Origin of the sequence: Halostella sp. PRR32, from assembly GCF_034808085.1 — an archaeon.
In the GTDB taxonomy this organism is placed as follows: domain Archaea; phylum Halobacteriota; class Halobacteria; order Halobacteriales; family Natronoarchaeaceae; genus Halostella; species Halostella pelagica.
Genome location: NZ_JAXHGL010000005.1, coordinates 1 through 57,671 on the forward strand (window position 1 = coordinate 1; position 57,671 = coordinate 57,671).

Annotated in this window: 49 protein-coding genes, 3 tRNA genes and 1 pseudogene (1 of these 53 running past the window's edge); 28 read left to right on the top strand and 25 right to left on the bottom strand. The window is 62.5% G+C overall.

Annotated features, from left to right (window positions below; translation table 11 throughout):
* The first annotated feature begins 748 nt into the window (after positions 1-748).
* Both SM753_RS15610 and SM753_RS15615 read left to right on the top strand, forming a co-directional pair.
* Positions 749-940 carry a hypothetical protein gene (locus SM753_RS15610; protein WP_323192313.1) on the top strand — a complete coding sequence of 64 codons (192 nt, stop codon included), beginning with the start codon at positions 749-751 and terminating at the stop codon, positions 938-940.
* Complete coding sequence (locus tag SM753_RS15615) at positions 937-1,482, top strand: hypothetical protein (protein ID WP_323192314.1); 546 nt, start codon at positions 937-939, stop codon at positions 1,480-1,482. The genes SM753_RS15610 and SM753_RS15615 overlap by 4 nt, the downstream gene beginning before the upstream one ends.
* Positions 1,483-1,746: 264 nt before the next feature.
* Here the strand turns inward: SM753_RS15615 and SM753_RS15620 are convergent.
* Positions 1,747-1,818: transfer RNA gene (locus SM753_RS15620), tRNA-Ala, on the bottom strand.
* Positions 1,819-2,082: 264 nt separating this feature from the next.
* On the opposite strand from SM753_RS15620, the gene SM753_RS15625 reads away from it, so the two are divergent.
* Genes SM753_RS15625 through SM753_RS15640 form a run of 4 tightly spaced genes read left to right on the top strand, consistent with a single transcriptional unit; the run spans position 2,083 to position 4,642 of the window.
* Complete coding sequence (locus tag SM753_RS15625; RefSeq protein WP_135535507.1) at positions 2,083-2,547, top strand: 30S ribosomal protein S15; 465 nt, start codon at positions 2,083-2,085, stop codon at positions 2,545-2,547.
* The gene (locus tag SM753_RS15630) at positions 2,548-3,723 is read left to right on the top strand and encodes an exonuclease RecJ (protein ID WP_323192315.1); all 1,176 of its coding nucleotides are present in this window, start codon (positions 2,548-2,550) and stop codon (positions 3,721-3,723) included.
* Entirely contained in the window at positions 3,720-4,001 is a 282-nt protein-coding gene (locus tag SM753_RS15635) for a KEOPS complex subunit Pcc1 (RefSeq protein ID WP_138797273.1), read from the top strand. Before SM753_RS15630 ends, SM753_RS15635 begins: the two co-directional genes overlap by 4 nt.
* Positions 3,998-4,642 (top strand): 30S ribosomal protein S3ae, encoded by a 645-nt coding sequence (locus SM753_RS15640; protein WP_135535504.1) that lies wholly within the window; start codon positions 3,998-4,000, stop codon positions 4,640-4,642. Before SM753_RS15635 ends, SM753_RS15640 begins: the two co-directional genes overlap by 4 nt.
* A gap of 133 nt (positions 4,643-4,775) precedes the next feature.
* On the opposite strand, the gene SM753_RS15645 is transcribed toward SM753_RS15640, so the two are convergent.
* From SM753_RS15645 to SM753_RS15685, 9 genes are all read right to left on the bottom strand, one after another.
* Entirely contained in the window at positions 4,776-5,531 is a 756-nt protein-coding gene (locus SM753_RS15645; protein WP_323192316.1) for a hypothetical protein, read from the bottom strand.
* Positions 5,528-6,046, bottom strand: a complete 519-nt coding sequence (locus SM753_RS15650; protein ID WP_323192317.1) for a hypothetical protein — start codon at positions 6,044-6,046, stop codon at positions 5,528-5,530. The genes SM753_RS15645 and SM753_RS15650 overlap by 4 nt, the downstream gene beginning before the upstream one ends.
* Positions 6,043-7,023 (bottom strand): hypothetical protein, encoded by a 981-nt coding sequence (locus SM753_RS15655; protein ID WP_323192318.1) that lies wholly within the window; start codon positions 7,021-7,023, stop codon positions 6,043-6,045. The genes SM753_RS15650 and SM753_RS15655 overlap by 4 nt, the downstream gene beginning before the upstream one ends.
* Positions 7,017-7,631 (bottom strand): hypothetical protein, encoded by a 615-nt coding sequence (locus SM753_RS15660; RefSeq protein WP_323192319.1) that lies wholly within the window; start codon positions 7,629-7,631, stop codon positions 7,017-7,019. The genes SM753_RS15655 and SM753_RS15660 overlap by 7 nt, the downstream gene beginning before the upstream one ends.
* A gap of 2 nt (positions 7,632-7,633) precedes the next feature.
* Entirely contained in the window at positions 7,634-8,107 is a 474-nt protein-coding gene (locus SM753_RS15665) for a hypothetical protein (protein WP_323192320.1), read from the bottom strand.
* A complete protein-coding gene (locus SM753_RS15670; RefSeq protein ID WP_323192321.1) occupies positions 8,104-10,146 on the bottom strand; it encodes a type II secretion system F family protein in 2,043 nt (680 codons plus the stop codon). The genes SM753_RS15665 and SM753_RS15670 overlap by 4 nt, the downstream gene beginning before the upstream one ends.
* Complete coding sequence (locus tag SM753_RS21400; RefSeq protein WP_369335367.1) at positions 10,143-13,853, bottom strand: ATPase, T2SS/T4P/T4SS family; 3,711 nt, start codon at positions 13,851-13,853, stop codon at positions 10,143-10,145. Before SM753_RS21400 ends, SM753_RS15670 begins: the two co-directional genes overlap by 4 nt.
* 496 nt (positions 13,854-14,349) lie before the next feature.
* Positions 14,350-14,423: transfer RNA gene (locus tag SM753_RS15680), tRNA-Arg, on the bottom strand.
* Between the two features lie 19 nt (positions 14,424-14,442).
* Entirely contained in the window at positions 14,443-14,766 is a 324-nt protein-coding gene (locus SM753_RS15685; protein WP_135535496.1) for a twin-arginine translocase TatA/TatE family subunit, read from the bottom strand.
* A 120-nt stretch (positions 14,767-14,886) separates the two neighbouring features.
* Between SM753_RS15685 and SM753_RS15690 the strand changes: the two genes are divergently transcribed.
* The 3 genes from SM753_RS15690 to SM753_RS15700 are packed head-to-tail and all read left to right on the top strand — an operon-like array spanning position 14,887 to position 17,600.
* Entirely contained in the window at positions 14,887-15,363 is a 477-nt protein-coding gene (locus SM753_RS15690; RefSeq protein ID WP_323192322.1) for a redoxin domain-containing protein, read from the top strand.
* Between the two features lie 58 nt (positions 15,364-15,421).
* Positions 15,422-16,258, top strand: coding sequence for an HD domain-containing protein (locus SM753_RS15695; protein ID WP_323192323.1), 837 nt, complete (start codon positions 15,422-15,424; stop codon positions 16,256-16,258).
* Positions 16,259-16,307: 49 nt separating this feature from the next.
* A complete protein-coding gene (locus SM753_RS15700; RefSeq protein ID WP_323192324.1) occupies positions 16,308-17,600 on the top strand; it encodes an MFS transporter in 1,293 nt (430 codons plus the stop codon).
* A gap of 388 nt (positions 17,601-17,988) precedes the next feature.
* Here the strand turns inward: SM753_RS15700 and SM753_RS15705 are convergent, their stop codons facing one another.
* The 7 genes from SM753_RS15705 to SM753_RS15735 form a co-directional block, all read right to left on the bottom strand.
* On the bottom strand, positions 17,989-18,135 hold the full coding sequence (locus tag SM753_RS15705; RefSeq protein ID WP_237561317.1) for a MarR family transcriptional regulator: 147 nt from the start codon (positions 18,133-18,135) through the stop codon (positions 17,989-17,991).
* Between the two features lie 430 nt (positions 18,136-18,565).
* Positions 18,566-18,664 (bottom strand) — tRNA-Val (locus SM753_RS15710).
* Positions 18,665-18,714: 50 nt separating this feature from the next.
* Complete coding sequence (locus SM753_RS15715; protein ID WP_323192325.1) at positions 18,715-20,550, bottom strand: FAD-binding protein; 1,836 nt, start codon at positions 20,548-20,550, stop codon at positions 18,715-18,717.
* A 37-nt stretch (positions 20,551-20,587) separates the two neighbouring features.
* Positions 20,588-21,463: a succinate dehydrogenase/fumarate reductase iron-sulfur subunit gene (locus SM753_RS15720; protein WP_323192326.1), complete on the bottom strand. Its 876-nt coding sequence runs from the start codon at positions 21,461-21,463 to the stop codon at positions 20,588-20,590.
* Between the two features lies 1 nt (position 21,464).
* Complete coding sequence (locus SM753_RS15725) at positions 21,465-21,827, bottom strand: succinate dehydrogenase hydrophobic membrane anchor subunit (protein ID WP_135535490.1); 363 nt, start codon at positions 21,825-21,827, stop codon at positions 21,465-21,467.
* Complete coding sequence (sdhC, locus tag SM753_RS15730; RefSeq protein ID WP_135535489.1) at positions 21,827-22,222, bottom strand: succinate dehydrogenase, cytochrome b556 subunit; 396 nt, start codon at positions 22,220-22,222, stop codon at positions 21,827-21,829. Before sdhC ends, SM753_RS15725 begins: the two co-directional genes overlap by 1 nt.
* Positions 22,223-22,335: 113 nt before the next feature.
* Positions 22,336-23,349: a succinylglutamate desuccinylase/aspartoacylase family protein gene (locus SM753_RS15735; RefSeq protein ID WP_323192327.1), complete on the bottom strand. Its 1,014-nt coding sequence runs from the start codon at positions 23,347-23,349 to the stop codon at positions 22,336-22,338.
* 152 nt (positions 23,350-23,501) lie between these two features.
* Here SM753_RS15735 and SM753_RS15740 point away from each other — a divergent pair, with 152 nt between their 5' ends.
* The 4 genes from SM753_RS15740 to SM753_RS15755 all read left to right on the top strand — a co-directional run bounded on the left by SM753_RS15740 (position 23,502) and on the right by SM753_RS15755 (position 32,423).
* Entirely contained in the window at positions 23,502-24,827 is a 1,326-nt protein-coding gene (locus SM753_RS15740; RefSeq protein WP_323192328.1) for a RimK family alpha-L-glutamate ligase, read from the top strand.
* Positions 24,828-25,235: 408 nt separating this feature from the next.
* Positions 25,236-28,733, top strand: coding sequence for a hypothetical protein (locus SM753_RS15745; RefSeq protein ID WP_323192329.1), 3,498 nt, complete (start codon positions 25,236-25,238; stop codon positions 28,731-28,733).
* A gap of 257 nt (positions 28,734-28,990) precedes the next feature.
* Complete coding sequence (locus tag SM753_RS15750) at positions 28,991-31,615, top strand: hypothetical protein (RefSeq protein WP_323192330.1); 2,625 nt, start codon at positions 28,991-28,993, stop codon at positions 31,613-31,615.
* Between the two features lie 244 nt (positions 31,616-31,859).
* Entirely contained in the window at positions 31,860-32,423 is a 564-nt protein-coding gene (locus tag SM753_RS15755) for a hypothetical protein (protein WP_323192331.1), read from the top strand.
* 55 nt (positions 32,424-32,478) lie between these two features.
* On the opposite strand, the gene SM753_RS15760 is transcribed toward SM753_RS15755, so the two are convergent.
* Both SM753_RS15760 and SM753_RS15765 read right to left on the bottom strand, forming a co-directional pair.
* Complete coding sequence (locus SM753_RS15760) at positions 32,479-33,081, bottom strand: DNA-3-methyladenine glycosylase (RefSeq protein WP_138797287.1); 603 nt, start codon at positions 33,079-33,081, stop codon at positions 32,479-32,481.
* 265 nt (positions 33,082-33,346) lie between these two features.
* The gene (locus SM753_RS15765) at positions 33,347-34,501 is read right to left on the bottom strand and encodes an acyl-CoA dehydrogenase family protein (protein WP_135535482.1); all 1,155 of its coding nucleotides are present in this window, start codon (positions 34,499-34,501) and stop codon (positions 33,347-33,349) included.
* Between the two features lie 115 nt (positions 34,502-34,616).
* Here SM753_RS15765 and SM753_RS15770 point away from each other — a divergent pair, with 115 nt between their 5' ends.
* The 6 genes and pseudogenes from SM753_RS15770 (at position 34,617) to SM753_RS15795 (ending at position 40,198) form a co-directional block, all read left to right on the top strand.
* Positions 34,617-36,584: a 3-hydroxyacyl-CoA dehydrogenase NAD-binding domain-containing protein gene (locus SM753_RS15770; protein ID WP_323192332.1), complete on the top strand. Its 1,968-nt coding sequence runs from the start codon at positions 34,617-34,619 to the stop codon at positions 36,582-36,584.
* 153 nt (positions 36,585-36,737) lie between these two features.
* Positions 36,738-37,172, top strand: a pseudogene (locus tag SM753_RS15775) (EamA family transporter); the annotation flags it as partial.
* A gap of 94 nt (positions 37,173-37,266) precedes the next feature.
* Positions 37,267-37,983, top strand: a complete 717-nt coding sequence (locus SM753_RS15780) for a hypothetical protein (protein WP_369335368.1) — start codon at positions 37,267-37,269, stop codon at positions 37,981-37,983.
* Between the two features lie 101 nt (positions 37,984-38,084).
* Positions 38,085-38,822: a DICT sensory domain-containing protein gene (locus tag SM753_RS15785; RefSeq protein ID WP_323192335.1), complete on the top strand. Its 738-nt coding sequence runs from the start codon at positions 38,085-38,087 to the stop codon at positions 38,820-38,822.
* A 57-nt stretch (positions 38,823-38,879) separates the two neighbouring features.
* Positions 38,880-39,395, top strand: a complete 516-nt coding sequence (locus SM753_RS15790; RefSeq protein ID WP_323192336.1) for a hypothetical protein — start codon at positions 38,880-38,882, stop codon at positions 39,393-39,395.
* A gap of 230 nt (positions 39,396-39,625) precedes the next feature.
* Complete coding sequence (locus SM753_RS15795) at positions 39,626-40,198, top strand: HalX domain-containing protein (RefSeq protein ID WP_135535478.1); 573 nt, start codon at positions 39,626-39,628, stop codon at positions 40,196-40,198.
* A gap of 56 nt (positions 40,199-40,254) precedes the next feature.
* Here SM753_RS15795 and SM753_RS15800 read toward each other — a convergent pair whose 3' ends face one another.
* The gene (locus tag SM753_RS15800) at positions 40,255-42,282 is read right to left on the bottom strand and encodes a PAS domain S-box protein (protein WP_323192337.1); all 2,028 of its coding nucleotides are present in this window, start codon (positions 42,280-42,282) and stop codon (positions 40,255-40,257) included.
* Between the two features lie 159 nt (positions 42,283-42,441).
* The gene (locus SM753_RS15805) at positions 42,442-43,635 is read right to left on the bottom strand and encodes an acyl-CoA dehydrogenase (protein WP_323192338.1); all 1,194 of its coding nucleotides are present in this window, start codon (positions 43,633-43,635) and stop codon (positions 42,442-42,444) included.
* A 180-nt stretch (positions 43,636-43,815) separates the two neighbouring features.
* Between SM753_RS15805 and SM753_RS15810 the strand changes: the two genes are divergently transcribed.
* The 3 genes from SM753_RS15810 to SM753_RS15820 all read left to right on the top strand — a co-directional run bounded on the left by SM753_RS15810 (position 43,816) and on the right by SM753_RS15820 (position 47,899).
* A complete protein-coding gene (locus SM753_RS15810; RefSeq protein ID WP_135535475.1) occupies positions 43,816-44,007 on the top strand; it encodes a DUF5786 family protein in 192 nt (63 codons plus the stop codon).
* 358 nt (positions 44,008-44,365) lie between these two features.
* Positions 44,366-45,457 (top strand): aminopeptidase, encoded by a 1,092-nt coding sequence (locus tag SM753_RS15815; RefSeq protein ID WP_323192339.1) that lies wholly within the window; start codon positions 44,366-44,368, stop codon positions 45,455-45,457.
* Between the two features lie 174 nt (positions 45,458-45,631).
* Complete coding sequence (locus SM753_RS15820) at positions 45,632-47,899, top strand: methyl-accepting chemotaxis protein (RefSeq protein ID WP_323192340.1); 2,268 nt, start codon at positions 45,632-45,634, stop codon at positions 47,897-47,899.
* Positions 47,900-47,974: 75 nt separating this feature from the next.
* Here SM753_RS15820 and SM753_RS15825 read toward each other — a convergent pair whose 3' ends face one another.
* Both SM753_RS15825 and SM753_RS15830 read right to left on the bottom strand, forming a co-directional pair.
* Positions 47,975-48,640 carry an O-methyltransferase gene (locus tag SM753_RS15825; protein WP_323192341.1) on the bottom strand — a complete coding sequence of 222 codons (666 nt, stop codon included), beginning with the start codon at positions 48,638-48,640 and terminating at the stop codon, positions 47,975-47,977.
* Between the two features lie 110 nt (positions 48,641-48,750).
* Positions 48,751-49,653: a mechanosensitive ion channel family protein gene (locus SM753_RS15830; RefSeq protein WP_369335369.1), complete on the bottom strand. Its 903-nt coding sequence runs from the start codon at positions 49,651-49,653 to the stop codon at positions 48,751-48,753.
* A 187-nt stretch (positions 49,654-49,840) separates the two neighbouring features.
* Here SM753_RS15830 and msrA point away from each other — a divergent pair, with 187 nt between their 5' ends.
* The 6 genes from msrA to SM753_RS15860 all read left to right on the top strand — a co-directional run bounded on the left by msrA (position 49,841) and on the right by SM753_RS15860 (position 56,368).
* Complete coding sequence (gene msrA, locus SM753_RS15835) at positions 49,841-50,383, top strand: peptide-methionine (S)-S-oxide reductase MsrA (protein ID WP_323192343.1); 543 nt, start codon at positions 49,841-49,843, stop codon at positions 50,381-50,383.
* A gap of 4 nt (positions 50,384-50,387) precedes the next feature.
* On the top strand, positions 50,388-51,008 hold the full coding sequence (locus SM753_RS15840) for a peptide-methionine (S)-S-oxide reductase (protein WP_323192344.1): 621 nt from the start codon (positions 50,388-50,390) through the stop codon (positions 51,006-51,008).
* Positions 51,009-51,456: 448 nt separating this feature from the next.
* The gene (locus SM753_RS15845; protein ID WP_323192345.1) at positions 51,457-52,044 is read left to right on the top strand and encodes a DJ-1/PfpI family protein; all 588 of its coding nucleotides are present in this window, start codon (positions 51,457-51,459) and stop codon (positions 52,042-52,044) included.
* 86 nt (positions 52,045-52,130) lie between these two features.
* Positions 52,131-53,693 (top strand): solute carrier family 23 protein, encoded by a 1,563-nt coding sequence (locus SM753_RS15850; protein WP_323192346.1) that lies wholly within the window; start codon positions 52,131-52,133, stop codon positions 53,691-53,693.
* 72 nt (positions 53,694-53,765) lie between these two features.
* The gene (locus SM753_RS15855) at positions 53,766-55,145 is read left to right on the top strand and encodes a bifunctional metallophosphatase/5'-nucleotidase (protein ID WP_323192347.1); all 1,380 of its coding nucleotides are present in this window, start codon (positions 53,766-53,768) and stop codon (positions 55,143-55,145) included.
* Between the two features lie 131 nt (positions 55,146-55,276).
* Positions 55,277-56,368 carry an NADH:flavin oxidoreductase/NADH oxidase gene (locus SM753_RS15860; protein ID WP_323192348.1) on the top strand — a complete coding sequence of 364 codons (1,092 nt, stop codon included), beginning with the start codon at positions 55,277-55,279 and terminating at the stop codon, positions 56,366-56,368.
* 115 nt (positions 56,369-56,483) lie between these two features.
* Here SM753_RS15860 and SM753_RS15865 read toward each other — a convergent pair whose 3' ends face one another.
* Positions 56,484-57,047, bottom strand: coding sequence for a thioredoxin family protein (locus SM753_RS15865; protein ID WP_323192349.1), 564 nt, complete (start codon positions 57,045-57,047; stop codon positions 56,484-56,486).
* Positions 57,048-57,182: 135 nt separating this feature from the next.
* On the bottom strand, positions 57,183-57,671 hold the end of the coding sequence (locus SM753_RS15870; RefSeq protein ID WP_323192350.1) for a hypothetical protein. It continues 492 nt past the right edge of the window; the window shows 489 of its 981 coding nt (coding positions 493-981); its start codon lies beyond the right edge, outside the window — the gene reads right to left on this strand; its stop codon occupies positions 57,183-57,185.

Consider the following 57,671-nt stretch of genomic DNA (forward strand, 5'->3'; position numbering starts at 1 on the left):
TGATGTGTACGGTCTACAACATCAAGCGAGCCGTGAAACAGTGAAATCAAACGCCTTCTGGCGATTCACCAGAGCCTCGAATTCGGATTCGTCCATCGTCGGTGCGACGTTCGAACCCGTCCATCATAATTCTACACCTTCGACAGCCGCACAGACCGGTCGTCGGAGCGCTGGTGACACCGAAACGATCCAACGCGGACAGAAGCACAAAACTCTGAAACCGTCGGGTGCGATGAAGATGGGGGAGGTAGCGCCGCTTCCGTTGGTAAACGTATCGCAGCGCATCGCTCAGCCCGCTTCACCGATGCCCCGGCAGCAGTGGCTGCAGTTTCGACCGAACGTGAACGGGTTCCGGGCCTGCGGGGCAGTTTCGACCTGAGCAGCAGTATCCGACTCGACTGGTCGTTCGACGGATCGCAGTTCGAACCTCGTTCGTCACCTCCGTTGCGTATAGACCGCTCTACACGGCACCACATAGTGTTTTCTTAGCACTTGTTAGTATTTCCCCCAGTATACAATATCTTCCCAACAATGAATTGATTCCAAAACAAGCGTCTGGTTTACTTCCTTTTATACTGGCCGATCGTTTGTTCCTCTCTCGCCCCTATCCGTACACCCACTCGTATTATCGCAGACAGCCGACCGCCAAGCGCTGCATTCTACAGCCACCCTCGGGGTAGCCCGTCAGGACGGAATCGATAGCCGCCACACTGGAATACGGGGAGGGCGTATCCGACTGTAAACCGTGATGGACCAGTACGCGACGACGACGACCCGCCAGTTCGACCGCGACACTGCTCTCGACCGACGGACCGTCGAGCGCGACGGCGAAGAGATGAGCGCCGTACGGAGCAGTATCGACGGAACGAGGACAGTTGCGATGAACCTCACCGCGTTCGACGGCGATGTCGCGAGCAACGCGATGGAGACCGAACCGTGACGGATCCGCTCGAACAGCAGATGGCGCGTCAGTTCGTCCAGTCCGACCAGTTCGATAGAGTTCTCTCCATCTTCACCGAGATAGAGTCCGAGACGGTCGAAGCCGTCCAGGACCTCGCTGCTGTCACTGACGGTGTGGACGGGGTCAGTGAGTTACCCTCTCCAGAGGACCGCCGAGATATGCTCCGCGAACTATCGCTGGCGGTCATCTCCGGCGAATTCCCCACCTGGTACGTCGAACGGCTTGCACCGGTCGAGAACAGCGAAGAAGCGGCCAAGTTCATCGGTGCAGACCCGGATGTCCTCGCCGAGCGGTGGGCCGACCGCCTCCGCGACCGAGGTATCGAGGGCGACGACCGAGAACTGGCGACCGCCTACGCTCGCACGCGCTACGGTGTCGCGGAGTTCGTCGAGTTCCGCGACATCGTCATCGAGTGGGACGAAGACCGGATCGAAAACGAGATAGAGGCCGTCGTCGCCGAGAACTTCGAAACGGCACAGGAGACGGCTACGGCGGCCGCCGACGCTATCGACGACGGGTAGCGGCGTTCGCCGAAAAACTAGTGGGCTCGGCGGGACTGAGAAATCCCTCCGGGATTGCGAAGGTCGCCGAGTCGACGACTGAACGAACGAAGTGAATGAAGAAGTGGACTCGGCGGGATTTGAACCACGCCCAGACGGTCGCCTCGTTTCACTCGGCGCTGCGTCTGGTCTATTTCGAATCCCGCCTCACGTTACGAATGTGCGGCTCACAGGCGGCCAGCACACGCTACGCGGTGCTGGTCGCGTTGTTCGCCGCAAAATTAGTGGACTCGGCGGGATTTGAACCCGCGGCCTTCCCCGTGCCAGGGGGATGATCTACCGCTGATCTACGAGCCCTCGAGCGTAACCTATCGTAGCGTGGGACGTATTGATAAAACCGTCGGATCGGCCGCCCTACGGCAGACCGTCGCAGGACCCAGTATCGAGTAGAAACCCTTTAGTCCGCGTCCCCGGAAAGACCGGTGGGAACAGCACGACCGCAAATCTGACTTGTCGCGCGGCTCCTTGCGCATGTTTGCGCTCGCGCGACTCGGGATTGCGGTAGTGCAGGCGTTTACGCGCTGATACTACAGCGGTCTGTGCGGTTCCTATCCTCAAACTATGGCACGAATGCACACCCGACGCCGCGGCTCGTCCGGTTCGGACAAGCCGACGGCTGACGAACCGCCGGAGTGGAGCGACGTCGACGCCGAAGCGATCGAAGAGCGCGTCGTCGAACTAGCAGAACAGGGGCACGACCCGAGTCAGATCGGGCTCAAGCTCCGTGACGAGGGCGTGAAAGGCACGCCGATCCCGGACGTCAAACTGGCGACCGACAAGAAGGTCACGGAGATCTTAGAGGAGAACGACGCCACCCCCGACCTGCCCGAGGACCTGCGGAACCTCATGGAGCGCGCGCTTCGTCTGCGCGAGCACATGGAGGAGAACGCGCAGGACCACCAGAACAAGCGCGCGCTGCAAAACACCGAGTCGAAGGTTCGCCGTCTCGCCGACTACTACCGCGGCGACAAGCTCGACGAGGACTTCACGTACTCGTACGAGAACGCACAGGAACTCCTCGAATAGATGTCCACCACGGGTCGAACCGCAACCGCCGCGCCGGACGATCTCGCCGCGAGGCTCCGCGAAGCGCCGTTCGTCCGGATCCTTACGGCCGCCGACGGCGACAGCGTCGCCGCGAGCGGCGTCGTCGCCCGCGCGCTCGACTGTCCGTTCCAGGTGAGCGTCACCCGGACGGACGCGGCGCGCGAACGGCGCGCGGAGCAGTTCGCAGACGACCACGCGGACGAGGCCGTCGTGCTTTCGGTCGGTAACGACGACGACGGACTCGCGATATCCGGTTCGGACCGCCCGGCGAGCGTTACCGCCGTCGACGTTGCCAGCGGACTTGGCGCGTCGTCCGACCCGGTACTCGCGCTGTCCGGCGTTGCCGCTACCGGGACGACTCCCGGTGCCGGCGAGAGCGAACGTGTTCTCGCGAGCGCGACGGACCAGGGTCTCGTCGCCCGACGGCCGGGCGTCGCCGTCCCGACGGAAGACCTCGTGGACGGTCTCGCCCACTCGACGCTACTGCACGCGGACTTCTCGGGCGCCCCCACGACGACCGGGGCCGCGCTCGCGGAGCTCGACCTGCCGGCCGAGATGGACGACGACGCCCGCCGCGCGGTCGCGTCGCTGGTCGCGATATCGGCGACCGGAGGCGAGCACACGCCTCGGCGCGCCGCCGAAGCGGTCGAACGCGCGCTCCGACCCTACGCAACGGTCGACGCGCCGTTTGCCACTGTCGGCGGCTACGCCGACGTGCTCGAAGTGACCGCCGAGACCGCCCCCGGAACCGCCGTGGCGCTCGCGCTCGGTCACGAAGCGCGCGACGCCGCGCTCGACGCGTGGCGGGACGCGAGCGAACGCGCCCACCGCGCGCTCCGCGAGGGGACGACCGGCCGGTACGACGGCCTGTTCGTCGCGCGACACGACGCCGCACCGGTGGCGACGACCGCGCGAATACTGCGGGATTTCCGGTCGCCGGAGCCCGTGGCGCTCGTCGTCGGCGATGGCGAGGCAGCGGCCGCGGCGACGACCGACTGCGGGATAGGCGAGGCGATACGTGCGGCCGCCGCAACCGTCGGTGGCAGATCCAGCGGCACCGGCCGCCGCGGCTACGCACAGTTCGACCCGGACGAGGACGGGACATCCGGTCCCGATACCAAGGAGTTCATCGCGGCGTTCAGGGAGGCACTATGAAGCGCGCGGAGATCCGAACCGAACTCGACCAGGCCGCCCTCGTCGCGGCGGCGGTGGCTCCCGACAACACGTCGGAGATGACCACGACCGTCGAGCGGAGTTCGGACAGCAATCAGTCGGAAACCGACGACTCCGGCGAGCGCGACACGGTCGTCACGCGGATCGAACGCGAGACGACCGGCGGCCTCCAGTCGACGGTCGACGATTACGTCGTCAACGTAGACGTCGCAACCAAGGTAGTACGACACGCAAACGACTTCACCAACACACAATCATGAGCGAACGATCAGTTTCCAAGCAGAAACAGGAGAAGCGGTGGTACACCGTCCACGCCCCGGAGCAGTTCGACCGGGAGGAACTCGGTGACACCCCCGCTGACGAACCCGAGAAAGTACAGGGCAGAACGATCGAAACGACGCTGGGTGACCTCACGTCGGACGCCGGCGAGAACAACACCAAGCTGACGTTCAAGATCACGGACGTCGGCAGTGACGCGGCGTACACCGAGTTCATCAAACACGAACTCACCCGCGATTACCTGCGCAGTCTGGTCCGCCGCGGTGCCTCGAAGATCGAGGTCAACGTCACGGTGCTGACGACCGACGATTACCGAGTGCAGGTTCAGCCGGTCGCGTTCACCACGAAGAAAGCGGACGCCAGTCAGGAGAAGGCTATCCGCCGAACGATGATCGACCTCGTCAACGAGGCCGCTGACGAGCGCACCTTCGAACAGCTGATCGACAGCATCGTCGAAGGCCGTCTCTCCAGCGCGATCTACGGCGAGGCGAAGACGATCTACCCGCTGCGCCGAGTCGAGATTCAGAAGGCGACGCTCGAAGCGCGTCCCGAAGAAGTCGCTGCAGAGGAAGAGACTGCCGTCGACGTCGACGAATCGGACGTCGCTACGTCCGACTCCTGATACCGTCGGACGGAGAGACAACCGGCACACGAAGCGGTCCAGTGACGACAAGCAGTAGACGACTGACGCAGTTTTTTCGGGCGGTTCGTTCTGTGCCGACGAGGCGAACCCTCCCGAGCAGTGTGTCCGGATCTCAATTGATGAACGTGATGTCTATCCGCGTTTCCCGGACGTAGAGGTCGATCTGGCCGCTGCTCGGTTCACATTTAGCTGTAATACTACTTCCGGACGCGCTCACGTCCCAGCCGTTCTCGTTGAAGTACTCCCCCCAGGCCTCCGTGCTGCTCGAGTCCACGGTAACGCTGACGTTGTCGACCGACGTGGAGTTCGTGCCGGTCCTGTTTTGCGGGTAGTGAAGATATCGGTTTTCGAGTTTCCCGATCACTTGGACGGTTCCGTCCGAACTGAGTCCGGCGCTGTTCGGTGCGTCTAGCGTGACGACCGAAACCGTCGCGTGCGAGTCCGTACACTGGTACTCCGGTTCCGAGAGCATCACTCGTCGGTTGTCTCCGTCCCGGCGGAAGACAGCGCCGTTCTCGTACTCGATACGGGTATCTTCGAACTCGTACGTCAGCGCTCCCGCCGTCCGTGTCGGCATGCTCCAGGACGGCGCTTCCACCGTTATTTCTGTGTCTTTCTCGACCGAAATCGTACCGCCCGCGAGGCGGAGTTCACCGGACCGTCCCTCGATGTGTCTCCCTTCCATGTCGCCGATGTTGTTGGAGAGGGCCACGAACGCGCGTTCTGCGTTACGTTTCTGTTCGTCCTCCTGATAATCGGTGAGCGTCGAATAGCCGTACGTGTATGTGATCCCGACGCTCGTGATGATGAGCGAGAAGACGATGACGAAGGCTATCATGTCGCTGACGGCGCGGTCTGACTCTCTCATGTGGCACTCTCTATGGTTATCGTGGGATCGTCCCCGGGTTCGTTTTCGTACACGATTCGAACGTCGCCGCCGTTGACTGCACCTGGATCGACGGTATCTTCGTGGACGTTGACCGGAACGACTACGTCATCGTTTAGCTCGGCGGTCGACATAATGAGGCAGGCGGACGCGTTATCCAGGCGGTTTACGTCACAGGCAGATCCTGTGCTCTTAGATTCGAGCCGGACGGTGTATGCCGCGCCGCTTACCCTCGACGGGTGTTCGGTTTCGAGTTCGATACGCTCATCCGCGTCGGGTGTCGCCGTCCGGTCAATACTCTCCATCTCCGCGCTGAGTCGGTCGCCGATCGTCTTCAGTTCGCTTCTGGCAGCTTGTTCTCGCTCGCTATCGAGGACTCCGCCGGCACCGATGAGCAGCCCCGTCAGGAGTATCGTCGTGATACCGATAGTGAGGACGTGTGTGACGGCGATAGAGACGGCACGGTCGTCCGGCCCGAACCGACGCGGACCGGTCATTTCGGAACCTCCCTGACCGTGATGGTCTGGTTGCTCACGTAGGTTACCGTGCGGGACTGGTAGTAGAGGTCGACGCCAGCCTCGAGGAGGACACGGTTTGCGTACGGCGTGGCAGGACCGTCACGGTCCCACACGATCCCTGGGTGGGAGTCCACCGTTCCGTTGACTACGAACGAGTAATTACCCTGAACATTGTCCACGTTCCGGAATTCCATCGAGTATGGACCGCTGAGAACGTTCGTCGAATTGAACGAACAGGCCGAGTGGTTTGGTGCGGAACCATTGGTGATGTTCAGTCGGACATGGCTGTCGGGGATCGTACAGACGTTCTGCGTGATACCGCTTCCACGAGTCTGGTTGAGGACGAGAGTCCCGGTATCGTCTGATAGTTGTATGTGTACCGGAGGTTCCGATGCCGACTCGCTCCGTAGTACAATTGTGAAATTATCCGATCCAGACACATCTAGGAGTTCTCCAGTCGTGATATTCGTCTCGAACTGACCGATGTATCGTGGATCCCCTGGTTGAACCGGTTCCCAGTCAAGATTGGATGTGTCTCCTGAACTGTTAAATTTGGTGTCGTTGTTCTGCACCACCCGCGTCCCGAACGTACTACTCGACTCGTTGAACGTCACGTTGACGTACGTCGGACTTCCGTCGGCGTACGTCTCCGCGAGCAGCCGGTTGTACGTCGTCGATACGTTCCCGTCGACATTCCCGCTGAAAGCCGTGTTACTGTCCGTCCCGTTCTCTACGTGACGGACCAGTTCGGGCATGTCACGTTCGACCTGCTGCTGGAACTCCTGTGCGTTTTCTATCTCTCCGACAGAGCCCTGGGCGGCGAGGTTGTCCGTGAAAAGCACCGTGTTGAACACCACGACCAGACCGATGATGATGAACGCGAGGGCGATGCTTCCGACGAGTATCAACTGGGCTCGGTCGCGGGTACTATCGCAGTCCTGTAGCCTCCTCACCATACGATGAGATACACCTCCACGACGGTGAACACGGGACTGTTCGGTGCGGTGTCGCTGACTGGGAATTCGCCCGCCTCCGCCGCTTCAGCGACGGTTCGAGCAGAGTTCGGCATGGGGTCATCGTCGTACACCGTCACCGTTTCCGTCGCGACGACGGCGGTGTCCGAGGGGACGCCACGGTACACCATGTTTTTCGGCCGGACTGTGACATTGGTACTGTTGACCGACGTCTCTACGTCGCGGTACTCGACGATGATGTTGTACACTTTCCCTCGCTGATTGAACGTCGCGTTCAGCGTCTGCCCGAACTCAGTCGGTGGGGGGCTTGCACCGTATCCGATATCGGAGCGCAAGGTCCCGTCGTACACTTCGTTCCCCTGGGAGCGGTTGAGATTCAGTACGAGGTATTTCAGTGATTCGTTGTTTTTCGCCTGCTGGAGGATGTCGTTCGCCTCCGACTGGTGCTGGGCCTGCACGTCGCGGTCGACCGTCCCCGCCGTCGTCGGCGTGATGATGACCGACTGGAGTGCGAACAGTACTGCCGTCAGGATAAGCATCGACCCGATGAACCCTTCGAGCGTGAACGCCTGCCCTCTGTCGTCACGCATGATTACCACACCCTCACGACGAGTCGACAGGACGGGTCACAAACGCTCCCGTCGTCGAACGTCACAACTCGACTGGTACTCGCTGCCGGTTGGCCGCTGTAATCGTCGCCGCGAGCCAAGGTGACACCGCCGCTCTGATGCGTCACTGACCCGTTCGGCGTCCGGACCGTGACGTTGACCTGCGACGTGACTGGCAGGTCATAGCGGTCCCGGAGTTCGTCGCCATCACCACCGTTGCCGAAGAACTCCTCAGTCCGGTCGACATCTAGCGTCCCCGGTTTGTCGGCGACGGAGTAGTTGTCGAGAAACGCCGATGCGACTCTGTCGGCCTGTGTCACCTGGCTGTCTTCCACTTCTGAGTCAAACGGCGTGAAGATGCTCGGAATGAACGCGAACACGAACGCGGTCGTCAGCAAGAAGATACTCACACCGACTGCGAAGTCCTGGTTCGTCTGTCCGCGGTCGTCGCCGATCATCCGACCACCGTCCACACTGCGAGCGCTATCGTCTGCAGGATGATGACGAACTTGAGACCACCCATCAGATCCGCCTCTCGCATGTATCCGCTGATCATCCCCGAGAGGATCGCCTGCATAGTCACCGCGTGGAAGAACAGTAGCGATAGCATCTGGGTGTCGACGCCGCCGCTGAGCCCCTGCGACGTGCCTCCCCCTCCGCCGCCGCTCGCCTGGCCACTCAGGCCGGACATCACGTCGAGGAACTGCGTCTTCAGAATGGCCATGACTGCAAGCAGGGTCAGGTACGTCATGATGATGATGACCATCTGCATCCGCGTCCGGGACTTGCGCTCGCGTTCGATGTCGTCTTGGTTCTCGCTCGCCTGTGCCGCGGTGCTTAGCACGTCCGTGATCTGGCTGGACGCCTCCTGTGATTTGGTGATGAGTTTGACGGTCCGAGCGAGTCGCGGCAAGTGGTAGTTGTTGTTGAACTCGACGAGGGCTTCCCGGAGGTTCATTCCGTAGTTGACCTTGGCGTGGATCTGGTCGAACTCGTGAGCCAGTTTGCCGGACGTGGTGTTGGCGACGGTTTCGAACGACTCCAGCAGCGTCAGGCCCGTCGCGTTCGCACTCGCCAGTTTCCGCAGGTTATCGGAGATGTCCGAGACGATGGCGTTCCGGGACCGGATGTTCCACTCCCGGAAGATAGCAAGCGGCGTGAGACAGAGGTAAGTCGGCATGTACACGTAGATGAACGTGCCCCACACCGGTTGCTCGACGAACCCGTCGATAGATGTCGGCGCGGACCCGGAGGCGATAGCAGTGACGAGTATGACGAGCGCCGCGGGCACTGTCAGTGCCAGCGTCAACAGTGGATTGTCCCGAAAGAAGATGTGCGGTCGTTTCAGAACCTTCTTCGTCTCGAACGTCCCCTCACGGCTTTTGATGCGGTCGAAGACGCTGTGCTCGCCCGTGAACGTCTCGATGAGGCCCAGATCGAGGATGCTCTCGTTGGAGGCGTTTTTCAGGCGGTCGCTGCTGTTGGCTGGGTTGAGGTAGCCGTCCCCGACCTCGTCCTGTTTCACGGTCGAAACCATCACGAGGAACCCGACGCCGAGGATAGGGATGAGGCCGTACACCGTCCCGTACAGCATCGTCTCTCTCGCCTGTCCCATCATCCCCATGATGACGATGATGATGAGGAGAAGCAGCGGGAACAGAGAAAGCGTCATATACATCTCGCCGAACAGTTCGAGCGTTTCCAGAGTCAGTTCCTGCTCCTGCTTGGCGGTCCGCATGTGCTTGTCCTTTTTGTCGTCGAGGAACGACTCCATGTCTCCGCCGCTGTTTACGATCGAGAGCATGTCCGTCAGGAACTGACTCAACTCGTCACTCGGCGTTTCCATCGCCTGCGTCCGCAGTGCGCTCCGGTAGTCCGTATCGAAGTACTCTGTCTCCTGGACGATGTTCCTGAACTCGTAGGCGACCTCCCCGTACGTGTCCTCTGCCTGTGCCATCGCTTCCAGGATCTCTAACTGGTTCAGCCCTCCGACGGACAGGGCGTACATGAACGACACGGCGTCCGGGAGTAACATGTTGATCTCGCGTTCGCGACTCGACGCCCGCGAATACGGAACCGCGACCAACGCGCCGAATCCCATCCCGAATCCGATAGTTCCGAGCACCAGCCCCGTCGTCAGCACGAGCGCCGGAATCTTCGCCGCCTGAATGAACTCGAGTAGCGTTTGGTTGGGGATCTGCGCGCCGAGGATCAGACCCACCTCGACGACGCCGGTAACGAACAGGACGTAGCCCAGAAGGGTGCCGATCAACCAGAGAAATCCACCTGAGAGAACGCCGATACCCATCGCCCGGGAGAGGTACATCTCGACGGGGTCCGACATCCGGGCCTGTGCGAGTTTGGTTTCGACTCCGTTGACGAAGTCACTGTTCTCGTCGAACAGCATGTCGAACAGCGGGTAGAACATATCGCCGAGCGGGTCGTCGCTAGACCCGATCCCACTACTCTCGGGCCCGGACCGTGTATCCAGGCTCATTGTTCGTCCTCGTCGTCACTGTCACTGTCACTGAAGATCGATCCGTCTCCGTCGTCGAAGACCGATCCGGCGTCCGTTTCCGCTTCGTCGCCGGCGTTTTCGTCGGATTCGCTGAAGATCGAATCGCCGTCGGTTTCCCCGAAGATCGACTCCCCGTCGTCTTCGAAGATCGCGTCCTCCCCATCAGTGTCGCCGTCCGCGTCCTCGCTGTCACCGAACGGGGACTCGCTACTGCCGCTGTCGGAGAAGATGGACTCGTCGCTGCCGCTTTCGTCCGAACTGTCTTCGTCCCCGAAGAAGGAACTGTCACCCGAGAACACCTCATCCTCGGCTTCGTCCTCGGCGTCGTCGTCGACAGCGGCCGAACCGGCTTCCTCCGTCGGTTCGTCGTCTACTGTCCCGTTAGCGGGGTCATCTGTCCCCTCGGTCGGGTCGGGCGTCTTCGTCCCCTCGGCCTCGTCGTTCGGTTCTCCGAACACCGTGCCGTCTGAAGCGGGGTCGTCTTCCGGTCCGGAGCTAAACACCGCGTCGTCGCTCTCGACCGGGACGTCGTCTGTCTCCGTCGCCTCGGTGTTCGTTTCAGCCCCGACGTCCGCGGTTTCGACAGCGGCGTCTCCACCGGTCGGGTCGCTGAAGACGGCCTCGTCGGTATCGTCCGCCCCGTCCTCGCGAGTCCCGTCCGCAGAGGAGGCGGTAGCCGTCTCTTCGACGGAACCGGCCTCCGTCTCATCCGGCGGCGAGGCGTCCGTTTCCGCGGCGTCCGCCTCGGCCCCGGAAGCGGCGAGGGCGGCCGTTTCTTCCGCTTCGTCGAGTTCCGGCGTGTCAGTCCCGTCTCCGGCGTCTCCCTCTGCGGTTTCCGGGGCCCCCGTCTCGCCGTCGGACTCCGTTCCACCGAACTCGTCCTCGTCGTCGCTGAGCCACCCCGGTCCGTCCTCGGCGACCGCTTCGTCGCCCTCGGCCGTACTGCCGAAGGTGAAGTCGTCGTCGTCGCCGAGTCCGAGTTCATCCTCTGAGACGGAGTCGTCCAGACCGCCGCCGCCGAAGTCGAAGTCGTCGCTGTCGGTTTCCTCCGGCGTGATAGTCGGTTCTTCCTCTCCGGAGACGCTGGAAAGTGCGCTCCCGAGACCGCTCGGCACCTTGCCGCGGTACTGTTCGAACACGCGCTCTTCGGCGCGTTCGAGGATGTCCGTTGCCTCGTTGTAAATCTCCTCGCCGGCGTCCGGCCGCGGGACCAGCGCCTCCTTTTCCGGGTCGACATCGATCAGGACGGACTCCATTTCGCGCAGGTCTTCGAGACTGTCTTCCAGTTGGTCGTTCGCGATCAACGTCAGGATCGTTTCGGGGTCGTTGATGTAGGCCTGAACCGTCGCCGCGACTTTCGTGTACTCGTTCAGTCCGTTCTTGATGAGATACGCCAGGATGACGCGGCGCTCGAACAGTTCCTCTTCGAGTCGGTCCCTGTTCCACCCACGGTCGAACTGGATCTCTTCGAGCGTGTTCGAATCCCCCATCTTGAGGAACTCGTCTGTCTCGGCCTGCCACTGGTAGACGTCCTGAACGTTGATTTCGTCGTTCTCCGCGTCGTAGTGGTTGATCTCGGTTAGGGACTTGTTCCGGCGAACCTTGTTGCCCTGCACCCGCGTCTGCGTCTGGATCGAAACCAGGTCCAGCGCCGTGAACATGGTCTTCGAGACGTTGATCGGGTCCGTCGTGAACCGCTTGAGAACCTCACCGACGGAGTCGGCGTGGAACGTCGTGTAGGTCGTGTGCCCCGTTGACATGACCTGGAACAGCGTCCGGCCCTCTTCACCGCGGATCTCGCCCATGACGATGTAGTCGGGTCGCTGGCGCAGTGCGGCCTCCAGCAGGTCGAACTCGTCGACGTCGCCCTGACTGTCGTCGGAGAACGACGGTCGCGTGACGCTCGCGATCCAGTTACGCTGGGGGAGTTCGACCTCGCGGGTGTCCTCGATGGAGACGATCTTGGCGCTACTCGGAATGAACAGCGAGATGGCGTTCAGGCTCGTCGTCTTCCCGGACGCCGTACCTCCGGCGAAGATGAGCGACTTGTGGTTCTCGATGCTGAGCCAGAGGAAGGCCATCTCGTCGAGCGAGAACGTGTTCCAGTTGATGAGGTCTATCGGCGTGAACGGGACGTCTTTGAACTGTCGGATAGTGTAGTTCGTCCCGTGGTCGGACACCTCGGGTCCGAGAGTCAACTGCGACCGCGAGCCGTCCGGTAGCGTCGCGTCGACCTGCGGTCGACGCTTGCTGATACCCTTGCCGGAGCGCTGCGCGAGTTTGACGACGAAGTCGTCGAGTTCCTCCTCGGCGTGGTAGATGTTCGAGATGATCTGCTCGTGGTCGGTGTGATAGACGAACACCGGCGAGTTGTACCCGTTACAGGAGATGTCCTCGACGTTGATGTCGTGTTTGATCGGGTCGATCCGCTCGTACCCGATGAAGTCCCGCTTCAGCAGGTACAGAAGCTTCTCGACCTGGTACTCGTTCAAGTGGTCCGGATCGTCCGCCAGGATCGCCGGCTCCGGCCGGAGCGAAATACCGTCCAGTCCGCCGTCTTCCTCCTCTATGGCGACCTCGTCGGGCTCCCCGAACAGACCCTTTATCTGGTCGATGATCGAGCCGTCGCCGCCGCCACCGGTCGGTTGCTGGAAGATATCGTACCGTTTGAGCAGGCGTTTCGTCTCGCGTTCGATAACGTCTTTCCGCTCGTCTTCACCGCCTTCGATGGTAATGTCCTCATCGGTGTACTTGATCGCTGTTCGTAGCTTGCCGGTGAGAAACTCCTGTAAGTCCTTCTCTATCTCGTTTAGGTTGGGCTCGATCGCGTAGTATTTCTTCTCGTTTTCTTTCTCGGAGTGAAACAGGATGACGAAGGCGTACGGTTTGTTGACCCAGTACCGGTCCTCCTCGCGGAAGTGCGTCTTTTTCTCCTGCGGGACGGCCTTCTCCAGGTCGTACCGATTGACAACGGTCGTGTGCCCCTCCTGCGTACTGAAGAACTCGTCTTCCTTCTCGTGTCGGACGTTGACCGTGCGCTCCTCGACGACGTCGTGAAGTTCGTCCGCGAACGCCTGGCCCTGACTCAGCAGGCCCTCTGTGTCTTCGGGGTCGAAGCCGAGGTGACTCTCCGGGTCGAACGGAACCGTCTCACCCTCGCTGTCGAGCGGGAGGTCGCCTTCGTCCTCGTAGTAGTACTCCCACTTGAAATGCTCCCAGCCGTACTCGTCTTTGGCGACCGGGGTCGAGAATACGTCCTCCTTGAAAGCCTCCCAGAGATATTTCGCCGGGGGTGCCGCGTCTTCCGTGATTCGACCGGTGAGGTCGTCCGGGTGGAAACCGAGATACTCCTCGGGTGCGAACTCGACGCCGTTCCAGTCATCGCCGGAGGGTGGCCCCACGTCTTCGGAACTTCCGAGTCCGAGCGACCCCCCACTCCCGCTCGTCGCACTCGACGGGTACACCCGGTTGACCTCGTCTTCGTACCCGAACTCCTCCATGAACTCTGCCCACGTGTACTCCCCCACCGAGACCGTCGGGCCCTGGTTGGCGGTCCCTGATCCCCCGTCCGTGGGATCTGGGCCCTCACCCCCCTGATCAGTATTGCCCTCAGGCTCGGCTGCCGACTCGTCCACCTCCCCCTCTAACTGTTTGGAGTCCGACTGGTCGGCGTCGTCAATAGCCATTGGCTACTTCCACTGGCTGACTAGTCAAAAAACCTTTTATAGAGTATCAGTGTTGATAACTTCGGCGCACTACCCGCTTTGAATTGGGTTTTCTAGAGATCACTCCATAGATTATCATTATCAGGGAATGTATTCGCAAGAGGAATTTCACTTTCGAGAGTAATTTCACCCACTAACACGGAGATGAGATCTCAATTCCGCTCGGGACGGTGCTATTACACGTCTCCGCTGGGTTCGGACTGGACCGAATTGTCTCTGAACGATCATGGTGACCGGGGAAAACGGGAGTGTTCACGGTTTATCCGTGCCCATGGTTACGTTCTGTCTGCGGTTTACAGCTCCCTGCTCCTCACGTCCGTTCGTCGCATGACGGACGTGGCGGGATTCGAACCGGAGTCAGACGGTCCTGCTCGTTCGCTTCGCGAACTGCGCAGGCTGCGACTGACAGGATTCGAACTCCGGGTCCCTCTGCTCCTCACGTCCGTTCGTCGCATGACGGACGTGGCGGGATTCGAACCCACGCTCTGGAGGTTAGGAACCTCCCGCCCTGATCCACTAGGCCACACGTCCGCAATAAGAAGAAAGCGCGTTACTGCGCGGAGTCGCTCTCGGTGTTCGTCTCCGTGTCTTCGCTGGTAACGGGGTCGGTGTCGACGAAGTCGTCTTCGGGCTCCGCCAGGTCGGCGTCGGTTGCGGTCGAGCCGTCAGAATCGGGGCCTTCGCGCATCTCTTCGAGTTCCTGTTCGACTTCCTCTCGTCCCTTCTGGAACTCGCCCATCGCCTCCCCGGTCGACCGTGCCAGTTTCGGGATCTTGTTCGCCCCGAAAAGGAGCACGGCGATCAGGAGGATAACGACGAGTTCGGTTCCGCCGGGAAGTCCCCCGACGAACGCCGGTGCGGTTTCAAGTGCCATCTCTACCTCAGCTTAACCGGGAAGCAATTATAGTCTTTTTGCTCGGGAACCCCCAATAGCGGGCTGATAGGTCAGGAAAACGCAATTGTCTTCTTTCCGCCGTGACTACGCGCAGACGATATGGCCGAAGCTAACGGCGACGCTCCGGATTTCACTGCACCGCTTGCAAACGGCGACATAGAGGATTTCACACTCGCCGACGAACTAGCCGACGGCCCGGTCGTACTCGCGTTTTTCCCCGGGGCGTTCACGAGCGTCTGCACCACCGAGATGTGTACGTTCGACGACCGGCTATCGAAGTTCGATGACATCGGTGCCGATGTCTACGGGATCAGCGTCGACTCACCGTTCGCGCTAAACGAGTTCCGCGACCAGAACGACCTGTCGTTCGGCCTCATTAGCGACATCGACAAGGAGATCATCGACGCCTACGACGTGCGGATGGACTTCGCCGACCTGGGCGTCCACGGCGTCGCGAAGCGTGCGGTGTTCGTCGTCGGAGCGGACGGCGAGATAACCTACGAGTGGGTGAGTGACGACCCCGGCGTGGAACCGGAGTACGACGAGATTGCGGCCGCTGTCGACGACACCGCGTAACGTCCCCTTTTCTCGGCGGCCCGGTGCTCTTTTTCACCTCGGCGACGAAACCCCGGGCATGGCTGATTCACCGACCGCCGACACCGACGACTCACTCAGCGACGGCAACGGTCGTACGTACGCACCCGAGGCCGACCACGCGTTTCCGGACGAACGGCTCAACGAGGTACTGGCGTTTCTCGACGACGACGAGGAAGTCCAGACCTACCTCGAAGCGCAGAACGTCAATCCGGTGAAACGCAAGGGGTACAACGACCACGGCGCGAAACACATCAGCATCGTCCGCAACCGGGCGCTGTGTCTGTACGACCTTCTGAAGGAGGCAGGCGTCGAGTTCAACGGCGCGGCTGACCAGGGGCTCGACGAAGCCGACGAGAGCATCATCGTCGCGCTCGCGGCGACGATTCACGACATCGGTCACGTCGTCCATCGCGACAGTCACGCCTACTACTCGATACCGCTCGCTGCGGACATCCTCGACCGGATCCTCCCGGAGTTCTACGATGTCGCAGACGCAGTGCGGATGAAAGGCGAGGTTCTCCACGCCATCCTCTGTCACCACACGTCGGAGGACCCGCTGACGACGGAGGCGGGAGTCATCCGCGTGGCCGACGCCCTCGACATGGAACGCGGCCGGTCGCGCATGCCGTACGAGATGGGTGGGCGCGGCATCAACACTATCTCCAGTCGGGCCATCCGCAACGTCTCGCTGCGCCCTGGCGATGACCGTCCCGTCCTCGTCGAGATAGAGATGACAAACGCTGCCGGCGTCTATCAGGTCGACAACTTACTCAAGGCGAAACTCCGCGGGTCAGGCCTGGAAGACGACGTGCGCATCGTCGCGGTGAACATAAACGAGGAGACGGATCAGCTAGTCGAGCGGATCGAACTCTGAGCGGTTGTAAGGACTTACAAGCGTTCGCTCACTGTTTCGATTCGTAACTGTGACGGGGAGCGGCGGGGTTCGTCATCTGTTCCGCGACCGCGAGTTCATCGCACTGGCCAGTACCGCGTTCGCCCGGAGCCAGGCGTATTCGACCATCCTCATCGCGCTGGCGCTGTACGCCGACCTGTTCGGGACGAGCGGCACCGTAGAGGGGATGTTCGGCACGGCCTTCGCCCTCGCTCAACTGGTTATCGTGTTACCGCTGGGCCGCCTGATCGACATCGGAAACGCGAAGCGGTATCTCGTCGCCGGACTCGTTCTGAACGTCGGCGTCTTCGTCGGGTTCTCGCTGGTCGGGCGCGTCGAGCACGTCATCGTCATGCGCACGGTCCAGGGGGTCGGGGCCAGCCTGCTCTGGCTCACCGGGACCGCCGTCGTCGGTGAAATCAGCCCGGACGAGTCCCGCGGACTCTGGCTGGGAGCGTACAATCAGGTCGGGGCGGTATCCAGCCTCGCCGGCGACGTTTTCGGCGGCGTGTTGCTGTATCTTTACGGCTTCCGGACGACGTACGCCGTCCTGATCGCCGTGACGACGCTGGCGACGCTGGCCGTCGTCGCGTTCCTCCGCGACAATCCGGGCGGAAAGGCCAACCCCGAGGAGTCGACAGGTATCGAGACGCTCCGCCAGTTACTCGGTCGGACTGCTATCCGCGCTCTCGTCGTGTTCCGCCTCTCCTTTTCGGTCGGGAAGATGGCGGTGATCATCTTTCTCCCCATCTACGCTCGAACGGAGTTCGGTATCAGCGCGTTGCTCATCGGGGGCATTCTCGCCGGCGGCAAACTCACGAAGTCACTGTTCCAGGGGACCGTCGGGGAGTACACCGACCGAGTCGGCCGAAAACACTACTTCGTACTGGCCGGCGCGGTCCTCTACGCCGTCGGCACGGCGCTCATCCCGCTCGCTGAGTTCGCGGGCCGGGTGTTCCCGACCGTGACGGTGTCCGCGCTGGGCGACACCGTCACGCTGGTCCCGGCTTTCTTCGCGCTGTTTTCCGCGTTCGGCCTGATCGGCGTCGCGGACAGCCTCCGGCTTCCCGCGAGTATGACGCTGTTCGTCGAAGAGGGCGAGCAGTTCGACGCCGTCGCCGGGAGCATGTCGCTGCGCTCGATCGGCTGGAAGATCGGACAGGTGTCCGGACCGGTTGCCGTCGGCGCGCTCTGGGATGCGACGTCAGTATTCGTCGCTTTCTGGACTGCCGCGGGCTTTATTCTGGTCTCCGCTGCTATCTTCGCCGCCCTCTACGAACGCGAACCGGCCGTTGGCTCGGCGGCGGCGTCGCCGACTGACTGACATAGCTTTAGTAGCGCTTACAACTGTTTACACGTCCGGTCGAACGCAGTCGTGCGAGCGAGTGTGTGAGGATCTGCAAGCGCGACTATAGTCGAAGGCCACTGTCCGGCTCAAACCGATCAAAACCGCGGGCCGAAAGGCGACCGCGGTACGGGTATGCCGCCCGCTACGGCACAGAAATGGGGTGGGGAACGCAACAGCCTCAAACACCGGCTGCGACGGCACCCGTACGTTTGGCTGTGAATGTAGCCGATAAACGTGTTGTGATCTGACGGGATGTTCTGTCAGCGGTCCGAACTATGGTCGTTTCTGAAACGGCTCACAGCTGTTCGCATCACTGTCGTGTGACTGAGTGCGCATTGACTTTCAGTACCTACTGATAGGCCCGCTACGCTGGCCTGTACGCGTCCGAACTCCTTCGAACGAGGCCGCGCTTGTCGAGGGTCTTCAGGATGCTAAACAGCGTTATCTTATCGATGTCCAGCGCGTCCTGTAACGCCTCGACTGTCACCTCGCCGCGTACCGAGATATACATATACACTAGTTTCGCGCGCGGTGACTCCAACTCTTCCGGCAACGAATCGTGTTCGTCCTGCGTTCGCATAACCATTGTACCTGACACGATCCATTCGACGATAATAAAACCCCTCTACGACGATCGTCGAACAATTCTGAATGGCTGATGGTATCGCTCGGTATCCGTGTGTAGAGCGTTCGACTACCGGTTTTCAGGATCACGCCTACGACTCGTTTCATTCAAATCCCGAGTGCACCTTCCCACCGAGCAGTCGCTCGACGATGAAACGTCTCGCGGGAAACGGTGTAAAGTGGAAGGGGCGGGATTTGAACTCGGTCGTTCCCGTTCGCTTCGCTCACCTCTCTCCCTGCTCAAATCCCTCTGTAACCGCTTCAGAACGCTGCAGTCGCTCGGCGATAAAACGCCTCCCTAAGTAAGCGTTCTGAAGTGGAAGGGGCGGGATTTGAACCACGCGAAGCCTTTGAAAATCCGCGTCCACGGGCAGGATCCGTCGACGCGGCGCGCTCTACCACTGAGCCACCCTTCCCTACGTATCAGTACTCGCCGGGGCGACTAAGGAATACCGATGAACCGGGGTCAGTAACTCCGGACCGTCGGCTCGTACGTCTTGTTCTCGCCTTCGAGGATGACGGGCTTGTAGAACAGTTCGGGGGTCCCGTCGTTCCAGCGAAGCAGCGTATGTTTCAGCCACTCGTCGTCGCGGCGCTCCTGGTACTCCTGACGCCAGTGCGCGCCGCGGAACTCCTCGCGGGCGAGCGCGCCGAGGGTGATTGCCTCCGCGAGGTCGATGAGGTTTCGCGTCTCCATGGTGTGGAGGAGGTCGGTGTTGAACGTCCGCGAGGGGTCGTCCACGTACACGTCCTGGTAGCGCTCGCGAGCCTCTCGGATGTCTTCGAGCGCCGTCTTCAGACCCTCTTCGTTGCGGAACACGTTGACGTTCGCCGTCATCGAATCCTGCAGGTCCTCGCGGATCGCGGCGTGCTGGACGCCTTCGTCCTTGTCGAGGAACGTCTGGACCCGGTCGCGTTCGTGTTCGACGGTCCGTTCGACCACTGCCTTCGGATCGGTCAACTCCCCGCTACCGTCCGCGGCCACGTCGCCGCTTTTCGTGTCGACGGCCCCGGGTTCGACCGGGGAGTCGACCTCGCCGGGTTCGCACTCGTCCGTGTAGCCCGTCGTGATTTCGGCCTCCTTCATGTCCTTTCCAGCGGCGTGATGACCGGCGCGCTTGCCGAACACGATGAGTTCCGGCAGGGCGTTGCCGCCGAGGCGGTTCGAGCCGTGAACGGAGACGCAGGCGCACTCGCCGGCCGCGTACAGGCCCTCAATGCAGGTTTCGCCGTTCTCGTCCGTTTCGATGCCGCCCATCTCGTAGTGCTGACCGGGCTTGACCGGCATCGGTTCGACGAGGCCGTCGACACCCTCGAAGTCCTCCGCGAGGTGGAGAATGTTCTCCAGACGGTCGAGGATGCGCTCCTCGCCGAGGTGACGCATGTCGAGGTGGACGTACTCGTCTTCGACTCCACGCCCCTGGTTGACCTCGGTAAGCTCCGCGCGGGCGACGACGTCGCGGGAGGCGAGTTCGCCCTCGTTGTTCGCGTAGCCGTGTTCGAACATGAACCGCTCCCCCTTCTCGTTGTAGAGGATCCCGCCCTCGCCGCGGACGCCCTCGCTGATGAGGACGCCCGTGGATGGAAGCGTCGTCGGGTGGAACTGGACGAACTCCATGTCCTCCAGCGGAACGCCGGCCCGATAGGCCATCGCGTAGCCGTCGCCGGTGTTCGAGACGGCGTTCGTCGTGTGTTCGTACACTTGGCCCGGACCGCCGGTCGCCAGGATGACGCCGCGGTTGGCCTTGAATCCCTCGACGGTACCGGTTTTGACGTCGTACGCAACGATGCCGTGGCATCTGCGGTCCGAGGGGTCCTCGTGGTCCGTCACCGCCAGTTCGGAGACGTGCCACTCGTCGTACACCTGAATGCCGTGTTTCATCGCCTGCTGATACATCGTGTGGAGCAGGTGATGGCCGGTTTCAGCGCCGGCGTACGTCGTCCGTGGGAAAGAGAGGCCGCCGAACGGTCGCTGGGAGACGCGGCCGTCGTCCTCGCGGGAGAACGGCATGCCCCAGTGTTCGAGGTTGATGACCTCCTCCGGCGCGTCTTTCACCAGCGTTTCTATCGCCGGCGCGTCGCCGAGGAAGTCAGACCCCTTCATCGTGTCGTACGCGTGGTCCTGCCAGGAGTCGCCCTCGCGCAGTGCGGCGTTGATGCCGCCCTCCGCCGCGCCGGTGTGGCTCCGGACCGGATGTAGTTTCGAGACGATGGCTGTATCCGCTCCTTCCTCGCTCGCTGCGATCGCTGCGCGGAGGCCCGCACCGCCGCCCCCGACCACGATCACGTCGTGTTCGTGCATAGTTTGTGTGTAATGTCGGTGTTGCTTGTCGCGTCGTTCACCAGAACTTCAGGTTGCTCTTGACCGCTTCGCGTTTGAGTTCCTGAATGTGTTCCGTCAGCGGAATATCCTTCGGGCACACCTCGGTACAGGAGAACTGGGTCTGACAGCGCCAGACGCCGTGTTCCTGTTCGAGGATGCGCATCCGGTGTTCCTGCATGTCTTCGCCCTCCCGTTCGTCCATGTAGAACTGGTAGGCCTTGTTGATGGCCGCGGGACCGAGATACTGGTTGTCCCCGGCGGCGATGTTACACGAGGACATGCAAGCCCCGCACCAGATACACCGCGTCGACATCTTGATCTTTTCGCGGTTCTCCCGGCTCTGGCGTTGCTCCTCCAGTTCGCCGTCCGGTGTCTCGTTCGTCTGGAAGTACGGCTCCACGGACTCCATCTGGTCGTAGAAGTGTTGCATGTCCACGACCAGGTCCTTCACGACCTCCTGATGGGGGAGCGGTTCGACGCGAACCGGTTCCTCCAGGTCGACCATCTGAGTCTTGCAACAGAGGCGCTGGGAGCCGTTGACGAACATCGCGTCGCTCCCGCAGATCGCCTGCCGGCAAGAGTGTCGGAAGGTGAGCGAGGAGTCGTAGTGGTCGCGCGCGTACATCAGCGCGTCGAGCACCGTCATCCCCTTCTTGAAGGGGACGTGGAAGTCGTCGAACCGCGGTTCCTGCTTGCCTTCGACTTCGGGGTCGTAGCGGAACACTTTCAGGTGAACCGAGTCGTCGGCGGCCTCTATCTCCTCGCGGGCCACGCGTTCGCGGTCGGCGGCCTCGCGCCGCTTTTCTTTCTCCGCTAGCCGGCGCTCTTGATGCGGTTTGCTCTCGGTCTCCGCTTCGGCTTCCGTCTCGGTTTCTGGAACTTGCGTACTCATATTAGAACCCTGCCATGACTATGGCGACTCTGACGCCCTGTGCGACCAGCGCGAGGCTGGCGACGACCAGCACCCACTTGACGACCGTCTTCTGCGACCCGTCCAGTCCCTGATTGATAAGCGCGTTGTACACTCCGTTGACGCCGTGGAACGTCCCCGTCACGAGGAACGCGACCATCGTGATGAAGTATCCGATATTCTCCATTCGCGCTTGCGTGCCTGCGAACTCGATCTCGTACGCGTGGTGGACGAAGTGGAGTAGGAAGAAGTGGAACGCGAGTACGACCACGAGAAAGGCCGCCGTGACGCGCTGGAGGAGCCAGCGCGTGCTCGCAGGTTCGAACGAGGAGTAGCGTTCGGCCATCAGATGCCCACCTCCGAGAGGAAGGTCGGAACGCTCGCCACGACGATAATACCGGTAAGAACCATCGAAGCGTAGAAGCTCTTGTCCTGGGCCTCTAGTCCGACGTTGAGGTCGACCATCAGCAGGCGGATCCCGTTCAGGATGTGGAAGACAGCGACGGCAAGCAGCCCGATCTCCATGAGTCGGACGATGAACAGACTTTCCAGCCCCTGAAGCGTCGTGGTGTACGCCTCGGCTCCCTGCGTCGCGCTACTCAACACCGCAATGTGTGTGAACAGGTAGCCGATGAGTACCCACCCGGTGAACTTGTGGAATATCCAGGCCCACATTCCGGCCGAGAACTCCCGCCAACGACCGAAGTCCTCGACGCTACCTCGATTATAAGACTGACTCATGCTCTAGCGTGAGGCTTGGACCGCGGCGGTATAGAAGTTACTACCTTTCGGCGTTACGGGTAGTCCAGCCCTGAAATCATGACCGGACTCGTTCGGGGATCCGTCCCACGCTCCTACGGTCGCTGTTCGCGTTCGATCACGCGACGAGTCCCCGCATCCAGTTCGACGAGGTGACAGATAGGGTTCCCGGGGAACACGAGCGGGTTCTGGAGGATACCGACCAGCAGGCCGGTAAACGGGGCAGTCACCTCGTTCGCTGTCGTCTCGAACGGGTTCGTGATAGTGCAGATCGTCTCGTCTTCCCGGACGAACGATCCTCGGGAGAAATGCATCTCGACTATCCCCCCGGAGTCCGCCCGGAGCCACGTTTTGTCGGAGGAGCCGTCGACGACCGTTCGCCAGCCCGGCCACTTGACGGCGCTCGTCGTTCGCAGGCCGAACTCGGAGAAGACGCTTTTGACGCCGTCCAGAGCCCGGTCGATGAAGTCCCGCTGGAACTCGTGGGCCTTGCCCATCTCGATCGTGATCGTGGGAACGCCGCGTTCCGTCGCTTCCTTCCTGAGCGCGCCGTCCGGGCCTTCGCTTGAGATTATCACGTTCGAGCCGAAGGAGCGCGCGAGTCGGTCGACGCGGTCGTCGCCCGTATCGGCCCGGACGTGAAGCATGTTCGTCCGCCCGCGCGTCGACGTGTGAAAGTCGAGACCGTAGTCGCAGGGCTCGATGAAGTTCCGAAAGATCCGGTGTGCGATCCGCTTCGAACTCGTGCTGTTTGCGGAGCCGGGAAACGCCCGGTTCAGGTCGCGGTCGTAGATCGGGAGATACCGCTGTTGAGCCAGGAACCCGGGGACGTTCAACACCGGGAGACAGACGACGGTCCCCCGGAGTTCGGTGTGGTCCCACTCGTTGGCCACCTCGCGAACGACCTCGATGCCGTTGAGTTCGTCGCCGTGGATCGCCGCGCTGAGAAACACCGTCGGACCGGGACGCTCACCGTTGACGATAGTGACGGGGATCCGCACGGGGTCGCCGAGATACGTCTCGCTGACGCCGTACCGGATGTTCGCCGCTTCTCCGGGAGCGACGCTCCCGCCATTGTAGGTGAACGTTTCGGCCTCGCTGTCGCTCATGCGTTTGCCTCCGAATCCGGCACGTAAAAACCTGCCACGTCACGCTGCTGAGGGGTGTCGCCGTTCGATGCGCGAACTCCCACCGAGTTCCGGACGAACTGTCCCGTTCGTCGACGGGCAACGGTTTTTGGTATCGGCAGTGAACAGTAACTATGTCTTCGAGCGGGAGGACCGTGACGATAGGGGTTCTCAGCCTACACAACAGCAAGGAAACGAAAGCGATACTCAACGCCGTCGAGGAACTGGGTCATCGCCCGGAGTGGATGAGAGAGGAAAACACCGCCGTCGAGATAGAGGACGGGCGGGTCAGCATCGAACCCGACATCGACCTGGTCGCGAACCGACTGTTGCTCTCGAACACCGAACAGCCGTCGGAGGAGATGGGTCTGGCGACCACGTTCGCCCATCTGGTTCCGATGCTCAACGAACCCCAGGCCGTGCTGACCGCGATGCACAAGTTCGCTGCGGCGTCGGCGCTTGCGGACGCGGGCATCCAGGTCCCCGACGCGTTGCTCGCGCTTAACAACGCGCGGCTCAACCGCGACCGGTTCAAGTTCGGCGACGAGGCGGTGTACAAGACGGCCATCGGAACCCACGGCGGCGGCACCTGGAAGATCGGGCCCGACGAAGAGGTGAACCCCCGCGTCGGCAACCGACAGGCGTTCCTCCAGAGCCTCATCGAGCGGTCGGGAGAACGCCACAGGGACCTCCGCGTGTACGTCGTCGGCGAGGAAGTCATCGGTGCGATGAACCGCTACGCGCCGGAAAACGACTGGCGAACCAACGTCGCGCTCGGCGGCGACGTCGAGAACGCCTCAGAGGAACTCCCGCAGGAAGTCGTCGACATCGCGTTGGCGAGTACCGACGTCGTCGGGCTAGACTACGCGGGCGTCGACCTCGTCGAGGGCGAGCAAGGGTGGTACGTCCTCGAAGTCAATCCGACCGCCGGGTTCAAAGGAATGTTCGAAGCGACCGGCACGAGCCCCGCGCCCTACATCGCCCGCCTCGCTATCGAGGAGGCGGGTGGGTCAGTCGACGATGACCGCGTCGAGGAACTCTCGCACGTGCTCGACGATTCCGTCCCCGACTGCAAGCCGCAACCGATCCTGAGAGACGACGACGAGACGCTGGTCGTCGGGTACACCGAGGAGGTCGTCGTCAGCGGCACCAGCGGGTCGGAGTCCGTCATCGCCAAATCCGACACCGGCGCGACCCGGACGAGCATCGACACGCGACTGGCCGCCGAGATCGGAGCCGGACCGATCAAGAGCCTCACGAAGGTCCGGTCGAGCAGTTCGAAGAAGGGCCGGACGCGACCCGTCGTCGACATCGTCGTCGGCATCGGCGGCCAGCGCCACACGGTCACGGCAAGCATCGAAGACCGAAGCCACATGTCCTACGAGATGATCCTCGGACGGGACATCCTCGAGAACTACCAGGTCGACGTTCGACGGCGGATCGACGCTGACGAGGAATAAGCGGGTCTCTGGGCAATCGCCCTACTTTCACTCCGGCGAATATCCATCGACCTCCCGGAGTTCCGACCGATGATCCGTACAGGTCCGAGCGGTGACCGTTATGATTTCAGTACCGTTATCGGTTCACCGTCTACGGCGAGTTTCTGAGAAGTCAGTTCTCTGCTCTATCTCCGAGAGAGCGGGCAAGGCCCGGTAATACGCTGTTACCGGAGGTCAGTAGTCTTGCGGACGCTGGTATCAGGGCGGTAAAACGGGAATAAAAGCCAGAAGCGGTGGTAACGCACGTTACGTCCGGTTTCACTGCTGAATTACAATATCCCGCTACGTGTTCTGACGAGTGGTATGACACGATATTGGAGGGTAAGTTCCTCTGCAGGAGAGAAGTGGCAAGAGAGATGTCGTTCTCTCTTGACACTCCTCGTGGTCGCAGCCGTCGTTGTCAGTGCGACCGCGGCGGGCGTCGGAGCGGCAACAGGGATGAACGAAACGGATGATTACTCGAATGCGACTGAAGCTGACCGGGCCGGTGCTACTGCCGCTGACAACTCACCCCCGAAGGGGCTGGTGAACGGCTCTTCGGCGGACACCGAGTTCGTGTCGTCGGAATCGGACGACCGAGCGGGCTGGTCCGTATCGACGGCCGGCGATGTCGACGGTGACGGTGTCGCAGATCTACTGGTCGGGGCACCGACTCGGCAGGACGGAGGGGCGGTGTATCTCTTCTACGGACCGGTCGAGGCCTCGAACGTTACTCTCGAAGACGCTGACGCGGTTTTCGTCGGTACCGAACCGGGGAGTGAGGTCGGCAGAGCCGTCGACAGTGGCGACGTGAACGGAAACGGACAAGCGGATATCGTGATCGGAGCGCCCGGCGACGAAACGCGCGGAGCGGAAGCGGGCGCAGCGTACGTGATCGACGCCAGCGATTCACCGAACGGGCGGTACGCCCTCGGACCGAACGAGACGAAGATCGTCGGCGATTCCCACGACCGGTTAGGGACCTCCGTCGACGTTCGTTCTGTCGACGACCCCGCCGTATCGAGCATCGCGGTCGGGGCTCCGGGCGATGACCGGAATCGGCGCGGGGCAGCGGTCATCGTCGCGCGGAACACGATCAACGGTACGCTGACGGCCGAGAACGCCGATTCGAGGTTAGTCGGGGAGTCGTCGGGCGACCGATCCGGTGAAGCGGTTGCCTGGGCTACCGACAGCGGCGATAACGGTTCCGAGGGCATACTGGTCGGCGCTCCCGGGCACGACGGCGGCGGATCGGAGGCAGGTGCCGTCCACGTCGTCGAAGCAACGGTTTCGGGCGAACGCTCGCTCGCGGACGCCACCGCCACACTCGAAGGTCCGCAACCGAGAGCTGAGGCGGGGACGGCAGTCACGGACGCCGGGGACGTCGATGGGGACGGTAGCTCTGATATCCTCGTCGGTGCGCCGGGTCACGACCGGCACGGGGACGACGCCGGTGCCGCCTACGTCGTCCACGGTGGCGACGTGGGAGACGGAGAGACACCGCTCGCAGAGGTGGCGGCTGCGACGATCCACGGGGAGGTCCGAGGCGACCGCCTCGGACAGTCAGTCGCCGGCGGCGGAGACGTCGACTGTGACGGATTAGCCGATGTGCTGGTCGGCGCTCCGAACCACGAAGTAGCCGACGGGTCGTCTGGTGTCGCGTACCTCCTGTACGGGCGGTCGTACGCGGGTGGGTTCGAAGTCGCGAAGATCGCCGGCGGGGAGAACGCGAACATGACCGGGACGGGCCTGGCGGTCGGGAACGTGTCGGGCGATAGTGCCGACGACGTAGTTGTCGGGTCGCCCGGGATAGCCGACTCCCCGAGACAGGCGGCCGTACTCTTCGAGGGCGGCTGTGACACGGAGACGCGTGACGCGGACCGACAGCAGACGGACGCCGGCGAATCTACCGATACGGACGCGTCCGAGACGACCCGCGACGGGAGACGCGGGACGCAGGACGGCGGAACCGGGTCGGGAGACTCCACTGGCGAGCAGGACCCCCACGGTGACGGCGAGGCCGATGACGACTCCCCGCCGGCGGACGGTAGCCGCTCTGACGACGAGACCGACGACACCGAGGATGAAACGTCCGGAGATGGCGATGGGTCGCCCGGTGACGGCGGAGGTGAAACTCCCGGCGGCGGTGATGAGACTCCAGGTGACGGCGATGATTCGCCCGGTGACGGCGGAGGTGAAACTCCCGGCGACGGTGACGAGACGCCCGGTGACGGTGACGACTCTCCTGGAAACGGAGATGACTCTCCAGGAGACGGTGGGGAAACACCCGGTGACGGAGACGAGGAGGCCTCTGACCGCGGACAGACGCAGGGACAAGCGGTCACCGTTACGCAGACGCAGTGCCAGAGCCAAAGCGGCGGCGACCAGCACCAGACCCAGGACCAATCCGTCTCGCTCGCGCAGGACGGACAGCAGATCAGCGGGAACGGAAGCGTTCAGGCGAACGTACAAAGCGTCAACGTCGAGCAACAGCAGTGTCAACGACAGGGTGACGGTGTCGATAACCGCCAGGCGCAGCGGCAGTTTTTACTGATCACGTTCGCCAGCCAGAGCCAGCAACAGGGATCCGGCGAGAACGGTGAGCAGACCCAGATCCAGACGTCGACGGGCACGCAACAGCAGGGCCAGAACCAGACGGGAAGCAGTCAGAACCAGACGCAGGTACAGGTGTTCGAAGTGACGTTCTTCGGCGCACAGATCCAGCCCGCCGCGGACGGCGCGCACCGACAACAGCAGTCCCAGTCGATCCAGGTCGACCAGAACCAGTCCCAGAACCAGGGGACCGGCGTCGAGCAACGACAACAGCAGTACCAGCGAGTGAGCGTCGTTTACCAGGGCCAAGAGCAAGTACAGGAGGAAGGCGGTCAGTCCCAGACCCAACAGCAGTCGGCGAACGCGAGTCAGGAACAGCAACAGGTCCAGACCGAGCGCGCACAAAACCAATCGCAGACCGAAGAGATAGAGACGGAACAGCGACAACAACAGCGTCAGAACGCGACGAACGAGACGACGCGACAGGGCCAAAATCAGTCCATCGGTGTTTCCCAGGAGCAGGAACAGGCTCAGAGCGACGACCAGCGGCAGCGCCAGGAACAGTCAGTGAACGGAACGCAGCGCGAACAGCAGAACGGAACCGAGGGCAAACAGACCCAGAACCAGACCCAGAACGTCTCAGCCGAACAGTCACAGCAGCAGAACCAGACGGTAAACGAGAGTTCGCAGTCACAAAACGGAACGGTCGACGTCGGTCAGACGCAGAACCAGACACAGACAGGTAACGACAGCGAGCAGGGACAGGACGAGTCAGTCGCTGTCGACCAGGACGCGGAGCAGAACCAGACCGAGATGACAGACAGGACTGAATCGGCTGGGAACGCGACGAATACGACGGCCGAGACGGACCGGACTGATACTGCTGAACCGACGGAAAACGAGTCAACTACGTCCGGCGAAGGTGGCGAGAATGGGTCAACCGATTCCGACCCGTCCGATAACGAGAACGGGTCGGTGGCCTCGACCGTCGGAAACGAGAGCGTGGAAACTGAACAGCCAGTGGCGAGCGGTTCGGAACCGGACAACGGTTCTGCCGAAACCGAAACGAGTAGCGAAAACGTGTCGGAAGCGGATGAACACGTAGAGACGACGACTGAACCGAAGAATCAGTCAGACGACCGTACCCCAGCGGAGGACGGCACAGGGGACTCGCCGAACACGTCCGAATCTCTCGATACTACGTCGGACGAGAGGACACACAACGCTTCGGGCGACGGTAACGAAACGACCCCTAGCACCGCCGTTAACCCGAGCAGTCTCGGGTCCACGGACGTACTAACCGTGACGAAGCGGGTGAAGGAGGTCCCGGCATAGAGCCCCGTCCAAAACGACCGCTTAATTTGCGGTGACGACCGTTACCAACCCAGGTAACGCCTGTTGGTTTTCTTAGTAACGATTGTTGTACGTATATTTAAAACTCATAACAAAGTGAGATTCTCTGAACGTTGTTCTCGGTGGAGTCTACCACCAACTGATCAAATATGAGAGAGAGAATACCAGCATATCGTCTCGTAGCAGCCCTATTCGCCGTTTTAGTCGGAGCGGGAATGTTGCTATCGGGCACGGGCGTCGTGGCTGCGAACAGTGCACAGGACGATTGTCAAGAGACAGTACAGATAGTCGACGGGTCGCAGACGGCGGATCAGAACGCTCAGGGCGTCGATAACGACCAACAACAATCTGCCAACGTCGACGGCGACCTGATGCAAACCCAGGGTTCTAGCGGAGACGACAACTGTCAGGAGGAATCGCAAACGCTCTACTACCAACAGAGCCAGGAACAGTGGGTCATCCAGGGCGACGATAACGAGCAGATCAGCGGTCAGGGCGCTCTCGTCTTCTACACGCAGGACCAGGGCGCGAGCGGCGACGATAACGACCAGAGCGCCAGTCAAAGCGGTAGCGTTTCGGAAGATCAGGTCCAGTACGTCGTCCTCGGTACGGGCAATGAACAGCTATCTGATCAGGGGGCTGCTCAGGCTCTAGAGCAATCTCAGGCAGCGGCCGGTGACGACAACGACCAGAGCGCCGAGCAGAACAACAACGAGGTCGGCCAGTTCCAGGTCCAGCTAGCGATCGGCGGCAATAACAACGACCAGGATGCCGGTCAGAGCGGCGTTCAGGTCCTCCAGCAGGACCAGAGCGCAAGCGGCGACGACAACGACCAGACCGCCGAGCAGAACAACAACGATATCAACCAACAACAGGTCCAGCTGGTCATCTTCGGCAACAACAACGACCAGGACGCTACGCAGGACGCTGAACAGATCTTCGGCCAGTCACAGAGCGCAAGCGGCGACGACAACGACCAGACCGCCGAACAGAACAACAACGATGTCGACCAACAGCAGGTCCAGTTAGTCGTCTTCGGCGACGACAACGACCAGAGTGCCGGCCAGAGCGCGAGCCAGTCGCTCAGCCAGTCCCAGAGCGCTGACGGCGACGGCAACGACCAGACCGCCGAACAGAACGACAACGACATCGAGCAACAGCAGGCACAGCTGGTCCTCTTCGGTGACGACAACGAGCAGTCGTCCGGCCAGACCGGTGCACAGAGCGGCAGCCAGGCTCAGAACGTCGATAACGGCGACGACAACGACCAGGACGCCGATAGCGAGCAAGACATCGACCAGGAAAGCGATCAGCAGGCTGGCGGCGATTCCAACCTGCAGGACAGCGACGAGATCGCCGAGCAGGCCAGCGGTCAGAGTCAGGGAGTTACCGACGGAGACGACAACGACCAGGACGCTGCGAATGAACAGGACGCCAACCAGGACATCGAACAAGACACTGCCGGCGTCAGCAACGAGCAGGACAGCTACCAGGACAGCAACCAGGGTAGCGGCCAGGGTCAAGGAGTCACGAACGGCGACGATAACAGCCAGAGCAACGACGCCGATCAGGACTCAGAGCAGGGCAGCGACCAGGACAGCGGAGGAATCGCTAACGATCAGCACAGCAAACAGCACAGCAACCAGGGCAGCGGCCAGGGTCAAGGAGTCACGAACGGCGACGACAACAGCCAGAGCAACGACGCCAAACAGCACAACGACCAGAACAACGAACAAGACAGCGACAGTGTGCTAGACGATCAGGAAAGCAAACAGGACAACGACCAGAGCAACAGCCAGGGTCAAGGTATCGCTGACGGCGACGACAACAGCCAGAGCAACGACGCCAAACAGCACAACGACCAGAACAGCGACCAAGAAAGCAACGGCGGACTGAACAACCAGGAGAACCACCAGAATAACGGTCAGAACAGTAACCAGGGTCAAGGTGTCGCAGACGGCGACGACAACAGTCAGAGCAACGACGCCAAACAGACCAACGACCAGACCAACGACCAGGACACCGACGGCGCACTGAACAATCAGGAAAGCGATCAAGACAGCGAGCAGTACAACGACCAGGGTCAAGGTGTCGCTGACGGCGACGACAACAGCCAGAGCAACGAAGTCGACCAGCACGGTAATCAAAACAGCGACCAAGACAGCGACGGCGAACTGAACAACCAGGACAACGACCAGAGCGTCGATCAGAGCAGCGGCCAGAGTCAAGGCGTCTCCGACGGCGACGATAACAGTCAGAGCAACGACGCCACTCAGAAAGCGGATCAGAATAGCGAACAAGACAGCGACGGCGTACTGAACAACCAGGACAACGACCAAGACAGCACCCAGACCACCGGACAGAACCAAGGAGTCTCCGACGGCGACGGCAACGACCAGGACGCTGATAGCGACCTGGACTCCAACCAGAACAGCAACCAAGACAGCGACGGCGTACTGAACAACCAGGAGAGCGACCAGACCGCCGGACAGGACGCCAACCAGGACCAGAACGTCGTGAACGGGGACGACAACGACCAGACCGCCGACCAGACCAGCGACATTGACCAGAACTCCGAACAGGACGCTGACGGCGCGCTGAACAACCAGGAGTCCGAACAGACCGCCGAGACGAACCAGGATCAGGATCAGGTCGTTCAGAACGGAGACAACAACGAGCAGACTGCCGAACAGACCGCCGAGATAGACCAGGAGCAAGAACAGGACGCCGACGGTGACGAGGACCAGAGCCAGTCGAGCAACGCGCAGATAGATCAGGACCAGAACCAACAGACCAGCGGAGACGACAACGAGCAGGAACAGGAGCAGTCGTCTTCGGTCAGTACCAGCCAGACTCAGGATTAGCGGGAACAGTTCCTCGTCCTCTCTTTTTCGGAAGCAACCGGATACTAGCTGTTTGAAATGAATTATCCGGGCTGGAGGCGATTATTCCGGAGTCTCCCGGCACAGACTCTTTGTTTGCGGAGGGAGAAAGGCGAGTAAAGTATTCGGTTACGTCGCCGAACAGGACCGAAATTATCTTATTCTTTGCTGAAACTCACGCAACGATACCTCTCTTATAATCCATTGGTCTTTCACGTTAGCAATTATGGGGGCCGAACTTGAGGATATGGATGTTTCAATGGATCGTGTGAAAAAGGAACTGAGGAACTCTCGCCGTAGATACACCCTTTTCTACGTCAAAAAGAACGACGGGAGCGCGTCGCTGGACGACGTAGTCGACAAGATAACAGCCTGGGAGAACAACGGTGAAGTCCCCGAAAGCAAGACCTCACATCGGAAGTCCGTGTATAGCTCCCTCTATCAACGACATCTACCCAGGCTGGTAGAGTTAGGTATCCTCTCGTATAACCGAGAGAACCGAACGCTTTCGCTCACTGATGTGGGGGAGCAGATCTCCCTCAAAGTCGCAACGCACGATCACGACTGTCGGTCTTTCTCTAAGCTGTTTTTCGCGCTGGGTATTCTCAACGCGGTCATTCTACTACTGGGCGGGTTGAAGGTAGTGTCCGCGCTCGCAGTTTTCACCTGGGGCTCTATCATCATCACCGTCTTCCTGATCTTGGCCCTCTTGCAGTTCTACGATTACCGATCCTGGAAACGGGCGTTCGAAAACAAAGGTCCGGATTACGTCGTCGAGATCGACAGGTGACGAAGTAGCCTACGAACGCACTGGCACGTACGTGGGTTGCTCACCGGGTGAGAAATCACTTCTCGGCCTCGTACTCGGCCCAGATGTATCGGACTGCGTGGCTCCGATAGGGACGCCATCGCTCCGCTATCTCGCGCATCTCGGCTCGCGACATCTCTCCGCTACCGTCTCCGTACAGTTGTTCGATCCCCCGCCGAACGGCTAGATCGCCGAGCGGAAGCACGTCTCCCCGTTCTAATACGAACAGCAGGTACATTCGCGCAGTCCACGCTCCGATACCCGTGATCTCCGTGAGTCGTTCGACCACCTCCTCGTCAGAGTACTCTCGCATGGCGTCCCGAGAGTAGTCGTGTTCCTCGAACGCCACGGCGGTGTTTCTGATGTACTCTACTTTCGTGCCGCTGAGTCCGGCATCACGGAGCGCGTCTACGTCCGCGTTCAACACCGTTTCGGGAGTGATCTCGTACTCGAGGAGGTCAAAAACCCGTTCCCGGACAGCGGTGGCACTGGCCGTAGAGAGTTGTTGGTTGATGATGGCGACGACGAGTCGCTCGAACTCCTCCCAGTCCCGTTCGGAATACGGGTCGTGTTCGTCGAGCAGTTCCGCCATTACGGGGTCGTTCCGGAGTCTCTCTCTCACTTCGTCGTCTATCGTCATCGTTCGGGCTCTGGTGTGTCGTTGTCATACGAACCGTTCGGGACGGGCGCGTCGGCCGTCCGGTCATCGCTCCCGTGGATCTCGGTCACGTCGTCCCGTAGCTATCGAACGGAAATATGCGTTCCGGGCAGGAAGCGGTGAGGAGACGCGACGAACCGAGCGGTCCATCGGAAGACGCGAACCGTCACCCGAGTCCGCAGGAGCGATGCTCTTGCGGGTTCCGAAAGAGCGTGAACTGTCCTTTCGAACGGCGGCAAACGGTAGTTTAGTAGCCTTTGCCGAGCAGTTCTCGCGCGATGATGTTTTTCTGTATCTCCGTCGTGCCCTCGTAGATCTGGGTGATCTTCGCGTCGCGGTAGAGGCGTTCGACGTCGAAGTCGTTCACGTAGCCGGCCCCGCCGTGGATCTGGACGGCTTCGTCGGCCACGTCGACCGCGACGCGCGAGGCGAACTCCTTGGCCATCGAGGCCAAGGCGGTAAGTTGGTCGTCCGCATTATCGATGCTCCAGGCGGACTTGTACGTGAGGAGGCGGGCCGCCTCGGTCCGGGTGTGCATGTCGGCGAGTTTGTGCTGGATCGCCTGGAACTCCGAGATCGGTCGGTCGAACTGTTCGCGCTCTTCGGCGTAGTCAAGGGCGCGCTCGCAGGCACCCTTGGCGATGCCGACGCCCTGGGCGGCGACCATGGTGCGCGTCTCGTCGAAGAACTGCATCAACTGGAGGAACCCCGCACCGCGAGTTCCCACGAGATTCTCCTCGGGCACGCGCACGTCGTCGAAGATCAGTTCGGCGGTGTCGCTGGCCCGAATGCCGAGTTTCCCGGTGATCTTGTCCGCCTCGAACCCGTCGCGGTCGGATTCGACCACGATCTGGGAGAACCCGGAGTACCGGTCGTCGGCCTCGGGGTCAGTCTGACAGAGGACGACGAAGTAATCGCCGACGCTCCCGTTCGTGATCCACATCTTGTTGCCGTTGATCACCCACTCGTCGCCGTCTTTCTCGGCGCTCGTCGAGACCGACGAAACGTCGCTCCCGACGTCGGGTTCGCTGATCGCGGCACCCATGATCGACTCGCCCGTCGCGACGGGTTCGAGGAACCGCTCTTTCTGGTCGTCCGTTCCGAACTCCTTGATCGCGTCCGCGCCGAACGAGGCGCTCGTGATCGAAAGGCCGATACCCGGGTCGACTGCGAACAGTTCCTCGATGATGAGTGCCGTCTCCAGCGGCGAGTAGCCCGCGCCGCCGTACTCGATCGGAATGTTCGCACCGGTCAATCCCATCTCCGCCGCCTTCTTGACGACCTCATGCGGGAATTTCTCCGCTTCGTCGTGTTCCGTGGCGACCGCAGCCACCTCGTTTTCGGCGAACCGTCGTACTTCGTCGCGGATAGCCCGCTGTTCGTCGGTCAGTTCGAAGTCCATGTCATAGACTTCCATGCACAATAATAAAGACCTTTGTAACCCGATGTAAACTCAAACAGTGTTTATAGTGCTGGTGAGGGAAACGTTGAAACCGATTGCAGGTGAGTGTACGCTCATGGAGATGGACGATATCAACACTATCGCAGTTCTTGGTGCCGGAAACATGGGCCACGGGATAGCCGAAGTAGCCGCGCTGGCGGGCTACGACGTGAACCTGCGGGACATCAAAGAGGAGTTCGTACAGGACGGCTACGAGCAGATAGAGTGGAGCCTGAACAAACTCGCCGAGAACGAACAGATCGGGGAGGACGAGGCGGAGGCCGCGTTAGACCGCGTGACGCCGCTGGTCGACGTGGAGGAGGCCGTCGGCGATGTCGATTTCGTTATCGAGGCCGTCCCCGAAAAGATGGAGATAAAGCAAGACGTCTACAACGAGGTCGAGGAACACGCGCCCGACCGCGCTGTGTTCGCCACGAACACGTCGAGTCTCTCTATCACAGACCTATCCGAGGTCACCGACCGAGCGGAACGGTTCTGCGGTATGCACTTTTTCAACCCGCCCGTTCGGATGCAACTCGTCGAGGTCATCTCCGGCGCTCACACCGACGACGAGACGCTCGAACTTACCGAAGCGCTGGCTGAGGACTTCGGCAAGACGCCCGTCCGCGTCCGCAAGGACAGCCCGGGCTTCATCGTCAACCGCATCCTCGTCCCGCTGATGAACGAGGCCTGCTGGCTGGTCCACGAGGATGAAGCGACCATCGAGGAAGTCGACAGCACCACGAAGTACGATATGGGTCTGCCGATGGGCTCGTTCGAACTCGGCGACCAGGTCGGAAACGACGTGAGCTATCACGTTCTCGACTACATGCACGAGGTTCTCGGCGACGCCTACGAGCCCTGCCCGCTGTTGGAGGAGAAAGTCGAGAACGAGGAACTCGGCAAGAAGACCGGCAAAGGATTCTACGACTACGAGAACGGCGGTGCCGACATCCCGACGGGTGCCGGAAACGAGACGATAGAGCGCCGTCTGCAGGCCGTCATGGCGAACGAGGTCGCCCACCTCGTCGGCGACGACGTCGCCGACCCGGACGCGATAGACGAAGCCGTGATGCTCGGTGCCGGCTTCCCCGAGGGCCCGGCGAAGATGGCCGACCAGGTCGGTCTCGACGAACTGCTTGAGACGCTCGAAACTGCCCACGACGAAACCGGCGCGGCGCGGTACGAACCGGCGGAGTACCTCCGCGAAGCCGCCGAATCCGGCGGGTTCCGCGGCGGTGACGAGGGCGGCGACACGCTCGATTTCGAGACGGTTTCCATCGAGAAGACCGACGATATGGTCGCCCGTTTGACCCTCGACCGGCCGCACCGGATGAACACCATCAGCGACGACCTGCTTGACGACCTCTCGGCGGCTATCGACGAACTCGAAGCCGACGACGAGGTGCGCTCCATTCTGCTCAGCGGGGCGGGCGACAAGGCCTTCTCCGCGGGCGCTGACGTCCAGAGCATGGCAAGCGGTGCGAGCCCCCTCGAAGTGACGGAACTGTCCCGCACCGGCCAGCAGACGTTCGGAAAGCTGGAGTCGTGCGATATGCCGGTCGTCGCCGGTATCGACGGCTACTGCCTCGGCGGCGGCATGGAGCTGGCGGCCTGTGCGGACCTGCGCGTCGCCAGCGAGCGCTCGGAACTGGGTCAGCCCGAACACGACCTCGGACTGATCCCGGGATGGGGCGGAACGCAACGCCTGCCGAAGATCGTCGGCGAGGGCCGAGCCAAGGAGATCATCTTCACCGCGGACCGCTACGACCCCGAGACGTTGGCCGACTACGGCTTCGTCAACGAGGTCGTTGCGAATGACGAACTGGACGAGCACGCCTACGATCTCGCTGCGGATCTGGCCGCCGGCCCGCCCATCGCTCACCGGTACACCAAACGCGCGATGCTTGCCGGCCGGGACGACACGACAGCCGGTCTGGAGTACGAGAATCAAGCGTTCGGTCAGCTGGCGTCCACCGACGACGTGATAGAGGGTATCACCGCGTTTATGGGCGACGACGAACCGAACTTCGAGGGCAAGTGAGCGAAGCGAACGCGTGACGGAGTCGCGGTTCGTCGTCGCAGACGCTGAACCGAACTTCGAAGAGAAGTAGACGAAGCCGTTAGGACACGCCGCTTTCTCCACTTTTTCACCTATTACCGCGGAGTGACGGCCGTGACCGACGAGCGATTCTGGGGCGTCGCACTGTTGCTGGTCGCAGGTCTCGGCTGGGCGGCGTACACAGTCGGCGGCAAGCGCCTCGTCCGGACGTACTCCGCGCTGGAGACGGCGACGTACTCGACGCTGTTTTCGGTGCCCGTCGTCGCAGTTCTCGTCCCCGTCGAGGTGGCGCTGACGGACGCGTCCATGAGAGGGATACCGCTCTCCGTCGACGTGGTCGGAGCGGTCCTCTATCTCGGCCTTCTCAGTACCGCCGCGGCGTGGTATCTATGGTACAAGGGACTGGAGTTCGCGGACGCGGGGACCGTCGCCGTGTTCTTCTTCGCGCAACCCGCTGTCGGCGCGGTGCTGGGTGCGGCCGTCCTCGGGGAAGCGCTCGGCGCGGGCTATCTCGTCGGCGGCACGGTCATGTCCGTCGGTATCTACGCGGTGACGACGGCCCGACGGTGACTCCAAGAATCGTGTTGCTATTCCAACACTATTTTTGTGATCGATGGCCACTCCAGTTGATATGACAGCGACGATTCGAGGTACGATTCAGGGAATGGGCGCACGCGCGAACCCGGCGTTCGCAGTCGGCGCAGTCGCGGTCCCCGTCGGAGTACTCGCGTACACAGTGCTGTTCGCATCAGTCCAACTGCACACCTACGCACACGTGATGGCGGGCGTTCTCTGGACGGGTATCGACCTGTTCATGGCGCTCGTCCTCGGCCCGGTGCTCGGGGGACTGGCCGTCGAGGAACGGGCGAACGTCTTCGAGCGGTTCACGCCGAAGATGACGTTCCTGATGCCGTCGCTCGCTCTCGTGACCATCGTCGGCGGTATCACGCTCGCGGGGGAACTCGGGTACTTCCCGCACGCCGACCCCTGGCTCGCGCTCTTTACTGCCGCGAGTCTCCTCCCCGCACTTCTCCTGATCGGCTGGCAGTTCGACGCGTTCCGCGACTGGCGGTGGCTGGTGGCGTTCGGTGTCGCCGCCGTTGTCAGCGCCGCCTATCTCGCCGCGACGATGCCCGACTTCGCGTGGACACGGCCCGTCATCGTCGTCTCACTCGCCATCGTGACCGTCCTCAGCGTTCTCGGGTTCGGCGTGTTGCTTCCCGGGGAAGTCCGCCTCTATCGCGAGATGATATCGAACGACCCCGACCCGGACGTGATCAGTCGTATCGGGATGCGCAACGCGAAACTGAGCGGCGTCCAGGGAGCGTTCCAGTTGGCCGTCGTCGCCGCGATGGTGTACCTTCGGTGGGGCGGGTTCTGAGCGGCGGAAGGAGAACTGGACCCGCGGTTGCGCGATGCTTTTACCGGCCTGACAACGCCGCCAATTACTTCTCGCTGGCCTCGAAATCACCCGACGATCGAATGAGCCTGGGGGACGTAATCACGGACGTTGAGAACCGCCGGAAGACGCTGACCGTCTTCAACCCCGGACCCGACGATACCCTCTATCGCGACCTCGAGGAGTACTTCGACACCCAGAACGTCGAGGTCCGCTCCGAGACGACAGAGTCGGGCCGACCGGAGGGGATCGCAGTGCTGAGCCAGGGCGACGCCTATCTCACGTCGACATCGACCGACGTGTTACGCGACCTGATGGACGAGACGCATCCCGGGGACGGAGGACTCGGAATCGACGACGCCGCGCACGCCGACGTGTTGCGGTTTCTGGAGGAAACGACCTTCGCGTCGTACTCTCCCGAGCAGATGCTCGCAGCCTCCCGGGAGATAGAGGACCGCGCCTGGCGCGTCGGCGCCGGGTGTCTCCACGCCGGATTCCAGAACGTCTCTACCCTCGACGGCACGGCTAACGTCTACCGCGACCTCGCCGAACGTCCGCTTGACGTTCACGCTTACGCGACGCCCGACCGCAGGCCGCCAACGTTGCCGGGTGTCACCGTCTATCTGGAGAAGACTGAAGAGATCGAACGGTCCTGGTTCGTCGTCTTCGACGGCGCGGGCGAGGACGAACAGAAGTGTGCGCTCTTGGCCGAGGAACGCGAAGAAGGGGCGTTCTACGGCTTCTGGACGTACGACCCGGCCGTCGTCGACCGCATTCTGGACCACCTGACGACGCGGTACGGCGGCGGCGGTTCGTCGTAGCGTCGCACGTCGTTTCTCGCAGAAGGTATAAAGACATACACTTGTTTGTCGAGCGTAATGGATTCGCTTTCAGATCCCGGTTCTCTCCGCGAGCGGGCGGACGTTGCGTTCCGCGAGGAGCGGAGCGTCGACGAACGAGACGGGTTCGAGTACTTCGCGTCTATCCAGGGTATGGTCGCGGTCGGCATCACGAACGAGGCGGCCGAAGTACTGCTGATGAACAGCCCGCACGGGTGGAGGCTGCCGTACGGACCGGTCGGTACGGACGAAGACTGGGTAGACGCCGGTCGACACGTCGGCGAGGAACTGACCGGTGTCGATGTCGGTATCGACCGGGTGGAGCGAGTCGGGCAGACGATTCACTGTTTGAACGGCGACGAGACCAGGGAAACGACGAGCTACGATGTAATCCTCCGCGCGCGGACGGTCGAGGGGTCCCCCATCGCTGGCGACCCGAGTTTCGGTCCGTGGGACGAGTTGGAGATGGGCTGGTTCGACGCGGTCCCGGACGATGCGTACTGGGACCACGGCGATGCCGTCGACGATATCCGACGTTTCGTCACGGGAGAGTGAGCGGCCGCTCGACTGACCGTCTTTCGCCCGTCAACGTCCGAAAGTATCAGAACTGAATCGGTCCCGGTATCCGAGGAGGGGACGGAGGCAGAGTTATGATCTTCCGGTGATACTCGCGACGATGGCCGCGACATTTATCAACCCCTATTCCATTTGAACTACTAACCGAGAAACTGACTCGGGACTAACCGAAATACGCCCGAGAAATCGATTCGGGGTCCGACTCAACCATGTCCGATGACTCTCTCGAAGTACTCGTCGTAGACGACGAATCGCGCCTTGCCGACCTGTTTGCAACGTGGCTTCGCAGCGAGTGGACCGTCGATACAGCCAACGACGGCGAATCCGCGCTCGACCTGCTGACGGACTCTGTCGAACTCGTTTTCCTCGACAGGCGTATGCCCGGCCTTTCGGGCGACGAAGTACTCGAAGAGATCAGGGATCGGGGCTACGACTGTCGCGTCATCATGGTGACCGCCGTAGATCCGGACTTCGATATCATCGAGATGGGGTTCGACGACTACCTCGTCAAACCCGTCTCGAAAGACGACCTCGTCGCCATCGCGGAGAAGATGTTGACCCGTTCGACCTACGCTGAAGAGATCCAGGAGTACTACTCTCTCACCTCGAAAAAGGCCCTACTGGAGTCCGAAAAGTCCGAACGGGACCTTGCGGAAAACGAGGAGTATCAGGAACTCTGTGACCGGGTCGACGAACTCGACTCCCAGGTCGACGACACCATGTCCGGCCTCTCGAACCACGACGATTTCGTGGGGGCGTTCGAGGACCTCCCGGACGGATAGCTGTCGGGTCATCTCTCCACCGACCGCGTGCGACGGTCCGTGTGACCGTCCGTGGGCTACTCCGTTTCGGGGAACTCGACGCCCGAGAACTCGAACCGCGCGCCACCACTCTCGCTCTCTCGCGCTGTCACAGTCCATCCGTGAGCGCTCGCGACCTCGCGGACGACCCACAGTCCGAGGCCGAGACCGTCCTCAGATGTCGTAAACGAGGACTCGAACGCGTTCTCCCGGATGTTTTCGGGGATGCCCGTCCCGTCGTCGGCGATGAAGAAGCCGACGGGCTGTGTGCCGTCCGGTGATCCAGCGGCCTGTTCGGTCTGCCTATCACCCATAAGCAAGCCTGCTCGCACCGTGAGGGCCGCCTCGTCGTGATCCTCGTCTCCATCGGAGGACGGACCGGTTTTCGGAGAGCCGTGTTCGACGGCGTTCCGAAACAGGTTTTCGAGCATGCGTAGCACCCGCGACCGGTCAGCGGCCGCAGTTCCGAGGTCGTCCACGGACAGCGACGCCCCGTCCGTGCTGACGTTCCCCCACGCTTCCTCGACCGTCGCGGTCAGGTCGGTCGGTTCGGTTTCCGTGACAGTCTGGCCGTGACGTGCTAACGCGAGCACGTCGCCGATGATGTCTTCCATCCGGTCGAGAGCGCCGACGACGTGGTCCAACTGGTCCGTCTCGTCCGTCTCGACGGCGAGGTCGAGATACCCCTGCGCGACCGACAGCGGATTCCGGAGGTCGTGGCTGACGATCTCGGCGAACGCTTCCAGACGTTCGTTCTGGCGCTCGAGTTCCCGTTCCCGCCGTTTCCGTTCGGTGATGTCCCGCACGACGCCGACGGTCCCGTGGAACTCGCCCTCGTCTTCGAGTAAGGCGATCTGGTTCTCGCTGGGGATCACGCGGCCGTCTTTCGTGTACAGGTCCATCTCCACTGACGTGTTGTCATCGTCGGCGGCAAGCAGTGCGCGGATCTCCGAACGGCCAGCTTCGACGGCCTCGTCGTCCATGACGATGGAGATGTGTTCGCCGAGTAACCCCTCCCGTGAGTAGCCGGTCATTTCGAGCAACCCGTTGTTGACGGTCATGAAATGGCCCTCGTCGTCCAGGGCGTACATCCCGTCGCCGACGGTTTCGACGAGTCGCTCGTATCGGCGGAGCGCCCGGTCCTGTTGCTCGATCCGACCCTGGAGCGCCATGGCGTGGAGGACGTTCGAGACGTCCTCCGCCATCTCCTCGAACGCGGAGCGCTCCATCTCGTCGAACCCGTCCCGGGCGTCGGTGTACACACCGAGTACGCCGTACAGTTCGTCCTCGATCGCAAGCGGTGCGAGGGCGGTCGCGGTGCAGCCGCGGTCGACGGCCGCTTCCTTCCACGGGACCGTTCCAGAGTACGCCGGGAGGTCCTGGACCACTTCGGTTCGGCGTTTACGCAGGACGCGTTCGACGAGGGTCTCCGGCGTTCCCGTGCCGACACTGAACGTCTCGGACACTGGCCAGTCGTCGACCGCTGACCCCGTTACCCAGGGAACAACCTGCTGTTCTCCCGTGTCGTACTCGCCGATCCAGGCGAACGTGTACCGGCCGCCGAGCGTCAACTGGTCGCAGACCGCCTGCTGGATCTCCATCGGCGACGACGCGTCGACGAGTCCCTGTTTTACGTCCCGAACGATATCTTCCGGTCGAGGTCCCCCCGGCGGCGCAGCGTCGGACGGGTCCCGGGCGACGGAGGTAGCGACCCGCCCGGCGAACGCCTCGTCCGACCCGGGGTCGTTCATCTCGTCGACGAAATCGACGACCTCCGCGATGGCCGTGCCGGATCCCCCGTCGGCATCGTACTCCGAAACAGTCAGCAGCGTCAGGTCCGGATATCGTTCCCGGATCGCCTGCATGATCGCCGGGGAACGGGCGAGCGTTTCGTGGTCGCTCACGACGCAGTCGACGTTGCCCCGTTCGATGTAATCGATCGCCGCATCGAATCCGGCCGCTGTGTGAACTGCTACTTGCGGATACGCCCGTTCGAGCGGCGCTGCGAGTTGCTCTCGGAGCGACGCGCTATCGCAGACGCAGAGAACCCGATTCGATTCGTTCATATCTGATAAGTTGTGGCTGCCACGTCACGCATCTAAGCGGCTGAGACCTATGAAGCGTGACAATACCTGCTTTCACAGGTGTTAGCGAACACGGTGTAATAACGTTTGTTGTCCGTCAACCCGGCGACGATAGCCGGACCGAGCGCGGGGAGTGGCGGCTTACGACTGGTTGTACACGAGGTTTCGCTGTATCTCGTTGGCCCCCTCGTAGATGACTGGTATGCGAACGTCGCGATAGACGCGTGCGATCCGCCGGTCGGTCAGAACCGAGCGGCCGCCGTGGAACTGCATCCCTTGTTCGGCGCAGTCGACCGCCGTCTCCGTGGCCGTCGTCTTCGCCATGGCCGCCCACAGCCCGGCGTCGTCCCCTTCCGTGACCTTCTCGGCGGCGCGGTAGGTCAGTGCCCGGGACGATTCGAAGTCCATCCGCATCTCCGCGAGGCCGTGCTGGACGGCCTGAAAGTCGCTCACGTCCCGACCGAACGCCTCCCGTCCGTGGGTGAACTCCCAGGCCTCCTCGATCGCGGCCGCCGCGAGACCGAGTCCGTGTCCCGCGACGACGACGCGACCGTGATTGAAGAACTCGGCGAGTATCATGAACCCGGTCCCCTCGTGACCGATCAGGTTCTCCTCGGGGATCCGGCAGTCGTCGAAGACGACGTGGCCCTGCTTCGAGGCGCGCATTCCCATCTTCTCCGGGATGTGCTCGGCGTGGTAGCCCTCGGCGTCCGTCGGGACGATAAACAGCGAGTGGTTCCCGTAGCGGTTCTCCTCGTCATCGCCGGTCCGGGCGTACACCGTCAGCCAGTCCGCCTCGACCGCGTTTCCTATCCAGTACTTCTCGCCGTTCAGGACGTACTCGTCCCCGTCTTTCTCCGCGGCTGCACCGCTCCCTTCCGTGGCTTCCGCCCCGCGTTTGTCCGCGCGGGTCGTCATCCCTGCGAGGTCGCTTCCGGTTTCCGGTTCGGAGACGGCCAGCCCCGTGATCTGTTCGCACTCGGCGACAGGACGGAGGTACTCCTCTTTTTGCTCCTCGCTCCCGTACTCCTCGACGATCTCCGCGCCGAAACTCGCCAGTTGCAGCGTCAGCGCGATGCCGGCGTCGGCGCGGAAGAACTCCTCCGCGACCGCGAGGATCTCGATCAGACTCAGCCCTCGCCCGCCGTACTCCTCGCCGATGTCCTGGGCGACGAGTCCGGCCTCCTGTCCCGCTTCGAGTATCTCCCACGGGTACTCGCCGCTACTGAAGTACTCCTCCGCGTTCGGCCTGATATGTGCGTCTGCGAACTCTCGTGCGTCCAGTTTCACGTCCCGGGCGTGTTCCGGGACGATACTCTCGTCGAGCAGTTCCATGAACGATACAGGGACTGCTCGGGCATATAACCACGTAAACGGCTAACGCGGTTGTAGAAATTGTTTCTGCGTTGTAAGTTCCCGCCATCCTCGGGTGAACGGTCAGCACTTCTGCGGCGAGCCGTCCAATCGGTGATCTGAGTCGGGGGACTTTACTGTTCGCCGCTCCTACGATCAGATATGGGTTTTGGTAGCTACGACGAGTCCGAACAACAAGAACAGACAGTCGACGAGGACGACGAGGGCGAGAGCGTCAACGTACACGAACACGACCATCAGGGGGAAGTGTCTATCGAGGACGCAGACAGCGAGGAACTGATCGACCAGCTCCAGACCATCAAGGAAAACGAAGAAGAAGACGCGGAGGAGTAGCGAACGCTGTCGTAGCCGTGCGGATATCGGGCGGTCTGGCCCGGCCACCCGGAAAGTGATCCGCGGACAGTTCGCATCGGCCGGAGACGGGAACGGGGTCGTGTCCGGTGTACTCGGGGCCGTTACGGGACGTTTTCTTCCTTCAACTCGAATCGTCGAGGAGCGCACAAACCTCGGTCCGACGGACAGAGCTGACGGGCGACGATGAGCCGTTGAATTCGCGTCTCCCCAACGGCGATCGCTTGACAGTTCTGCGCCCGCTCCCGCGGTTTCCGGAACCTCTGTCGACCGCAGCACGTCTCCCAGTGTGGGGTTTCGATTCGAAACGAATATCACGAATTTCTCCGTACCGTGCGATATGGACCCACGCGTTCGGGAACACGCAGAGGTACTGGTCGATACCTGCGTCGATATCTCGGAAGGAGACGAAGTGGTCGTCTCGGCACCGTCCGTGGCCGACGACCTCACTGTTGCACTGTACGAGAAAATAGGGGAACGCGGCGCTATCCCGACTGGACGGGGCGTCACTTCCCGGGCGACGAGGGCGTACATGCGCGCCGCCGACGAGGACGACTTTCAGGAGTCGGCGGTCGGTATGGCGATGTCGGAGGCCGCGGACGCGTTCATCGGCGTGCGCGGGGCGACGAACACGTTCGAGAAAAGCGACGTCGACCCCGGCAAGAACGCCGCTCGTCGCAAAGCGAACGAAGCGGTCATGGAGAAGTTCATGGAGAACCGCTGGGTCGCGACCCAGTACCCCGCACCGGCGAACGCGCAGGACGCCGAGATGAGCACCGAGGCGTACGAGGACTTCGTCTGGAGCGCCGTCAACAAGGACTGGGACGCCCAGCGCGAACACCAGGAACAACTCGTCGAGATCCTCGACCCGGCCAGTGAGGTCCGGATCGTCAGCGGCGACGAGACGGACATCTCGATGAACGTCGACGGGATGATCGCGGAGAACGACTGGGGCGACGTGAACATGCCGGCGGGAGAGGTGTTCACCGCGCCGGTTCCCGACAGCGTCGAGGGGACAGTCCTCTTCGATATGCCCGTGATGGTACAGGGCCGCGAAGTCGACGATGTCCGCCTCACGTTCGAGGGGGGTGAGGTAGTCGAACACAGCGCCGGCAAGAACGAGGACCTCCTGACTACCCTGCTGGAAACGGACGAGGGCGCGCGTCGCATCGGTGAACTCGGCATCGGGATGAACCGCGACATCGACCGGTTCACCTACAACATGCTGTTCGACGAGAAGATGGGCGACACCGTCCACATGGCGATCGGCCGGGCCTACGAGGAGAACGTTCCGGAGGATCGCGAGCGGAACCAGAGCGTCGTCCACGAGGACATGATCGTCGATATGAGCGAGGACTCCTACATCGAAATCGACGGCGAAGTTATCCAGCGTGACGGGACGTTCAGGTTCGAAGACGGGTTCGAGGGGTGAGGTAGCGGCATCAGGTCCAGTTTTTGCGAGCGAAAAACGGGCGCTGAGGCGTTCGTCTATCCGAGATCGGCCCATTGTGACAAACAGTGCCAAATAGTTCCCTCCCGAGCGGTACTGCGTCGCACGTATAAATATTATAAAATCAACATATCATGGAACGCCCGGCTGCAAACGATGACCGGAGGGCTCAGACGACTCGTCCCGTCCCGTATTCGGAACAGCTACGCGGCGAAGTTCGGTATCGCGCTCGCCGCCGTGATTATCGTCATCGGGGTCGCGGGCGGCGTCGTCTACGCGCACACCGGCACCGTTCTCGAAGACGACACCGAGCAACGACTGGAGACGGTAGCGAGCGTCGAAGCGAACCAAGTCGGACAGTGGCTTCGCAAGACGCGCGTTCAGCAGTCCGCCCAGGCGAACTCCCGTGCGTTTCGGACGGACGACGACGACGAAATATCGACGCGGCTCGCTAGCACGGTCGAGAGTGACAGGAACGTACAGGGGTCCTATCACGTCAACGTGACGACGGGGGGCGTTCTCGAAGGGACGGGAACCGGCGCGGTCGAAGCCGACGGACGATTGCGTCCGGCGGTCCGGGACCGCGTACGGGCAGTAGCGTCGAGGAGTTCCGGCGTCTCCCAGTCGCAGGTGTTCCGCCCGAGCGACGGAACATCGCCGGTGTTCCTGTTCGTCGCCTCGGTACCTGCGGACGGGAAACGCGTCATCGTCACCGTGGTCGACGTCGAACGGTTTTCGCGGTCGATGCTCCAGAGCCGGGGCGGCAGTGATCCCGTCGTGACGAACGAGTCAGGGGTCGTCATGATGGCACGGAACTCGTCGCTGTTGCTCACCGAGTCGGATATCGACCCGAGCGGTGAGACCCCCTCTAGCGGGTTCGTGACGGGGACTGACCGGACCGGAACCGAACAGGCCGTCGGGTACGAGGCAGTCGGACAGAACGGCTGGACACTCTCCGCACGGACGCCCACCTCGGAGGCGTACGCGCTCCAGACCGTCGTTTCGCGGGGCGTTCTGGCGATGGTACTTCTCGCCGCCGGCGGCGCGCTCGCTATCGGACTAACGGTCGGCCGCAACACGGTCGCCGCCGTCCGGGGGCTTTCAGAGACGGCGACCGAACTCGAACGCGGAAATCTGGATGCAAGCGTGGAAACGGACAGGACCGACGAGTTCGGGCGACTGTACGGGTCGTTCGACAGTATGCGCGATTCGCTGCGCGAACAGATCCGCGAGGCGGAGGACGCGCGCGAAGAGGCGGACCGCCGCCGCCGGGAATCCGATGCGTTCGCCGATCACCTCGAATCGACCGCGGACGAGTACGGCGGCGTGATGCGTGCCTGCGCGGAGGGCGACCTCTCACGCCGAATGACGCCGGACGAGGAAAGCGAGGCGATGGCCGCGATCGCACACGAGTACAACCAGATGCTGAACCAGTTAGAGACGACTGTCGCCCACGCGAAAGAGTTCGCGGACGCGGTGGCAGCGTCGAGCGAACAGGTGACTGCGAGCGCGGACGACGTACAGCGCGCCTCGGAGCAGGTGGCCGACTCCATCCAATCGATCTCGGAGGGCGCGGACCGGCAGAACGAGCAGTTCCGCTCCGTCTCCGCCGAGATGGACGACCTCGCCGCCTCCGTTCAGCAGGTGGCTGCGTCCGCGGACGACGTCGCGACGGTCGCGTCGGAGACGGCGGCGACCGGGCGCGAAGGCCGGGGGGACGCCGAGAACGCTATCGAGGAGATCGATGCGGTCACTCGCACCTCCCGGAACGCCGTGGACGCCATGGACGAACTCCGAGAGGAGATAGAGGAGATAGAGGACGTGGTCGAACTGATCGCCGAACTGGCCGAGCAGACGGACCTGGTCGCGCTGAACGCGAGCGTTGAGGCGGCCCGTAACGAACACGGTGACGGCGAGGAATTCAACGTCGTCGCGGAAGAGGTCCGGTCGCTCGCCGACGACACGAAGGCGGCAGCGACGGAGATAGAGGACCGTATCGAGACGGTCCGCGACCAGACGGAAGACACGGCGACGGAAGTTCGTGAGGCGAGCGAGGCCGTCACGGACAGCGCCGAGACGGTACGAGACGTGACGGACGCCCTCTCGTCTATCGCGGACTACGCCGAGGAAACGAACCGCGGCGTTCAGGAGATCCGGACGGTGACGAACCAGCAGGCGGCATCGACCGAAGAGGTCGTTTCGATGGTCGGGGACGCCGCCGCGGTCAGCGAATCGACGAGCGCGGAGGCGGAGACGGTCGCCGCGGCGGCCGAGGAACAGACATCGACGCTCGGGGAAGTTGCGAACAGCGCGTCGGACCTCGCTTCGCAGGCGGACCGGCTCCGGACGGCGCTCGACCGGTTCGACACCGAGGTCGACCCGGACGACGTGCAGGCCACGCCCGAGTTATCGGCATCGCGGTAGTCGTACCGAGGGCGTACTCGTTGAACGAGTCGCGGAGAGATCCCACGAACTAACTGAAACAGGTATCTGACGGCGTCAGGCAGTCCGATAACTCACGGCTATCCCCTCGCCCAGCGGAAACACGACCGTTTCGAAATCGTCGTCCCGTCGGACTCGATGGAGGTACTCCGCGATCCCTCGCGTGTTTTCGTTCACGTCGTCGGGGTCGTCGCCTTCGAGGAGCGCGAGCAGTTTCTCCGTCTGGATGATGCCGGCTTTCATCGCGTTGTCGGCGACGATCACCCCGCCGGGCGGGACTTTTGCTCGGACCGCCTCGAACGCCTCTCGGTAGCGGTGTTTCTGGTGGTCGATCAGCACCACGTCGAAGGGGCCGTCGTAGCGTTCTATCGCGTCGAGCGCGTCGCCGCCTTCGTATTTCGCCAGGTCGTCGAACCCGCCCCGGGACATGTTCTCCCGCGCCATATCGAGTTCGTCCTCGTCGTGTTCGGTGAGGACTATCTCCCCGTCCTCGGGGAGCGCCTCGGCGAACCAGTACGCGGAGTAGCCGTAGCCGGAACCGAACTCGAACACCCTGCGGGCGTCGGCCATCCGCGCGAGGAGACGCAGTGTCGCACCGACCTCGTGACCCACAGTGGGAAACCCGTGTTCCTCGGCGTATGCGGCCATCTCCGCCTGTACTTCGTCGGGTTCGGGCGCGGCGGCGCGGACGAACCGAGCCGCCTTCTCAGAGAGAATGTCCATGACCTACAGTGGCACGGTCATCTCCGTAACCGTTGGGTTCTCGGCATTCCACGAATCGGGGCCGGGACAGCGAATTACGTCGTTTCGGTTCGCTCACCGCGTCACCACCGTCAGCGGTTCCGGCTAACGGGGAACGCAACTCGGTCGGGATGGTCGTTAAACCGTTCGAGGATGCGCTCGTACAGCTCGTTTTTCACGCGCTGGCCGCGGCGCGGATGAGTCAGATATCGTAAGCGGAGTTCGACCCACGATTCCCCCTGAACGACGTTGACGGTCGGCCGGTCCTGAACCTCCATCTCGACGGCCGTCTCGGCGAGTACCTCGCGGTACCGTTCGACGTTCCGCCGCATCTCGTCGCCGAGGAGTTCGTCGGCAACGTCGACCATCTCGCTCCGAGCGAACGCGAGGTCGGTCTCGTAGGCCACCTGGATCGATATCTCGTTCCAGACGAAGGGGAACTCGTCCCAGGAGTAGTTGAACACCTCCGAGGAGAGAACGACGCTGTTCGGTACCGTCACGATGCGTCCCGACGGTTGGTTCGAGGAGACGAGTTCGCCGTTTATCTCCCACAGCGTCGTGACGAGGAAGTCCACGTCGATGACGTCGCCCTTTGCGCTCTCGATGCGCACGCGGTCCCCCACCTGATAGGGGCGCTTCACGAGGATGTACACCCAGCCGAGCAGCGAGAACAGCGGCTGCTGAAGCGCGAACGTCACCGCGAAGCCGACGACCCCGAGCGAGAACAGCACACCGAGCCACTGCTCCGTCAGCGCGCCGAACACGCCGACCAGCGCCGCTGCACCGAACGCTAATCGGAGGACGTTCCGAAGGTCGTGTAGGCGGCGCTTGCTCCGGGACCGACGTTCGACGGTGTCGACGACGACGAGATACAGACCGTGGGCGCCGAGGGCGACGGCCGCGGCGGTCAGCAGTTTTACGACGACGAGAGTCGTCGGAATGCCGACGATCCCCGGCCATTCCACTGCGGCGGTCCGGGCGGCGACGCTCAGGATAGCGACGACGAGAGCCGCTCCGAGAGACAGGTATCCGAGGCGACGGGTCACTGCTTCGGAATGACCCGGACGACACAAAACCGTTCCGCCCCGCCTGCCGACGGTTCGAGCCGGGACACCTCGGCGGACAGACCGTTACCAGTCCGCGACCGACAGAAGAATGTCTCGGGACCCCCTACTGACGCGTATGACGACTAAGCGCGCAACGTTCGGCGGCGGTTGCTTCTGGTGCGTCGAGGCCGCGTTCAAGGAACTCGACGGCGTCGAATCGGTCACGTCGGGGTACGCCGGCGGCGACGTTACGGACCCGACCTACCGTCAGGTGTGCAGCGGAGACACCGGTCACGCGGAGGTCGTACAGGTCGAGTACGACACCGACGACATCACGTATCCGGACCTGCTGGAGGTGTTTTTCACCATCCACGACCCGACGCAACTGAACAAGCAGGGACCGGACGTAGGGACGCAGTACCGCTCTATCGTTCTCGCCCACGACGACGAACAGCGTGAGCAGGTGGAGCGGTTCCTCGTCGAACTCGAGGAGGAAGGCGCGTACGACGACGACATCGTCACCGAGGTCGAAGCGCTCGACACGTTCTACGAGGCCGAGGAGAAACACCAGGACTACTACGACAAGAACCCGAACGACCGCTACTGCGGCTACTACGCCGAACCGAAGGTGAAGAAAGTCCGAGAGAAGTTCGGCGACAAGGTGGAGGCCGAACCGTAACTCGATGAGCCTGTATCCGTCACGTATCACCGAGTACGACGAGCGCGCGCCGACCGCGAACGAGACGGAGACGGCGACGTTCGCTCTGGGGTGTTTCTGGGGACCCGACGCGACGTTCGGCGCGGTAGACGGCGTCGTCCGAACGCGAGTCGGCTACGCCGGCGGGACGAAGGCGGATCCGACGTACAACGCCCTTGGCGACCACTCCGAAGCGGTGCAAGTCGACTACGACTCGACCGAACTCGACTACTCGGACCTCGTCGCGATCGCGTTCGAAAACCACGACCCGCGGAGCCAGCCTCGCAAGCGTCAGTATCAGAACGTCGTGTTTTACGGGTCGGACGCGGAGCGAGACGCGGTCGAGACGCACCTGCGCGAGAGCGACTGGCCGGAGGACGCGGTCGATACCCGGGTCGAACGTCTCAGTGGCTTCCACCTCGCGGAGGACTACCATCAGAAGTTCCACCTGAGCAGTACGCCCAGTTTGTTCTCCCCGTTCGAGGAGGCCGGATACGACGACGACGAAATACGCGAGTCGTCGGCGGCCGCGAAAGTAAACGCCCACACTGCGGGAAACGACGTGGCGGCGTTCGAGGACGCGTTGTCGTACGACCCGAGGCAGTAGCCTGAGTCCGGAACGGCATCACCGTTCGTTCCGTCTTTCTCGTTTTACGTTCCGCTATGTGGTCGAGACCATTCCAGTGGTCCTCCTACGCCACGACCACCGGGCCTACCAACCCTCTCGCCGTGACGGCCAGTGGCTGTTCTGCAGGACTCTTCTCGATTTGATATAGCGACATATGGTTTTCAAGTAGCGTTTCGAACAGTTCTCTGTCCCTTTCGATAGGTCAGAACATGAGTTCTGTTCGCGATCACCCCCGAATCCCCGCGTGTCGGCACCATCTCTCTGAATCGGGCCGACGCTACCGGGGTCCTATCCCTCGCTCTGGTCGCCGATAGCGACGGAGTTCCAGCGGACGGGGCGAGTGCGCCAGAAACGGGCCAGACGAGTCACATCTGTACCCTTACCTTTCCGTGGCGTTATTACCGGTTGGTACGGAGTAACACATGCCATGTCCGAGATACTGCTACTCGCGGGCGACTTCGTAGAGGATTACGAGATAATGGTGCCGTTTCAGGCGCTCGAGATGGTCGGCCACGACGTCGATGCGGTCTGTCCGGAGCGGGGGGAGGGCGAAACCGTGAAAACCGCCATTCACGACTTCCGGGGCGACCAGACATATCTCGAAACCCGTGGGCACGACTTCGAACTGAACGCCGCGCTCGACGACGTGGACCCGACCGAGTACGACGCGCTCGTCGTTCCGGGCGGGCGTGCGCCCGAGTACCTCCGGACTTACGACGAGATACTGGACGTGACCCGGCACTTCTTCGAGGAGGAAAAGCCCGTCGCGGCGCTGTGTCACGGCCTGCAGATCCTTGCGGCTGCGGACGTGCTGGACGGCCGCACCTGCACGGCGTATCCCGCGCTCCAGTCCGAGGTGGAGATAGCCGGCGGGGAGTGGGCTGACAGCGTCACGCGCGACGGGAACCTCGTCACGGGACAGGCGTGGCCGGACCACCCGGAGTGGCTCGCGGAGTTCCTCGACGTGCTCGGGACCGAGATAGACCACGGTGAACCCGTTGCGGCTGACGACTAACGTCGACCTGTTTTCCTGACGACCTGCTCCCGGTTTCAGTACGCCTTTCAGTACCGAACGCCGAGTCGGTTCCGACAACGAGCTACATGGCACACGAAGAGTCACAGGCGTCGTCAGCGACGGGCGACGACATCGAGTACGGTATCGACGATAAACCACCGGCCGGTGAATCCCTGCTTCTCGGCGTCCAGCATTACCTGACGATGGTAGGGGCGAACATCGCGGTGCCGCTATTGCTCGCAGATGCGATGGGAATGCCCGACGACGTGACGGTTCGGTTCATCGGCACGTTCTTCGTCGTTTCGGGGATCGCCACGCTGGCACAGACGACGCTCGGCAACCGCTACCCCATCGTTCAGGGCGCACCGTTCTCGATGCTCGCGCCGGCCATCGCTATCGTCGGCGTCGTGAGCGCGACCGGTGGGGCGGCCTGGCAGGCGAAACTCCTCGCGTTACAGGGGGCGATCATCACGGCGGCGCTCGCCGAAGTCGTCATCGGCTATCTCGGCATCGTCGGCCGACTGCGGCGATACCTCTCGCCGGTCGTCATCGCGCCGACCATCGCGCTCATCGGTCTCTCGCTGTTCGGCGTCACGCAGATCGCGGACGCGACGAACTGGTGGTTACTCGGTCTGACCGTCCTCCTCATCGTCGGCTTCTCGCAGTATCTGAACGCCTCTCACCGCGCGTTCCGCCTGTTTCCCGTCCTTCTGGGGATGGTCACGGCCTGGCTCATCGCGGCGACCCTCTCCGTCGCTGGCGTTTACACCGCAGAAACGTCGGGCTACGTCGACCTCGCACAGGTCGCCGATGCGCCCGCCGTCCTCGCAATCTATCCGCTCCAGTGGGGGATGCCTGAGTTCCAGCTGTCGCTCGCTATCGGCATGTTCGCTGGCGTCCTGGCCTCCATCGTCGAGAGCTTCGGGGACTACCACGCCGTCGCCCGGATCGCGGGCCACGGCGCACCCAGCGAGAAGCGGATCAACCACGGTATCGGCATGGAGGGGCTGATGAACGTCTTCTCCGGGATCATGGGGACCGGCGGCTCGACCTCCTACTCAGAGAACATCGGTGCGATCGGGCTGACGGGCGTCGCCTCCCGGTACGTGATCCAGATCGGCGCGGTGGCGATGATCGTCGTCGGCTACGTCGGCTACTTCGGCCAGCTCGTCGCGACGATCCCGGACCCCATCGTCGGCGGCCTGTTCGTCGCCATGTTCGGGCAGATCGTCGCGGTCGGCGTCTCGAACCTCGAATACGTCGACCTCTCGTCGTCGCGGAACACGTTCGTCGTCGGATTCGCGCTGTTTGCGGGACTCGCGATACCGGCGTACATGGGCGGGTTCGAGAGCGCCGCGGCGTTCCGCGAGGGGATGGCGAGCGTGTCGGTGTTCGAACCGATCGTCGGCGTCTCCGTGCTCGGTCCAGTCCTCGGGTCGCGACTCGTCGCCGACACCCTCTTTGTCATCGGCGGCACCGGCATGGCCGTCGGCGGCATCGTCGCGCTGGTCCTCGACAACACCATCGCCGGCACGCCCGAGGAACGCGGTCTCGTCGCCTGGGAGCGGATCACCGAAGACGAGAGCGACTTCCGGAGCGCCTGGGAGCGCTGGCGCGACACGGGCGAGGCTTCGGAACCGGCGGACTGATAGCGGGACCCGTCGGGAGACCACTGTACGAAAGCCGACAGTCTGATACTGCGCCTGCCCCTCTCGAAAGGTATGTCGCTTCGCCTGCTGCACTATTCGGATCTGGAGACGGCGATCGACGACCCGGAGCAGTGCGCCCGGCTCGTCGGTGCCATCAACTCGCTACGGGACGGGAACTCGGTGGTCATTGGAACCGGTGATAACACCGCTCCCGGCGCGCTCTCGCTGGCGACCCAGGGGCGGGCCGCTCTCGACTTCTTCCGCGCTGTGTCCCCCCACATCGACACCTTCGGCAATCACGACTTCGATTTCGGCCACGAGACCGCCCGGGAACTCGCCGACGCCGCCCCTCAGCGGTGGCTCTGTGCCAACGCCGTCCGGAACGGCGACCGCTTTGCTGCCGACGCGACGGCACCGAGCACGCTCGTCGAAACCGACGACTACCGCGTCGGCGTCGTCGGCGTCGCACACCCCGAAACGGACGGGATCAATCCGGCGGCAGACGGCGTCGACTTCACTGACCCCGTCCCCGCCGTCCGCGAGGAGGCCGCCGCACTTCGCGACCGCGGTGTCGACGTCGTCGTCGTCGCCTCCCACTGCGGGAAACGCGACGACCGCATCGCTCGTGAGACGGACGTGGATGTCGTGTTGGGTGGCCACGTCCACGACGTTCACGTCGAAACCGTCGCGGACACCTTCGTGGTGCGGCCCGGCCGCGCCGGAACGCACTTCTCGGAAGTGACTCTCAACGCGACACCTGACGTCACGATCCACAGCGTCGACGGAACCGACCGGGACGACGACCTGGCGGCGACTCTCCGCGACCGACTGGCCGAACACGGTCTCGACGAGGTCGTCGCGACCGTCGAAACGCCGGTCGAACTGACCGAGGAGACGGTGAACGCTGCCGAGAGCCGCGCCGGAAACTTCGTCGCCGACGCCCTTCGGTGGAGTGCCGACGCTGACGTCGCCATCTCCCCGGCCGGGGCGCTCAGAGCGGACGGACCGCTCGACGGCGACGTGACGGTCGCGGAACTGGTGAATCTCACCCCCTACGAGGACGACCTGGCCGTGCTCTCTCTATCGGGCGAGCGCCTCCGCGACGCGCTCGACGAGATCCCGATCGGCTACCACTACGACGATTTCCCCCTGCACTACTGCAGTCACGTCAGCGGCGCGCGGATCGTCTGGGACGACGACGAGGGCGAACTGACAGACGCGACCGTCGGCGGCCACCCCCTCGACTCCGACAGGCGGTACACGCTCGCTGTCGCCGACTATCTGGTCGAAACCGACCACGTCAGCGATGCGTTCGATGAGGAAGATGTCGTCCGGCGGTGCGGCCTCGCCCGCGACGCTATCGTCGAGTACGCCCGCGAGGAAGGGATCAATCCAGACATCGAGGGCCGTATCGACCGTCCGACGCTCTCGGGTCGTCGCTCGAATCGCTGAAGCGTTCTCGTTCGCTCGGCGGCGTCTCTCTCGTGAGAGATCCCAGTCACACTTTCGACGCATTGGTTGCAGTCCCGGCAAACCAGGCCCCCACCCCGCCGGCTTTCCCTCCGAGACTGTAATTCACCACGATGAGCGACGACCTGTTCACGCCGCTGACGCTGCGCGGAACGGAAATACCGAACCGCGTGACGGTGTCGCCGATGTGCCAGTACTCCTGTGAGGCCGGGGACGGGCTCGCGACGGAATGGCACCGAGTCCACCTCGGGAGCCGGGCCGTCGGCGGTGCCGGTCTCGTACTGACCGAAGCCACCGCGGTCGAGCCGCGCGGACGAATCTCCCCGCAGGACCTCGGCATCTGGAGCGACGACCACGCCGACGCGCTCGCCCCGATCACCGAATTCATCCGCGACCAGGGGCGCGTCCCGGGCATCCAGCTCGCACACGCGGGCCGGAAGGGGAGCAAGACCCGCCCCGCGGACGGCAGCGTTCCGCTGCAACCGGACGAGGGCGGCTGGGAGACTCTCGCGCCCTCCGACCACTACCCCTACGGTGGCGACGAGCCACCGGCGACGCGGCGGATGGACAGCGACGATATCAGCGACGTGGTGACGGCGTTCGAACTGTCGGCCGAGCGCGCGCTGGACGCCGGGTTCGAGGTGGCGGAGGTCCACGCCGCACACGGCTATCTCCTCCACGAGTTCCTCTCGCCGGTCGCCAACGACCGCGACGACGAGTACGGCGGGAGCTTCGAGAACCGCACCCGCCTCGTGCGCGAGGTGACGGCGGCGGTCCGCGACGTTTGGCCCGACGATAAGCCGGTGTTCGTCCGTGTTTCGGCGACGGACTGGCTTCCGGACCGGGACTCGTGGACCGTCGAAGATACCGTCCGCCTCTCCGGCCGCCTCGCCGACGCAGGAGCGGACCTGATAGACGTCAGCGCCGGTGGCCTCCACCCCGACCAGCAGGTGCCAGACGGCGGGCCGAACTATCAGGTCCCGTACGCCGAACGCGTTCGGAAGGCGACGGACGCCGCCGTCGGCGCGGTCGGCGGCATCACGACCGGCCAGCAGGCCGACGCGCTGATCCGCAACGACCGCGCCGACCTCGCTATCGTCGGGCGGGAACATCTGCGCGACCCGTACTTCGCGCTGAACGCCGCACGAGAACTCGGGATGAGCGACCGTATCGACCCCCCGGTCCAGTACCAGCGCGTGTTCTGAGACCTGGTGCCGTACCACAGCAGTTCTGGCCCCGGCCCACTACCAGCGCTCTCTGGGACGGCCCACTACCAGCGCCCCTTCCGCTCTCCGTCGTCTGACCGCGGTTCCGTCTCCGCTACTGCTCTTTCCACTTGATCGAGCAGCCCTGTGACGGCTGCCACTCTATCTCGACGTCGTCGCCCGCGAGGACGGCGTCGATCGCCTCTCGGACGTGGAATCTCGTCGGCTCGTCGTCGGGGTTCAGTGCGTCGTCCAGACGGCCGTGGTACGTCAGGCGGAACGACCCACCCTCCCGCTCGAACAGGAACGGATCCGGCGTGCAGACGGCACCGTACGCTTTAGCGACCTCCTGGGACTCGTCGCGGAGATAGGCGTCGTAGTCGATCCGCCCGTCATCGACGAACTCGCGCATCGCGTCGAACGAGTCCTCGGGATACTCCTCGGCGTCGTTCGAGTTGATGCCGACGACCGCCACCTCGTCGTACTCGGCCGCCAACTCGTTCAGCAGACCGAACTTGGCCTGCGCGTACGGACAGTGGTTACAGGTAAATACGACCAGCAGCGCCTCGCACCCGTCGAACGAATCTGGACTGTATGTCCCGCCGTCGACGCCCGGCAGTTCGAACGCCGGCGCTTCGTCGCCCGGTTCGAGTTCCGAGTCCGACTCAAGTAGAACCATGGTCGACCGGAAGGCGTTCTCCGGCTTATCTGTTATCGATCCAGCTAGAACGACGGAGCGGCCCGAACGTCGGAAACCCCGGACCGTGGCGGACCGACGAGCGCCGCTACACTTCGCCACGCGACGGTCGGATCGTTACTCGCCGTACCGCGACTGGTCCTCCGCGTTCCCTCTGGAGGCCGGCGGACCCTCGTTCGGCGTCGTCTCCGATCGTTCCTGGGTTTCCGTCCCCTGACCCGCCTCCTGGCGTTCGCCGGCCGTCGTTCCCTGACGGCTGGAGGGTTCGTACCCTATCGGGTTCCGATAGGCGGTTTCCGTCCGCGGCTCCTGTCGCTGTGTCCCTTGCTGGGCCCGCTCGATGGGGTACTGTTTCTGACTCCCTCCGGACTGTCGGACCTGAGGTGCCTGTTGTTGTCGAGACTGCTGGAGTTGCTGTGTCTGGGGCTGTTGCGTTTGGGGTTGCTGCGTCTGTGGCTGTTGCCGGTGCTGCGTCTGTGGCTGTTGCCGGTGCTGCGTCTGGGGCTGTTGCTGCGGGGTCTGGTACTGTGGTTGCTGGAACTGCTGACTTCCCTGCGTTTGTGGGGTCGGCCGGTACTGTTGCTGGGGTTGCTGTTGAGGCTGCGA

What these genes read in the sequence shown, in the direction of transcription:
- SM753_RS15610 (WP_323192313.1), top strand. Translation starts at nt 749, where the DNA reads ATGGACCAGTACGCGACGACGACGACCCGCCAGTTCGACCGCGACACT.
- SM753_RS15625 (WP_135535507.1), top strand. Translation starts at nt 2,083, where the DNA reads ATGGCACGAATGCACACCCGACGCCGCGGCTCGTCCGGTTCGGACAAG.
- SM753_RS15630 (WP_323192315.1), top strand. Translation starts at nt 2,548, where the DNA reads ATGTCCACCACGGGTCGAACCGCAACCGCCGCGCCGGACGATCTCGCC.
- SM753_RS15635 (WP_138797273.1), top strand. Translation starts at nt 3,720, where the DNA reads ATGAAGCGCGCGGAGATCCGAACCGAACTCGACCAGGCCGCCCTCGTC.
- SM753_RS15640 (WP_135535504.1), top strand. Translation starts at nt 3,998, where the DNA reads ATGAGCGAACGATCAGTTTCCAAGCAGAAACAGGAGAAGCGGTGGTAC.
- SM753_RS15645 (WP_323192316.1), bottom strand. Translation starts at nt 5,531, where the DNA reads ATGAGAGAGTCAGACCGCGCCGTCAGCGACATGATAGCCTTCGTCATC.
- SM753_RS15650 (WP_323192317.1), bottom strand. Translation starts at nt 6,046, where the DNA reads ATGACCGGTCCGCGTCGGTTCGGGCCGGACGACCGTGCCGTCTCTATC.
- SM753_RS15655 (WP_323192318.1), bottom strand. Translation starts at nt 7,023, where the DNA reads ATGGTGAGGAGGCTACAGGACTGCGATAGTACCCGCGACCGAGCCCAG.
- SM753_RS15660 (WP_323192319.1), bottom strand. Translation starts at nt 7,631, where the DNA reads ATGCGTGACGACAGAGGGCAGGCGTTCACGCTCGAAGGGTTCATCGGG.
- SM753_RS15665 (WP_323192320.1), bottom strand. Translation starts at nt 8,107, where the DNA reads ATGATCGGCGACGACCGCGGACAGACGAACCAGGACTTCGCAGTCGGT.
- SM753_RS15670 (WP_323192321.1), bottom strand. Translation starts at nt 10,146, where the DNA reads ATGAGCCTGGATACACGGTCCGGGCCCGAGAGTAGTGGGATCGGGTCT.
- SM753_RS21400 (WP_369335367.1), bottom strand. Translation starts at nt 13,853, where the DNA reads ATGGCTATTGACGACGCCGACCAGTCGGACTCCAAACAGTTAGAGGGG.
- SM753_RS15685 (WP_135535496.1), bottom strand. Translation starts at nt 14,766, where the DNA reads ATGGCACTTGAAACCGCACCGGCGTTCGTCGGGGGACTTCCCGGCGGA.
- SM753_RS15690 (WP_323192322.1), top strand. Translation starts at nt 14,887, where the DNA reads ATGGCCGAAGCTAACGGCGACGCTCCGGATTTCACTGCACCGCTTGCA.
- SM753_RS15695 (WP_323192323.1), top strand. Translation starts at nt 15,422, where the DNA reads ATGGCTGATTCACCGACCGCCGACACCGACGACTCACTCAGCGACGGC.
- SM753_RS15705 (WP_237561317.1), bottom strand. Translation starts at nt 18,135, where the DNA reads ATGTATATCTCGGTACGCGGCGAGGTGACAGTCGAGGCGTTACAGGAC.
- SM753_RS15715 (WP_323192325.1), bottom strand. Translation starts at nt 20,550, where the DNA reads ATGCACGAACACGACGTGATCGTGGTCGGGGGCGGCGGTGCGGGCCTC.
- SM753_RS15720 (WP_323192326.1), bottom strand. Translation starts at nt 21,463, where the DNA reads ATGAGTACGCAAGTTCCAGAAACCGAGACGGAAGCCGAAGCGGAGACC.
- SM753_RS15725 (WP_135535490.1), bottom strand. Translation starts at nt 21,827, where the DNA reads ATGGCCGAACGCTACTCCTCGTTCGAACCTGCGAGCACGCGCTGGCTC.
- sdhC (WP_135535489.1), bottom strand. Translation starts at nt 22,222, where the DNA reads ATGAGTCAGTCTTATAATCGAGGTAGCGTCGAGGACTTCGGTCGTTGG.
- SM753_RS15735 (WP_323192327.1), bottom strand. Translation starts at nt 23,349, where the DNA reads ATGAGCGACAGCGAGGCCGAAACGTTCACCTACAATGGCGGGAGCGTC.
- SM753_RS15740 (WP_323192328.1), top strand. Translation starts at nt 23,502, where the DNA reads ATGTCTTCGAGCGGGAGGACCGTGACGATAGGGGTTCTCAGCCTACAC.
- SM753_RS15755 (WP_323192331.1), top strand. Translation starts at nt 31,860, where the DNA reads ATGGGGGCCGAACTTGAGGATATGGATGTTTCAATGGATCGTGTGAAA.
- SM753_RS15760 (WP_138797287.1), bottom strand. Translation starts at nt 33,081, where the DNA reads ATGACGATAGACGACGAAGTGAGAGAGAGACTCCGGAACGACCCCGTA.
- SM753_RS15765 (WP_135535482.1), bottom strand. Translation starts at nt 34,501, where the DNA reads ATGGACTTCGAACTGACCGACGAACAGCGGGCTATCCGCGACGAAGTA.
- SM753_RS15770 (WP_323192332.1), top strand. Translation starts at nt 34,617, where the DNA reads ATGGAGATGGACGATATCAACACTATCGCAGTTCTTGGTGCCGGAAAC.
- SM753_RS15780 (WP_369335368.1), top strand. Translation starts at nt 37,267, where the DNA reads ATGGGCGCACGCGCGAACCCGGCGTTCGCAGTCGGCGCAGTCGCGGTC.
- SM753_RS15785 (WP_323192335.1), top strand. Translation starts at nt 38,085, where the DNA reads ATGAGCCTGGGGGACGTAATCACGGACGTTGAGAACCGCCGGAAGACG.
- SM753_RS15790 (WP_323192336.1), top strand. Translation starts at nt 38,880, where the DNA reads ATGGATTCGCTTTCAGATCCCGGTTCTCTCCGCGAGCGGGCGGACGTT.
- SM753_RS15795 (WP_135535478.1), top strand. Translation starts at nt 39,626, where the DNA reads ATGTCCGATGACTCTCTCGAAGTACTCGTCGTAGACGACGAATCGCGC.
- SM753_RS15800 (WP_323192337.1), bottom strand. Translation starts at nt 42,282, where the DNA reads ATGAACGAATCGAATCGGGTTCTCTGCGTCTGCGATAGCGCGTCGCTC.
- SM753_RS15805 (WP_323192338.1), bottom strand. Translation starts at nt 43,635, where the DNA reads ATGGAACTGCTCGACGAGAGTATCGTCCCGGAACACGCCCGGGACGTG.
- SM753_RS15810 (WP_135535475.1), top strand. Translation starts at nt 43,816, where the DNA reads ATGGGTTTTGGTAGCTACGACGAGTCCGAACAACAAGAACAGACAGTC.
- SM753_RS15815 (WP_323192339.1), top strand. Translation starts at nt 44,366, where the DNA reads ATGGACCCACGCGTTCGGGAACACGCAGAGGTACTGGTCGATACCTGC.
- SM753_RS15820 (WP_323192340.1), top strand. Translation starts at nt 45,632, where the DNA reads ATGACCGGAGGGCTCAGACGACTCGTCCCGTCCCGTATTCGGAACAGC.
- SM753_RS15825 (WP_323192341.1), bottom strand. Translation starts at nt 48,640, where the DNA reads ATGGACATTCTCTCTGAGAAGGCGGCTCGGTTCGTCCGCGCCGCCGCG.
- msrA (WP_323192343.1), top strand. Translation starts at nt 49,841, where the DNA reads ATGACGACTAAGCGCGCAACGTTCGGCGGCGGTTGCTTCTGGTGCGTC.
- SM753_RS15840 (WP_323192344.1), top strand. Translation starts at nt 50,388, where the DNA reads ATGAGCCTGTATCCGTCACGTATCACCGAGTACGACGAGCGCGCGCCG.
- SM753_RS15845 (WP_323192345.1), top strand. Translation starts at nt 51,457, where the DNA reads ATGTCCGAGATACTGCTACTCGCGGGCGACTTCGTAGAGGATTACGAG.
- SM753_RS15850 (WP_323192346.1), top strand. Translation starts at nt 52,131, where the DNA reads ATGGCACACGAAGAGTCACAGGCGTCGTCAGCGACGGGCGACGACATC.
- SM753_RS15855 (WP_323192347.1), top strand. Translation starts at nt 53,766, where the DNA reads ATGTCGCTTCGCCTGCTGCACTATTCGGATCTGGAGACGGCGATCGAC.
- SM753_RS15860 (WP_323192348.1), top strand. Translation starts at nt 55,277, where the DNA reads ATGAGCGACGACCTGTTCACGCCGCTGACGCTGCGCGGAACGGAAATA.
- SM753_RS15865 (WP_323192349.1), bottom strand. Translation starts at nt 57,047, where the DNA reads ATGGTTCTACTTGAGTCGGACTCGGAACTCGAACCGGGCGACGAAGCG.